The sequence below is a fragment of the Neorhizobium alkalisoli genome, assembly GCF_007829835.1.
In the GTDB taxonomy this organism is placed as follows: domain Bacteria; phylum Pseudomonadota; class Alphaproteobacteria; order Rhizobiales; family Rhizobiaceae; genus Neorhizobium.
Map to the genome: position 1 here is coordinate 56506 of NZ_VIWP01000006.1, position 57671 is coordinate 114176.

At 61.1% G+C, this 57671-nt stretch carries 39 protein-coding genes (2 of these 39 only partly in view); 24 read left to right on the forward strand and 15 right to left on the reverse strand.

Annotated features, from left to right (window positions below):
* Both FHW37_RS21990 and FHW37_RS21995 read right to left on the reverse strand, forming a co-directional pair.
* Window positions 1-731, reverse strand: partial view of a transporter substrate-binding domain-containing protein gene (locus FHW37_RS21990; RefSeq protein ID WP_145640284.1) — the 5' portion only. Its footprint begins 94 nt before the window's first position; 731 of the gene's 825 nt are visible here — the first part of the coding sequence; the start codon lies at window positions 729-731; the stop codon falls past the left edge of the window.
* Between the two features lie 187 nt (window positions 732-918).
* Window positions 919-1632, reverse strand: a complete 714-nt coding sequence (locus tag FHW37_RS21995; RefSeq protein WP_145640286.1) for a GntR family transcriptional regulator — start codon at window positions 1630-1632, stop codon at window positions 919-921.
* Window positions 1633-1882: 250 nt separating this feature from the next.
* Between FHW37_RS21995 and FHW37_RS22000 the strand changes: the two genes are divergently transcribed.
* The 6 genes from FHW37_RS22000 to FHW37_RS22025 all read left to right on the forward strand — a co-directional run bounded on the left by FHW37_RS22000 (window position 1883) and on the right by FHW37_RS22025 (window position 7823).
* A complete protein-coding gene (locus FHW37_RS22000; RefSeq protein WP_145640287.1) occupies window positions 1883-2974 on the forward strand; it encodes an ABC transporter ATP-binding protein in 1092 nt (363 codons plus the stop codon).
* Between the two features lie 37 nt (window positions 2975-3011).
* Window positions 3012-4301, forward strand: a complete 1290-nt coding sequence (locus FHW37_RS22005) for an ABC transporter substrate-binding protein (protein ID WP_145640289.1) — start codon at window positions 3012-3014, stop codon at window positions 4299-4301.
* A gap of 192 nt (window positions 4302-4493) precedes the next feature.
* Window positions 4494-5393, forward strand: coding sequence for an ABC transporter permease (locus FHW37_RS22010; protein ID WP_432442889.1), 900 nt, complete (start codon window positions 4494-4496; stop codon window positions 5391-5393).
* Between the two features lies 1 nt (window position 5394).
* The gene (locus tag FHW37_RS22015; RefSeq protein ID WP_145640292.1) at window positions 5395-6213 is read left to right on the forward strand and encodes an ABC transporter permease; all 819 of its coding nucleotides are present in this window, start codon (window positions 5395-5397) and stop codon (window positions 6211-6213) included.
* A 9-nt stretch (window positions 6214-6222) separates the two neighbouring features.
* Window positions 6223-6969 (forward strand): aspartate/glutamate racemase family protein, encoded by a 747-nt coding sequence (locus FHW37_RS22020; protein ID WP_145640294.1) that lies wholly within the window; start codon window positions 6223-6225, stop codon window positions 6967-6969.
* Window positions 6966-7823, forward strand: coding sequence for a GNAT family N-acetyltransferase (locus FHW37_RS22025; protein ID WP_145640296.1), 858 nt, complete (start codon window positions 6966-6968; stop codon window positions 7821-7823). The genes FHW37_RS22020 and FHW37_RS22025 overlap by 4 nt, the downstream gene beginning before the upstream one ends.
* On the opposite strand, the gene FHW37_RS22030 is transcribed toward FHW37_RS22025, so the two are convergent.
* The 5 genes from FHW37_RS22030 to ytfQ form a co-directional block, all read right to left on the reverse strand.
* Complete coding sequence (locus tag FHW37_RS22030; protein ID WP_145640298.1) at window positions 7824-8600, reverse strand: FadR/GntR family transcriptional regulator; 777 nt, start codon at window positions 8598-8600, stop codon at window positions 7824-7826.
* Between the two features lies 1 nt (window position 8601).
* On the reverse strand, window positions 8602-9588 hold the full coding sequence (yjfF, locus tag FHW37_RS22035; RefSeq protein WP_145640300.1) for a galactofuranose ABC transporter, permease protein YjfF: 987 nt from the start codon (window positions 9586-9588) through the stop codon (window positions 8602-8604).
* Window positions 9585-10616, reverse strand: a complete 1032-nt coding sequence (locus tag FHW37_RS22040; protein ID WP_186458354.1) for an ABC transporter permease — start codon at window positions 10614-10616, stop codon at window positions 9585-9587. The genes yjfF and FHW37_RS22040 overlap by 4 nt, the downstream gene beginning before the upstream one ends.
* Entirely contained in the window at window positions 10616-12178 is a 1563-nt protein-coding gene (locus tag FHW37_RS22045) for a sugar ABC transporter ATP-binding protein (protein ID WP_145640302.1), read from the reverse strand. Before FHW37_RS22045 ends, FHW37_RS22040 begins: the two co-directional genes overlap by 1 nt.
* A 199-nt stretch (window positions 12179-12377) precedes the next feature.
* Window positions 12378-13346 (reverse strand): galactofuranose ABC transporter, galactofuranose-binding protein YtfQ, encoded by a 969-nt coding sequence (gene ytfQ / locus FHW37_RS22050; RefSeq protein ID WP_281407272.1) that lies wholly within the window; start codon window positions 13344-13346, stop codon window positions 12378-12380.
* 325 nt (window positions 13347-13671) lie between these two features.
* Between ytfQ and araD1 the strand changes: the two genes are divergently transcribed.
* The 9 genes from araD1 (at window position 13672) to FHW37_RS22095 (ending at window position 26531) form a co-directional block, all read left to right on the forward strand.
* Window positions 13672-14661, forward strand: coding sequence for an AraD1 family protein (gene araD1, locus FHW37_RS22055; protein WP_145640306.1), 990 nt, complete (start codon window positions 13672-13674; stop codon window positions 14659-14661).
* 7 nt (window positions 14662-14668) lie between these two features.
* A complete protein-coding gene (locus tag FHW37_RS22060; protein ID WP_145640308.1) occupies window positions 14669-15595 on the forward strand; it encodes a Gfo/Idh/MocA family protein in 927 nt (308 codons plus the stop codon).
* Between the two features lie 2 nt (window positions 15596-15597).
* Window positions 15598-17445 carry an IlvD/Edd family dehydratase gene (locus tag FHW37_RS22065; protein WP_432442887.1) on the forward strand — a complete coding sequence of 616 codons (1848 nt, stop codon included), beginning with the start codon at window positions 15598-15600 and terminating at the stop codon, window positions 17443-17445.
* Window positions 17446-17567: 122 nt separating this feature from the next.
* Window positions 17568-18611, forward strand: coding sequence for a multiple monosaccharide ABC transporter substrate-binding protein (gene chvE / locus FHW37_RS22070; protein WP_246690875.1), 1044 nt, complete (start codon window positions 17568-17570; stop codon window positions 18609-18611).
* Between the two features lie 55 nt (window positions 18612-18666).
* On the forward strand, window positions 18667-20223 hold the full coding sequence (gene mmsA / locus FHW37_RS22075; RefSeq protein WP_145640312.1) for a multiple monosaccharide ABC transporter ATP-binding protein: 1557 nt from the start codon (window positions 18667-18669) through the stop codon (window positions 20221-20223).
* A gap of 2 nt (window positions 20224-20225) precedes the next feature.
* Complete coding sequence (mmsB, locus tag FHW37_RS22080; protein WP_145640314.1) at window positions 20226-21416, forward strand: multiple monosaccharide ABC transporter permease; 1191 nt, start codon at window positions 20226-20228, stop codon at window positions 21414-21416.
* Window positions 21417-21613: 197 nt separating this feature from the next.
* A complete protein-coding gene (gene mprF, locus FHW37_RS22085) occupies window positions 21614-24193 on the forward strand; it encodes a bifunctional lysylphosphatidylglycerol flippase/synthetase MprF (RefSeq protein WP_145640316.1) in 2580 nt (859 codons plus the stop codon).
* Between the two features lie 2 nt (window positions 24194-24195).
* Window positions 24196-25614, forward strand: a complete 1419-nt coding sequence (locus FHW37_RS22090; protein ID WP_246690876.1) for a virulence factor family protein — start codon at window positions 24196-24198, stop codon at window positions 25612-25614.
* Between the two features lie 281 nt (window positions 25615-25895).
* Window positions 25896-26531 (forward strand): TerC family protein, encoded by a 636-nt coding sequence (locus FHW37_RS22095; RefSeq protein ID WP_145640318.1) that lies wholly within the window; start codon window positions 25896-25898, stop codon window positions 26529-26531.
* A gap of 57 nt (window positions 26532-26588) precedes the next feature.
* Here the strand turns inward: FHW37_RS22095 and FHW37_RS22100 are convergent, their stop codons facing one another.
* Window positions 26589-27668 (reverse strand): acyltransferase family protein, encoded by a 1080-nt coding sequence (locus FHW37_RS22100; protein WP_145640320.1) that lies wholly within the window; start codon window positions 27666-27668, stop codon window positions 26589-26591.
* 83 nt (window positions 27669-27751) lie between these two features.
* Window positions 27752-28672 carry a methylenetetrahydrofolate reductase gene (locus FHW37_RS22105; protein ID WP_145640322.1) on the reverse strand — a complete coding sequence of 307 codons (921 nt, stop codon included), beginning with the start codon at window positions 28670-28672 and terminating at the stop codon, window positions 27752-27754.
* A gap of 297 nt (window positions 28673-28969) precedes the next feature.
* On the opposite strand from FHW37_RS22105, the gene FHW37_RS22110 reads away from it, so the two are divergent.
* Window positions 28970-34423, forward strand: coding sequence for an alpha-2-macroglobulin family protein (locus tag FHW37_RS22110; RefSeq protein WP_145640324.1), 5454 nt, complete (start codon window positions 28970-28972; stop codon window positions 34421-34423).
* Window positions 34424-34625: 202 nt separating this feature from the next.
* Window positions 34626-36707, forward strand: coding sequence for a penicillin-binding protein 1C (gene pbpC / locus FHW37_RS22115; RefSeq protein WP_145640326.1), 2082 nt, complete (start codon window positions 34626-34628; stop codon window positions 36705-36707).
* Between the two features lie 291 nt (window positions 36708-36998).
* Here the strand turns inward: pbpC and FHW37_RS22125 are convergent, their stop codons facing one another.
* The 5 genes from FHW37_RS22125 to FHW37_RS22145 all read right to left on the reverse strand — a co-directional run bounded on the left by FHW37_RS22125 (window position 36999) and on the right by FHW37_RS22145 (window position 42419).
* Complete coding sequence (locus tag FHW37_RS22125) at window positions 36999-37859, reverse strand: ABC transporter ATP-binding protein (RefSeq protein ID WP_281407269.1); 861 nt, start codon at window positions 37857-37859, stop codon at window positions 36999-37001.
* A complete protein-coding gene (locus tag FHW37_RS22130; RefSeq protein WP_145640330.1) occupies window positions 37856-38713 on the reverse strand; it encodes an ABC transporter ATP-binding protein in 858 nt (285 codons plus the stop codon). The genes FHW37_RS22125 and FHW37_RS22130 overlap by 4 nt, the downstream gene beginning before the upstream one ends.
* A gap of 2 nt (window positions 38714-38715) precedes the next feature.
* Window positions 38716-39633: an ABC transporter permease subunit gene (locus FHW37_RS22135; protein ID WP_145640331.1), complete on the reverse strand. Its 918-nt coding sequence runs from the start codon at window positions 39631-39633 to the stop codon at window positions 38716-38718.
* Between the two features lie 26 nt (window positions 39634-39659).
* Window positions 39660-40664: an ABC transporter permease subunit gene (locus FHW37_RS22140; RefSeq protein ID WP_145640333.1), complete on the reverse strand. Its 1005-nt coding sequence runs from the start codon at window positions 40662-40664 to the stop codon at window positions 39660-39662.
* A 156-nt stretch (window positions 40665-40820) separates the two neighbouring features.
* Window positions 40821-42419 carry an ABC transporter substrate-binding protein gene (locus tag FHW37_RS22145; protein WP_145640335.1) on the reverse strand — a complete coding sequence of 533 codons (1599 nt, stop codon included), beginning with the start codon at window positions 42417-42419 and terminating at the stop codon, window positions 40821-40823.
* A 510-nt stretch (window positions 42420-42929) separates the two neighbouring features.
* On the opposite strand from FHW37_RS22145, the gene FHW37_RS22150 reads away from it, so the two are divergent.
* The 6 genes from FHW37_RS22150 (at window position 42930) to FHW37_RS34525 (ending at window position 49685) form a co-directional block, all read left to right on the forward strand.
* Window positions 42930-44363: a M20 family metallopeptidase gene (locus FHW37_RS22150; protein ID WP_145640336.1), complete on the forward strand. Its 1434-nt coding sequence runs from the start codon at window positions 42930-42932 to the stop codon at window positions 44361-44363.
* A 141-nt stretch (window positions 44364-44504) separates the two neighbouring features.
* Entirely contained in the window at window positions 44505-45860 is a 1356-nt protein-coding gene (locus FHW37_RS22155; protein ID WP_145640338.1) for an aspartate aminotransferase family protein, read from the forward strand.
* 75 nt (window positions 45861-45935) lie between these two features.
* Window positions 45936-47396 carry a cardiolipin synthase gene (gene cls / locus FHW37_RS22160; RefSeq protein WP_145640340.1) on the forward strand — a complete coding sequence of 487 codons (1461 nt, stop codon included), beginning with the start codon at window positions 45936-45938 and terminating at the stop codon, window positions 47394-47396.
* Between the two features lie 83 nt (window positions 47397-47479).
* Window positions 47480-48307 carry an endonuclease/exonuclease/phosphatase family protein gene (locus FHW37_RS22165; protein ID WP_145640789.1) on the forward strand — a complete coding sequence of 276 codons (828 nt, stop codon included), beginning with the start codon at window positions 47480-47482 and terminating at the stop codon, window positions 48305-48307.
* Between the two features lie 90 nt (window positions 48308-48397).
* Window positions 48398-49372, forward strand: coding sequence for a threonine ammonia-lyase (locus FHW37_RS22170; RefSeq protein ID WP_145640342.1), 975 nt, complete (start codon window positions 48398-48400; stop codon window positions 49370-49372).
* 181 nt (window positions 49373-49553) lie between these two features.
* A complete protein-coding gene (locus FHW37_RS34525) occupies window positions 49554-49685 on the forward strand; it encodes a hypothetical protein (RefSeq protein WP_281407270.1) in 132 nt (43 codons plus the stop codon).
* A gap of 99 nt (window positions 49686-49784) precedes the next feature.
* Here the strand turns inward: FHW37_RS34525 and FHW37_RS22175 are convergent, their stop codons facing one another.
* Window positions 49785-50948, reverse strand: a complete 1164-nt coding sequence (locus FHW37_RS22175; RefSeq protein ID WP_246690872.1) for a M20 aminoacylase family protein — start codon at window positions 50946-50948, stop codon at window positions 49785-49787.
* 392 nt (window positions 50949-51340) lie between these two features.
* On the opposite strand from FHW37_RS22175, the gene FHW37_RS22180 reads away from it, so the two are divergent.
* Window positions 51341-57671 carry the 5' portion of a GH36-type glycosyl hydrolase domain-containing protein gene (locus tag FHW37_RS22180; protein ID WP_145640343.1) on the forward strand. The gene runs 2120 nt beyond the window's last position, so the window shows 6331 of its 8451 coding nt (coding positions 1-6331); it begins with the start codon at window positions 51341-51343; its stop codon lies off the right edge, out of view.

Sequence of the window (57671 nt, forward strand, 5' to 3'; positions counted from 1 at the left end):
TTCAGGACTTCCGCATTGACGTATTCAACGAGCGTCGCACTATCGGCGTCCTTCTTGCCGATGAAGCCGAAATAGGCCTTCTTGCCGAAGGCGGGCGTGACGACTTCGAAGGCACCGTTGCGCTGCTTGGCAACGAAGGCGATGTTCGGCAGCGAGTTGGCGACGGCGACGATACGGCCGGCTGCGAGGTCGGCATAGGCATCGTTGAAGGAGACGTATTCGCGGGCATCGACCTTCTTCGGCAGGGTTGCCGAATATTCCTGCAGCTGCGCGAGCTGGGCGGTCGCCTTGCCGGCGCCGACAGCCTTGCCGGCAATGTCTTCCGGCTTGGTGATGGTCTTGTCGCCGGCCTTCTTGAGGATCGCGACCGTTGCTTCGGCGATCGGCGCGGTCATCTTGAAGCGCTCAAGGCGCGCCTTGGTGATGGTGGCCGGGCCAGCGACGAAATCGAACTTGCCGGCTTCAAGTGCCGGGAAGACGCCGTCCCAGGGAAGGGCGACCCATTCGACCTTGACGCCGAGATCCTTGCCGAGCTCGGCGAAGAAATCGACATTGAGGCCGACATGCTCACCTGCATCGATGAAATCGAAGGGAGCGAAGGCGGTTTCGGTGCCGACCTTGATGACACCGGCTTCCTTGATCTTGGAAAGCGCATCGGCATGCGCGGACAGGGCGGTGCTGATGAGAAGAGCTGCGCCGAGGGCGGCCTTCACGAGATGTTTCTTGAGCATTTGCTGATTTCTCCGCATTATTGGCGAGGTTCCGCCGGATAGCTGTTCCCTTTTTGCGCCGGCTCTTCCAGGTTGACCCCGGTTCGCCATTGCAATTGACTATACAAATAGACAGAGCTTTTTTGCGAGAGTCAACGCGCTTTTGCAGTGCGGGATGAGGCCGGAAAAAGCGACCCTCATTCGCGGCTCAGGCGAGCGTCAATGCATCCTTCAACCCGAGGCCCTGCTTGATCTGGAGATCGAGATCGGCCTCGATATGGTCGATATGGTGCAGCATCAGGGCGGCAGCCCGTTCGCCATCGCCGGCCTGCAGTGCGTCGAGAATGGCGAAATGTTCGCTATGGCCGCAGCTCGAAACGCCGGTGCGTCCGTATAGGGCGATCACCAGCGAAGAGCGCGCCACAAGCTCGTCCATGAAGCGCTGCAGGATGACGTTGCCGGCGACGGAAGCGAGCATGAGATGGAAATCGCCGGACGCCTTGATCTCGGCGCGGCGCGCGGCAGGGCCGCGCTCGTTCATGTAGCTTTCTTCTTCCTGCAGCTGTCGGCGGAATTCTTCGATATCGGCATCGGTAATGCGTTCGACGGCGGCAGCAATGATGCCGGGTTCGATCAGCCGGCGGGAGGCGAAGATCTGTCTGGCTTCTTCCGGCGTCGGGTTGGAGACGAAGGCGCCGCGATTGCGTTCGGTTTTCACCAGGCCTTCGAAGGTCAGCATCTGCAGGGCGGCGCGGGCGACGGTACGGCTGACATCGAACAGCGCGCCGACTTCGTTTTCGGAAAGTTTCGTGCCGGGCGCCAGCCTCCGGTCGATGATGGCATTGCGCAATGCTTCGCGGATCGCCAGTGACCTGTCTTCCGGTGTGGTCTCGCCTGCAGTGATTTTTTCGCTAATATTCATGGCTGTTTCCCGGGCGATTTCCCGTCGCACAAGTTCTACCGCGAGTCAGGGCAGATTGCCAACCGGGTTGTTTTCCATCCACTGCCAAGATTGCATACGATTTGCACATCGGATCGAAAACGATCGCACGATTTTTGCGCAACTCGGGTGGCTGAAAAATAGCCGCTTCAATAAAACCTATTCAGATCATAGGTTTGATTGAACTGGCACGGCGGATGCATCTCCCTTTTCAGACGCAAGGGAGCGCCGCATGAGCAAAGCCGCCGAAATCGACATCGCATCCGTCTCGAAGATCTACGGAACGACCACGGCTGTCCATGCCATCAGCCTGAAGATACCGGCCGGTACCTATTGCTGCCTGCTCGGACCTTCCGGCTGCGGCAAGACTTCGACGCTGCGGATGATCGCCGGTCACGAGAGTATTTCGTCGGGTGACGTGCGGCTTGGCAATACCGTCGTCACCGACCTGCCGCCCGCAAGGCGCGGCACGGCGATGATGTTCCAGTCCTATGCGCTGTTTCCGCATCTCGACTTGATCGACAATGTTGCCTTCAGCCTGAAGATGAAGGGTGTCGAGAAGGATGCCCGGCGCGCCAAGGCGCTCGAAATGCTGAAGCTGATGCAGCTCGAAGCCTATGCAACCCGCCGCCCGGCGCAGCTTTCCGGCGGCCAGCAGCAGCGTGTGGCGCTTGCCCGCGCGCTGATCACCGATCCGGAAGCGCTTCTGCTCGACGAGCCGCTTTCGGCGCTCGATCCATTCCTGAAAATCCGCATGCGGGCGGAGCTGAAGAAGCTGCAGACCTCGCTCGGTATCACCTTCGTGCATGTGACGCATAGCCAGGAAGAGGCTATGGCGCTGGCCGATATCATCGTCATCATGAACGATGGCCGGATCGAGCAGGCCGCGCATCCGCGTGTCGTCTTCGAGCGGCCGGCGACCGCCTTCGTTGCCCGGTTCATGGGCGACCACAATGTCATTTCCGGCCGCGTCATCAGCCATCAGGGCAATCGCCTGAAACTGTCGGTTCCGGCGGGCGGCGATTTTCTGGCGACCGATGTCGGGGCCGCGGGCCTGAGCGACACGGCCGATATTGCCATTCGCACCGACCATGTGCGGATCGGCGCGCCTTCGGAAGAGGGCCTCGGTTTCACCGGTTCCGTCTCCAACGTCGAATATCGCGGGTCGTCCGTAAAACTCACCGTCAACGGTGCCGGCGTCGAGGATTTTACCGCGATCCTCAGCGACACCGAGTTTTTCGCAAATCCCGTCAAGGTCGGCGAGGCGATCCCGCTGTCCTGGGGGCCGGAGGACGCCATCGTCCTCGGCCGGCTGACACACTGATCAACTTTCAAAAAAACCAACCAGAGGAGAACTGAACATGACTGAGACCAAGAAGGCAGCAAAGGGCATTTCGCGCCGCTCGCTGCTGAAGACCGCTTCCGCAGCTGCCGGTCTCGCCGCCGGCTCGGGCGTCATCACCGGCTTCCCGACCATCTGGGCGCAGAACCCGATCACCATCCGCCAGTTCGGCACCGGTGTTTCGAACCTCAATGCGATTGCCGAGAAGTGCAAGGCCGACCTTGGCATCACGCTCGAAATGACCGCAACCGACTCGGATGCCGCCGCCCAGCGCGCCGTCACCCAGCCGAATTCCTATGACATCGCCGATATCGAATACTGGATCCTGAAAAAGGTCTACCCGGCCGGCGTCATCCAGCCGATGGACGTCAAGAAGCTGAAATATTACGACAAGGTCGTGCCGCTCTTCAAGAACGGCAAGCTGAAGCCGGACAGCGTTATCGCGCAGGGTACCGCGCCACACACGGTCGGCTTCGTCGAAAAGCCGGGCGACAAGAAGTTCGCCAAGGGCGAGACCCAGTATTTCACCATGATGCCGACGATCTACAATGCCGATACACTCGGCATCCGTCCGGACCTCGTCGGCCGCGAGATCTCGACCTGGGCCGACATCATGGACCCGAAATTCAAGGGCAAGACCTCGATCCTCAACATCCCGTCGATCGGCATCATGGATGCCGCGATGATCATGGAAGCCATGGGCAATATCAAATATGCCGACAAGGGCAACATGACCAAGGAAGAGATCGACAAGACGATCGACTTCCTGATCAAGGCCAAGCAGGGCGGCCAGTTCCGCGCCTTCTGGAAGTCCTTCGACGAGTCGGTCAACCTGATGGCATCGGGCGAAGTCATCATCCAGTCCATGTGGTCGCCGGCCGTCGCCGCCGTCCGCTCCAAGGGCATCGCCTGCAAATACCAGCCGCTCAAGGAAGGCTATCGCTCGTGGGGCGGCGGTCTTGGCCTTGCCTCGCATCTCTCGGGTGCCAAGCTCGACGCAGCCTATGAATATATCAACTGGTACACGTCCGGCTGGGTCGGCGCCTACCTCAACCGCCAGGGTTACTATTCGGCCGCCATGGACACCGCCAAGGGCTTCATGACCGAGGACGAATGGGGCTACTGGATCGAAGGCAAGGCCGCCAAGGGCGATATCGTTGCTCCGGACGGCAAGGTCATGGAAAAGGCCGGCGCAGTCCGCGACGGCGGCTCGTTCGAAGAGCGCATGGGCCATGTGGCATGCTGGAACTCCGTCATGGACGAAGACCGCTACATGGTTCGCCGCTGGAACGAGTTCATCGCGGCTTAATTCTCCGCGATCGGAGATTGCCCCTCACCCTAGCCCTCTCCCCGCGCGCGGGGAGAGGGGACGTGCCCCGATCGAGGGCAGGGTGGGTGCCACAAATTTCCTTCTCCCCGCTTGCGGGGAGAAGGTGCCCGGCAGGGCGGATGAGGGGCCGGCTCAAGCGAGCCCCAAACAGGGAGCGACTGAATGGCGACGATGACATCCTCCGAGACGGACAAGATCGAAAGCCCGAAAAAGGCCTTTCGCCTGTCGCCGGCTGCGATTTCCTATCTTCAGGCGACGCCGCTGACGGTCATCCTCGGCGCGTTTCTTCTCCTGCCGATCGCCATGATCGCGGTGGTCAGCTTCTGGGATTACGACTTTGCCCAGATGTATCCCGATTTCCTGACGATGAACTATGCCGAAACGCTCGGCTCCTGGGTCACCTGGAAGACCTATCTCAACACGCTGAAATTCGCCGTCATCGTCTGGGCGATCACCGTGTTCATCGGTTTCTGGGTCGCCTATTTTCTCGCGTTCCACATCCGTACCACCGCCATGCAGATGGTGCTTTTCCTCGTCTGCACCGTGCCGTTCCTCACCTCGAACATCATCCGCATGATTTCCTGGATCCCGGTTCTCGGCCGCAACGGCATCATCAATTCGGGACTGATCCATTCCGGTATCATATCCGAGCCGGTGGAATGGCTGCTCTATTCCGATTTCGCCGTCGTGCTTGCCATGGTGCATCTCTATACGCTGTTCATGGTGACGCCGATCTTCAACACGCTGATGCGTATCGACAAATCGCTGGTCGAGGCGGCGCGTGATGCCGGTGCATCGAGTGTGCAGATCCTGACCAATGTCATCATCCCGCTGGCGAAACCTGGCATCGCGATCGGCACGATCTTTGTCGTCACCCTCGTCATGGCGGATTTTTCGACCGTGCAGGTCATGTCCGGTGGGCAGAGCGCCTCGGTGGCGCTGATGATGAAGAACCAGATGTCGCTGCTGCAATATCCGGCCGCTGCGGCCAACGCCGTCGTGCTGCTCGTTCTCGTTCTCCTGATGGTCGCGGGCATCCTGCGCATCGTCGATATTCGCAAGGAGCTTTGAGATGCACAGGGAAAAACGTTCTCGCGAGTTCTACATTCTGGCGATCTTCTTTGCAGTCTTTGTCCTTTTCCTCTACGGGCCACTTTCGGCGATCCTGATCCTCTCCTTCCAGGGGCCGAATGGCGGTCTCACCTTCCCGCTCAACGGCGTGTCGCTGCGCTGGTTCGCCAATTTGTTCGAGACACAGGCGGTCGGTGATTTCGGCGGCTCGTTCCGGCGGTCGGCGATGCTTGGCATCATGGTGATGATCGTCACCGTTCTGGTTTCCCTGCTGGCGGGCCTTGCCTTCCGGCGCCGTTTCATCGGTGCGACGGCCCTGTTTTATCTGGCCGTCGCCAGCCTCGTCGTGCCCTCGATCATCATCTCGCTCGGCATTGGCGTCGTCTTCCAGCAGATCGGCCTGCAGCCGTCCTGGTATTCTTCGGCTTTTGGCGCGCATCTGACTTGGACGCTGCCCTTCGGCGTGCTGATCATGTTTGCTGTCTTCAACCGCTTTTCGCCGGCCTACGAGGAAGCCGCGCGCGATCTCGGCGCAAGCTCGTGGCAGACCTTTGCCCATGTCGTGCTGCCGATGATCGCGCCGAGCCTGATCGGCGTCGGCCTGTTCGGCTTCACGCTCTCCTATGACGAATTCGCCCGCACGCTGATGACGGCCGGCTCGTTCAACACGCTGCCGCTCGAAATCTATGGCATGACGACGAATGTCACGACGCCGGTGCTTTATGCGCTCGGCACCGTCACGACGGTCTTTTCCTTCCTCGTCATCGCCGGCACGCTCGGCCTCATCGTTCATCTCAACCGCCGCCGGCTGCGGTCCTGAGGCTTTTTTATGCGCATATTGCTCGTTAATCCCAACACGACCGCGACGATGACGGCGACGGCCGCCGACTCTGCAAGGCGGGTCGCCAATGCAGGCACGGAAATCGTCGCCGTTACATCCTCGATGGGCCCGGTTTCGATCGAGGGCTATTATGACGAGGCATTTGCCGTGCCTGGCATGCTGATCGAAATCGCTAAGGGAGAGAAGGAAGGCGCTGAGGCGGCAATCATCGCCTGTTTCGACGATACCGGGCTCGATGCGGCGCGGGCGCTCGCGGATATTCCCGTGATCGGTATCTGCGAGGCGGCTGTCGCCGCAACCGCCTTCATCGCCCAGCGCTTTACGATCGTGACGACGATGGAGCGCTCGCGGTTGCCGCTCGAACATCTGGTCCATCGTTACGGCATGTCCGGACGCTGCAAGGTGCGGGCTGCCGACATTCCGGTTCTGTCGTTGGAGGATCCGGCCTCGAATGCCCGCGAGCGGCTGCGGGCAGAGATCACTCTTGCGCTGAAGGAAGACAAGGCCGAGGCGATCGTGCTCGGTTGTGCCGGCATGGCGGATCTGACGGCCGAGCTTCGCGCCGAGTTCGGCGTGCCTGTCGTCGATGGCGTGGCGGCGGCGGTGAAACAGGCGGAAGCGCTGGTGGCGCTTGGTCTCTCGACCGCCAAACAGGGCGCCTATGCGACGCCGGTGACAAAACCCTACAAGGGTCTGCTGGAAAAATTTGCACCGCAGGAGCTCAAGGCGTCGTGACTGCGCAACCGGTCATTCGCCCTCTGTCGCTTGATGAGGTGGGTCAGCTGATTGATTGGGCAGCCGGAGAAGGCTGGAATCCCGGCCTTGATGATGCAGCTGCATTTCATGCGGCGGATCCGGATGGCTTTATCGGCTGTTTTGTCGATGGGCGCCTCGCAGCCGGCATATCCGCCGTCCGCTACGGTGCTGACTTCGGCTTCATCGGCCTCTATATCGCCCATCCCGATTTTCGCAGCCGCGGTTTTGGTCGACTTGCCTGGGATGCCGGCATGGCGCATCTCGATGGCCGCACGATCGGGCTCGACGGCGTGCCGGAGCAGCAGGCGAATTATCGCAGCATGGGTTTTGTCGCGGCCTACCGGACGATCCGCTGGAGCGGCAGGATTACCGATGACGCGATGGCTTTCGGGCAGGTGGAGGCATTTGCCGATATCCATTCCGCCGAGGATTTTGAGGCTGATATCGTCGCCTATGACAGGACTGTTTTCCCGGCTGACCGCGCTGCTTTCCTGAGTGTCTGGCTGGAGCCGCCACGGATCACGCGGGTCGTGGCACCCGGCGGCGGGATAGCCGGTTATGCCGTCTGCCGGAAATGCCGGGAAGGCTACAAGATCGGCCCGCTTTTCGCGGATGGTTTTGACGAGGCGATGCAGCTTCTCAAGGCCTGCGCCGCCGAAGCGGACGGCGAGACGCTTCATATCGATGTGCCGGAAAGCCAGACCGCTTTCAGCGCGGCGCTTGAGGCCCTCGGGTTCTCGCAGGGTTTTGTAACGGCGCGGATGTATCGCGGAGCCGCTCCGGAAATGCCTATGAGCCGGGTGTTCGGTGTTACGACATTGGAGCTTGGCTGATCAGGTCGTGACCAGCGGCGTCACTTCGCCATCAGCCGGCTGGCCGGTTGCCTCGATCGAATTGCGGATGCGGATCTTTCCAAGTTCGATGACGTGCCGCATCGCCTTGGTCGCCTTCTGCGGATCGCGCGAGGCGATGGCGTGGGCGATACGCAGGTGATTGGTCGCGACTTCGTCGATCGTTTCCGGTGAGGAGGCCGGTGACGAAAGCTGGAATGATATGGCGAGTGCCGCCTCGATCAGGGCGCTTGCCGAACGCATGAACGGGTTGCCGGACATGCGGGCGATCGCGAGGTGGAATTCGAGGTCGACCTTGGCGATCGTTTCCGGCGTGTGGTTGATATCGTCGAATTTCGCGGCGATAGCGTAGAGCGAGACGAAATCGTCGCTGCTGGCGCGAAGGGCGGCCGCTGCTGCGGCGGCCGGTTCCAGCGCCATACGCATTTCGGCCAGATGTTCGATGAATTCGTAATCGAGGCCGGCCTCGAAGCGCCAGCCGAGCACGTCCGAATCAAAGAAATTCCAGCCGGCCTTTTCGAGCACGCGGGTGCCGACCTTGGCCTTGGCTTCGACGAGGCGTTTTGCGGCCAACGTCTTCATCGCCTCGCGCAGCACGGTGCGCGACACGCCGAAACGGGCGGAAAGCTCCGTATCGCCGGGCAGGAGCGAACCTTCCGGGATCTTGCCGGAAACAATCCCGCGACCCAGTTCCGCGACCACATGGGCGTGGTTGCTGCGGCGCTTGCGGCCGTTGATCGTTGTTTCCAACAGACCCAAATCAAACCTCCTTGAGCCGGTTTTCGGCCAATCGCCTGTTTGAATACCAGATGATTCCGCGCTGCAACACGATGAAGACGAAAAGCAGTACGCCGATCACAATTTTCGTCCACCAGGAGGAGAGCGTGCCGTCGAAAACGATATAGGTCTGGATCAGACCCTGGATCAGCACGCCGACGAATGTGCCCGCGACCAGCCCGACGCCGCCTGTGAGCAGCGTGCCGCCGATAACGACCGCTGCAATCGCATCAAGCTCGACGCCGACCGTTGCCAGCGAATAACCCGAGGACGTGTAGAGCGTATAGGCAATGCCGGCGAGACCGGAGAGGAAACCGGACAGCGCATAGATGCCGATCGTGGTGGAGCCGACCGGAACGCCGAGCAGTTCGGCTGATTGCAGGTTGCCGCCGATCGCATAGACATTCGCGCCGAATTTCGTGCGCCCGGCAATCACGCTGGCGACCGCAAAAACGACCAGCATCAGGATGGCGAGCGCCGTCAGCCGGCCGCCGCCTGGGAAGCGGAAATAAAAGCCCTGGATCGCATCGATCATCTCATGGGAGATCGGCACGGACTGGGTGGAGATAAGGTAAGCCGCGCCGCGTGCCAAAAACATGCCGGCCAGCGTGACGACGAAGGGCGGGATGCCGAGATAACGGATCATCGCGCCCATCAGGCTGCCGAAAATAGTCGAGATGACCAGAACGGCGGCGAAGGCGACCAGCGGGTGGACGCCGAGCGAGCCAACCAGAACGGCCACAAAGACGCTGGTGAAGGCAATCACCGAACCGATCGACAGGTCGATGCCGCCCGACAGGATGACGAAGGTCATGCCGACGGCGGCGATGCCGAGAAAGGCGTTGTCGGTCAGGAGGTTGCCGATCACGCGGGTCGAGAGCATGTTCGGGAATTGCAGGATGCAGAGCCCATAGGCGATCACGAAAATGCCGAGCGTGGTGATGAAGGGCAGGTTGCGGGTGTGGATCATTGTGCCGCTCCATTGGCCTTGGTCACGGGTTTCGGATCCCGTTTCGAGAACCGGACGAAGCCGAGAAGGCCGGTGACCGCCGGCGATTGCAGCGTCAGCACGATGATGATGATGACGGCCTTGATGATCAAGTTGAACTCGGGCGGGAAGCCGGAAACGAGAATGCCCGTATTGACCGACTGGATGATCAGCGCGCCGATCAGCGATGCCGTGATCGAGAAGCGGCCGCCGTTGAGCGAGGTACCGCCGATGACGACGGCGAGGATGGCGTCGAGTTCGAGCCAGAGGCCGGCATTGTTGGCGTCCGCACCGCGAATGTCGGCGGTGACGATGAGGCCTGCGACGGCGGCGCAGATGCCGGAGATGGCGTAGACAAAGAAGAGCAGGAAGCGGGCGCGCACGCCGGCAAGGCTCGCGGCGCGGCGGTTGATGCCTGTCGCCTCGATCAGGAAACCGAGCGCCGAGCGGCGAACCAGAAGGCCGATCAGCAGGCCGGTGCCGAGCCAGAGATAGATCGGGATCGGAATTCCCAAACAGGCACCGGAGCCGATGGCGGCAAAATCGTCATTGTTGAAGGTGAGGATGACACCCTCGGTTATCAGCTGGGCAATGCCGCGGCCGGCGACCATCAGGATCAGAGTGGCGATGATTGGCTGGATATCGAGAAGGGCGACAAGCACGCCGTTCCAGATGCCGCAGGCAAGCCCAACGCCGAGCGAAACGAGGATCACGACCCAGATTGGATAGTCATGGCTGATCAAGGTTGCGGCGATCGCACCACAGATGGCGATAACGGCGCCGATCGATAGATCGATGCCGCGGGTGGCGATGACCAGCGTCATGCCGATCGTCAGCAGTGCCACGGGTGCTGCGCGCACGAGGATGTCGACAAGGCTTCCATAGATGCGGCCGTTCTGGACCGAAATGGTCAGGAAGCCGGGGGCGACTGCCGTAATCAGCGCAAGGATCGCGGCAAGCGCAATAATCTGCGGGGCGAGGCGGCGAAGGCGCCGGGTCACACTGTTCATCAGGCGGCCTCCGTCCGGGCAGGGGCGGCAATCGCCTGCATGATATTGTCGGCCGTCACCTGATCGCCGGCGAGCTCGGCGATATGGCGGCGGTCGGAGAGCACGATGACTCTGTGGGCAATCGCGGTCAGTTCCTCGAGTTCGGAGGAGATGACGACCAGCGACATGCCGTCGGCACAGAGTCTTTCGATCATCTTCAGAATTTCCGCATGGGCGCCGATATCGATGCCGCGGGTCGGTTCGTCGAGGATCAGCAGCCGCGGTTCGGTGGCGAGCCAACGGGCGAGGATCGCCTTCTGCTGGTTGCCGCCGGAGAGGAGTTTGATCGGCCGGTTCGCATCCGCCGGGCGGATGTCCAGCGACTTGATAAAACTTTCGGCCAGCGCCTGGCGCTCGCGCGACGAGATCGGCTTGGCCCAGCCCTGCCGGGCCTGAAGTGCAAGTGCGATGTTATCGGCCACGGAAAAATCGCCGATAATGCCGTCGGTCTTGCGTTCTTCGGGGCAGAAGCCAAAGCCGTTGGCGATCGCCGTTTCCGGCGAGGTAAGGGCGATCGTCTTGTTATCGACAGAGGCGGTGCCGCTGTCGGCGCGGTCGATGCCGAACAGAAGGAAGGCGGTCTCGCTACGGCCGGAGCCGAGCAGGCCGGCAATGCCGACAACCTCGCCGGGGCGGATGTCGAGGTCGAAGGGGGCGACGCTGCCGCGCTTTCCGTAGCCGGCAAAACGAATGGGCGGCTGGGCGTCGCTCGCGACGCTGTCGGCGGATACCTGGCGGTCGCCGGTAATGTGCTGCAGCTCGCGGCCGAGCATCATCGAGATGAGATCGAGGCGCGGCAGGTCGGCGATCGGTTTTGAGCCGACGAGGCGGCCGTTGCGCAGAACCGTCACCCGGTCGGCGATGTCATAAACCTGATTGAGGAAGTGGGTGATGATGATGATGCCGAGACCATCCTGGCGCAGGCGGCGCAGGACGGTGAACAGCATCTCGACTTCATGGGCGTCGAGGCTGGCGGTCGGTTCGTCGAGAACGAGAACCTTGCCGGACAGATCGACGGCGCGGGCGATGGCGACGATCTGGCGGATTGCGACGGAATAGGATGAGAGCAGCGCATCGACATCGATGTCGAGGCCGTAACGGGACAGCAGCGCAGCGGAGCGCTTGCGCATCTCGCGCTTGTCGATCAGGCCGAAACGACGCGGCTGGCGGCCGAGAAACAGGTTTTCCGCGACGGTCAGATTTTCGAGAAGATTGACTTCCTGATAGACCGTGCCGATGCCGAGCGCCTGTGCGGCGGCAACATCGGCCGGCTTCACATCGACGCCATCAAGGCGGATCGTGCCGCGCTCCAGCGAATAGACACCCGTCAGGATCTTGATCAGAGTCGACTTGCCGGCGCCGTTTTCGCCGAGCAGGGCATGGATTTCGCCGCGCTGCAGGGTGAAATCGACGCCATCCAGGGCCGCGATGCCGAGAAAGGACTTTCCTATTCCTCTGGCTTCAAGAAGAGCGGCGGTCGCTGGCTGGGAATGGGCTTCGAGTGGGGAAACAATATTCGACATGCTCTTGTCCCGCATCTTTCTAAAGTGTCGGGCCGAAAATCTGGACCGATTTTCGGCCCGACACTTTAGATTCAATGAATTAGAGCGTCCTATGCGCGTCCGTTCGGACGCACGGCGCTCTAGGGACCGGAGCGGCGGCAAAACCGCTCCGGGACTGATGGGCCGGGCTCAAAAGTGATGCGCGGCCGATAGCGGGTGGTCAGTAACCGAGGCCCTTCTTGGCTTCGTAGACCTTCATCGGATCATCCTTCTGCGTGTACAGCTTGGATTCCGTCTGGATCCACTTCTTCGGCTCCTTCTTGTCCTTCAGATACGCTTCCAGCGCATCGAAGGCGGGGCCGGCCATGTTCGGGGTCAGTTCGACCGTGGCATTGGCTTCACCCTTGGCCATGGCCTGGAAGATGTCCGGCACGGCGTCGATCGAGACGACCTTGATGTCGGTGCCCGGCTTCAGGCCGGCTTCCTTGATGGCCTGGATGGCGCCGACGGCCATGTCGTCGTTATGGGCGTATACGGCACAGATATCCTTGCCGCCGCCTTCAGCCTTGATGAAGCTTTCCATGACTTCCTTGCCCTTGGTGCGGGTGAAGTCACCGGTCTGCGAACGAACGATCTTGATGTTGGAATGCGAAGCAATCGCTTCCTCAAAACCCTTCTTGCGGTTGATGGCCGGCGAAGAGCCGGTCGTGCCCTGAAGCTCGACGACCTTGCAGTCCTTGGAGCCGACATCCTTGGCGAGGAATTCGCCGGCGACCTTGCCTTCATAGACCTGGTCGGATGTGACGGCGGTCAGGAACAGGTCCTTCGGGCTGTCGATTTCGCGGTCAAGCAGGATGACCGGGATCTTTTCTTCCTTGGCTTCCTTCAGAACCGCGTCCCAGCCGGTGGAGACCACCGGTGCGATCAGGATCGCATCGACGCCCTGGGCGATAAAGCCGCGGATCGCCTTGATCTGGTTTTCCTGCTTCTGCTGCGCATCGGCAAATTTCAGCGTGATGCCACGCTTTTCGGCCTGCTGCTTGGTCAGCGTGGTTTCGGCAGCGCGCCAGCCGGATTCGGATCCGATCTGCGAGAAGCCTACAGTCAGGGATTTTGCGGAAACGCCCGAAGCCAGGCATGCGGAAAAGGCGACGGCAACCGTCGCCAGTAGTGCTCTTTTCATCTTAATCCTCCCAGAGATGATGAAGCAATCTGACGGCTGAAGGATTCGCATATAATAATACTTTTGCAAGGATAAAATTTGACGCCGATCACGATTTATCCGATTAAAAAATCGGCATAAACTGATAAGTAATTGAAATTTATTATGAAATAAATATGAGCATGCATAAGGAAAGGGCTGTCAAGCCGAATTGCCGTTCTTGACAAGATGACGCACTATCCAATAGTCGTATTATTGACCGCATCGGATCTAAAGGTCTGGCGGGAGGAACGGCAGGGGGCTCGGGAGCGCTTCCTGTCATCAATATCAGACTTTATTCGGGTGGAAATACATGTTGCGAGTTCTTCAGGTTGCGAACGCCGGCGCAATTCAGGTTGTGGCGTGGAACGGGGAAGGGCGGCCGCGTGCGGTCAACGGTGTTTCCTCCACATATGAACTGGCTTCAAAGGCCATTGCTGCCGGCCGCACGCTGGCGCAGGAGATTGAATTTGCCGGTCTCGGCGAGGAAGTCGATCTCGACAAGGCCGCCAAGGAAGGCAAGCTTGCCATTCCGGTCTCCCATCCCGATCCTGCCCATTTCGTCGTCGCCGGCACCGGCCTGACCCATCTCGGCTCTGCCGATGGTCGCGACAAGATGCACAAGGCGGCACAGTCCACCGACAAGCCGACCGATTCCATGCGCATGTTCCTGCTCGGCGTCGAAGGCGGCAAGCCGAAGGCGGGTGAAGTCGGCGCGCAGCCGGAATGGTTCTATAAAGGCAATGGCACGCAGCTGCGCGCCACCGGCGAAGACCTCGTATCTCCGTCCTTCGCGCTCGATGGCGGCGAAGAGCCGGAACTTGCTGCGATCTACCTGATCGGCCCGGACGGCACGCCGTTCCGCCTCGGTTTCTGTCTCGCCAACGAGTTTTCCGACCACGTGACCGAGAAGGGCAACTATCTCTGGCTCGCTCATTCCAAGCTGCGCCAGGCATCGCTCGGCGCGGAACTTCTGGTCGGCGAGCTGCCGGCGCATGTCGAAGGCACGTCGAAGATCGTCCGCGACGGCAAGGTGATCTTCGAAAAGCCGTTCCTGTCCGGCGAAGCGAACATGTCGCACACGATCGCCAATCTCGAACACCACAATTTCAAATACGATCTCTTCCGTCAACCGGGCGATCTGCATGTGCATTTCTTCGGCACGGCGACGCTCTCCTTCTCGGAAGGCATCAAGACCGAGCCGGGCGACGTGTTCGAGATCGTGGCTGCGCCGTTCACGCTACCGCTCGTCAACCGTCTCGCGGTCGAAGCCGAGACGCCCGTTTCCGTCAAGGCGCTCTGAGGCGGTCATGGCTCCCATTCGTCTCGCCATCGTCGGACTTGGAAAGATTGCCAGGGACCAGCATCTCGGCGCCATCGAAGCGACCGACGGCATCGATCTCGTTGCCGTCGCCAGCCGCAATGCTAAGCTCGACAACATTGCCTGTTTCCACGAAATCGGCGATCTGCTCGCCTCCGACATCGCGATCGATGCCGTGTCGCTCTGTACGCCGCCGCAAGGCCGTTTCGAACAGGCGAAGGCCGCTCTTGATGCGGGCAAGCATGTGATGCTCGAAAAGCCGCCGGGCGCGACGCTGTCGGAAGTGTTTGCGCTGGCCGAAATGGCAAAGGCCAAGGGTCTGTCGCTGTTTTCGACCTGGCATTCGCGTGCTGCCGCTGCCGTCGAGCCGGCGCGGGCGCTGATTGCCAAACGCAAGATCAAGAGCGTTTCCGTCGAGTGGAAGGAAGATGTCCGCCATTGGCATCCGGGCCAGGCCTGGATCTGGGAGCCGGGCGGTCTTGGCGTATTCGATCCGGGCATCAATGCCCTGTCGATCGTGACCCGCATCATGCCGGAAAGCTTTCATCTCGTCGGCTCCGAGCTGACCTTCCCGGCCAATCGCGCAGCCCCGATCGCAGCCAGCCTGTCGTTCGAAACGGCCAGCGGCATTCCCGTCGGCGCCGAGTTCGACTGGCGCCAGACCGGCCCGCAGACCTGGGATATCCGCATCGAGACGGAAGAAGGTTCCGTCGTCCTGACGCATGGCGGCAGCCGCCTGATCGTCGACGGGGTCGCCCAGATCGTCGAAGAAGACCGTGAATACCGCAATATCTATCGGGATTTCGTCGCGCTCGTGAACAATGGCGCAAGCGATACCGATTATTCGCCGCTGGTGCATGTCGCTGATGCGTTTATGCTCGGCCGGCGCATTCAAACAGAAGCATTCGAGGACTGATGATGAGCAGCAATTCCGAAAACGGCCCCTCCACCGAGATTGCCGAAACCGACAAGAACCGCGGCGCGGTTAAGAAGCTGCGCTCGCGCGCCTGGTTCGACAATCCGGACAATGTCGACATGACCGCGCTCTATCTCGAGCGCTACATGAACTTCGGCCTCAGCCAGGCCGAGTTGCAGTCCGATCGTCCGATCATCGGCATCGCCCAGACCGGTTCCGACCTGTCGCCCTGCAACCGTCACCATCTCGAGCTGGCCAACCGCCTGCGCGAAGGCATTCGTGAAGCCGGCGGCATTGCGATCGAATTTCCGGTCCATCCGATCCAGGAAACCGGCAAGCGTCCGACTGCCGGTCTCGACCGTAACCTTGCCTATCTCGGCCTCGTGGAAGTGCTTTACGGCTATCCGCTCGATGGCGTCGTGCTGACGATCGGTTGCGACAAGACGACACCGGCCTGTCTTATGGCCGCGGCGACGGTCAACATCCCGTCGATCGCACTTTCGGTCGGTCCGATGTTGAACGGCTGGTTCCGTGGCGAACGCACCGGTTCGGGAACGATCGTCTGGAAGGCGCGCGAACTTCTGGCAAAGGGCGAGATCGATTATGCCGGCTTCGTCAAGCTGGTCGCGTCTTCCGCTCCGTCCACCGGCTATTGCAACACGATGGGCACGGCAACGACGATGAACTCGCTTGCCGAAGCGCTCGGCATGCAGCTGCCGGGTTCGGCCGCCATCCCGGCACCGTATCGCGATCGCCAGGAAGTGTCCTACCTGACCGGCCTGCGTATCGTCGAAATGGTCAAGGAAGACCTGAAGCCTTCCGACATCCTGACCAAGGACGCTTTCGTCAACGCCATCCGCGTCAATTCGGCGATCGGCGGCTCGACCAACGCGCCGATCCATCTCAACGCGCTCGCCCGCCATATCGGCGTCGAACTGACGGTCGACGACTGGCAGACCTATGGCGAAGAGATCCCGCTTCTCGTCAACCTGCAGCCGGCCGGCGAATATCTCGGTGAAGACTATTACCATGCCGGCGGTGTTCCGGCCGTTGTCAACCAGCTGATGGAACAGGGCCTCATCAACGAGGACGCCATGACCGTCAACGGCAAGACGATGGGCGAAAACTGCCGTGGCGCCGTCATCGAAGACGCCAAGGTCATCCGCACCTACGACAACCCGCTCAAGGCGCATGCCGGCTTCCGCGTTCTGCGCGGCAACCTGTTCTCGTCGGCAATCATGAAGACCAGCGTCATTTCGCCGGAATTCCGCGAGCGTTACCTTTCCAATCCGAACGATCCGATGGCCTTCGAAGGCAAGGCGGTCGTGTTCGACGGTCCGGAAGATTACCATCATCGCATCGACGATCCGTCGCTCGGTATCGACGAACACACCGTGCTGTTCATGCGCGGCGCAGGCCCGATCGGTTATCCGGGTGCCGCCGAAGTCGTCAACATGCGCGCACCGGACTATCTGCTGAAGCGTGGCATCACGTCGCTCGCCTGCATCGGCGACGGCCGTCAGTCCGGTACGTCGGGCAGCCCGTCGATCCTCAACGCTTCCCCGGAAGCGGCTGCGGGCGGTGGTCTGGCACTTCTGAAGACCGGTGACCGCGTGCGTATCGACCTTGGTCGCGGCAGCGCGAACATCCTGATTTCCGACGAGGAACTCGAGGTGCGTCGCAAGGCTCTTGCAGCCGATGGTGGTTATCATTATCCAAAGCATCAGACGCCCTGGCAGGAGATCCAGCGCGGCATCGTCGGCCAGATGGAGACGGGCGCCGTTCTGGAGCCGGCGGTGAAGTATCAGAGAATTGCGCAGACCGAAGGTCTGCCGCGCGACAATCACTGATCCCGGGGGCAGGAGAGCCCTCAGATCGTGAGGGGGGCGAGGAGCCCCCGTCAACCAAATGGGCAGGTTCGAAGGGAGCCTGCCGTCAACGGAGGAGTAAATTTATGAATATATTGAAGTATATGGCTACTGCTGCGCTTTTCGCGGGCGTAGCGTTCGCAGCCCCGGCCGGCGCTGCCGACAAGGGCCTCGTCGGCGTTGCCATGCCGACCAAGTCTTCCGCACGCTGGATCGCCGACGGCGACAACATGGTCAAGGTTCTGAAAGAACGCGGCTATGACGTCGACCTGCAGTACGCAGAAGACGACGTTCCGAACCAGCTCTCGCAGATCGAAAACATGATCACCAAGGGCGCCAAGGTTCTCGTCGTCGCCTCGATCGACGGCACGACCCTGTCGGACGTTCTGCAGCAGGCTGCCGACCAGAAGATCAAGGTCATTGCTTATGACCGCCTGATCCGCGACACGCCGAATGTCAGCTACTACGCAACCTTCGACAACTTCCAGGTCGGCGTTCTGCAGGCAACCTCTCTCGTCAAGGCTCTCAAGGCCGACACCGAGAAGGGCCCGTTCAACATTGAACTCTTCGGCGGTTCGCCGGACGACAACAATGCCTACTTCTTCTACAACGGCGCCATGAGCGTCCTGCAGCCGCTCATCGACAAGGGCGTTCTGAAGGTCGGCAGCGGCCAGACCGGCATGGATCAGGTCGCCACCCTGCGTTGGGACCCGGCAACTGCCCAGGCCCGTATGGACGCCATCCTGTCCTCGACCTATTCCGACAAGAAGCTGAACGCCGTTCTGTCTCCTTATGACGGTATCTCGATCGGCATCCTGTCGTCGGTCAAGGGCGTTGGCTACGGCTCGGGCAACATGCCGATGCCGTTCGTTTCCGGTCAGGACGCCGAAGTTCCTTCGGTCAAGTCGATCATTGCCGGCGAACAGTATTCGACCATCTTCAAGGATACCCGCGACCTCGCCAAGGTAACCGTCGACATGGTTGACGCTGCCATGAACGGCAAGGAGCCTGAGGTCAACGACACCAAGACCTACGACAACGGCAAGAAGGTCGTCCCTTCCTACCTGCTGAAGCCGGTCGTCGTCGACAAGACCAACTGGAAGATCCTGGTCGACACGGGCTACTACAAGGAATCGCAGCTCAAGTAATCCTTTAGGGCCGCGCGGCGCCTAGCCGCGCGGCCTCACTTTATTGGGAGTTCTCATGCTTGATCCTGTATCCATTGCCGAAAAGCCGCCTATCCTCGAGATGCGGGGTATTTCGAAGAGCTTTGGTGCCGTGAAGGCGCTTTCGGATGTCAGCTTTACCGTCAAGGAAGGCGAGATCCACGCATTGGTCGGCGAAAACGGTGCCGGCAAATCCACTTTGATGAAGGTTCTTTCAGGCGTCTATCCGGCCGGATCCTACGAGGGTTCGATCCTCTTCGGCGGAGAAGAGCGCCATTTTCGTGATATCAACGATTCCGAGAAGCTCGGCATCATCATCATTCACCAGGAGCTCGCGCTCATTCCGCTGCTGTCGATTGCCGAGAACATTTTTCTCGCCAAGGGACCGTCCAAGTTCGGCGTGATCGACCGCGACGAGCGCTACAAGCGCACCAAGGAACTCCTGGCCAAGGTCGGCCTGACCGAGGCGCCGGAAACGCTGATCACCAATCTTGGCGTCGGCAAGCAGCAGCTGGTGGAAATCGCCAAGGCGCTGTCGAAGGAAGTTCGTCTTCTGATCCTCGACGAGCCGACCGCGTCGCTCAATGAGACCGATAGCGCGGCTCTTCTCGAGCTGCTCAAGGAATTCCGCCGCAACGGCATCACCTCGATCATGATCAGCCACAAGCTGAACGAGATCACCGAAGTCGCCGACCGCATCACCGTTCTTCGCGACGGCAGGACGGTTGGTACGCTCGACTGTCACGAAGGTGCCGTCGATGAAGACGAGATCGTGCGGCGCATGGTCGATCGCGATCTCGAAAGCCGTTATCCGGCCCGCACGCCGAAGATCGGCGATGTCATCTTCGAAGTCGAGAACTGGTCCGTCTTCCATCCGCAGCATTCCCATCGCCAGATGGTCAAGAATGTCTCGATGCAGGTCCGCGCCGGCGAAGTCGTCGGCATTTCCGGCCTGATGGGCGCCGGCCGCACCGAATTCGCCATGAGCGTCTTCGGCCGCACCTATGGCCGCGACATTACCGGCACGGTAAAGATCCACGGCAAGGAAGCCGACACGTCCGACGTCCACAAGGCGATCAAGGCCGGCCTCGCCTATGTCACGGAAGACCGTAAGCATCTGGGCCTCATTCTGGCGGAAGACATCCGCAAGAACATCTCGCTTGCGCATCTGGGCGGCGTCTCCTCGCGGGGTGTTATCGACGACATCCAGGAAATGAAGGTGGCGCAGGAATTCCGCACGCGCATGCGGATCCGCAGCCACAATGTCTACCAGGAAACGGGAAAGCTTTCCGGCGGCAATCAGCAGAAGGTGGTGTTGTCGAAATGGCTCTTCACTGGGCCTGACATCCTGATCCTGGATGAACCGACGCGCGGTATCGACGTCGGTGCGAAATACGAAATCTATTCCATCATCAACGAACTTGCGGATGCCGGTAAGGCCGTCATCGTGATCTCGTCCGAAATGCCCGAACTGATCGGCACCTGCGACAGGATCATGGTCATGCACGAGGGAGAGTTTGTCGGCGAAGTGGCCGGCGAACAGGCAACGCAGGAAAATATCATGCGCGCTATCATGCGCCGCAAAGGGAGATAATCATGAGCACTCCGCAGGAAGCAATTACCGCTCCCAAGGCGGCGACGAGTTTCTGGAAGGATAACCTGCGCGATTACGGCATGCTTATCTCGCTGGTCGCGATCGTCATCTTCTTTCAGTTCGCAACCGGCGGCATTCTCCTGAAGCCGCTCAACGTCACCAATATCGTTCTGCAGAATTCCTACATCGTCATCATGGCGCTGGGCATGCTGCTGATCATCGTCACCGGCCATATCGACCTTTCCGTCGGATCGGTCGCGGGCTTTATCGGCGGCCTCGCCGGGCTTTTGATGGTGCGATGGGGCTTTGATTTCGTCAGCTCGATCCTGATCTGCCTCGTTGTCGGCGGCATTATCGGCGGCGTTCAGGGCTATTTCGTCGCCTATTTCAAGATCCCGTCCTTCATCGTGACGCTGGCGGGCATGCTTGTCTTCCGCGGTTTCATGATCGCGATCCTCGGCAGCCAGGCGATCGGCCCGTTCCCGCCGATCTTCCAGAAGCTGTCCTCCGGTTACGTCGTCGAGCTGATCTCCTCGGATGGCGGCATCTACCTGACTTCGTTCATCCTCGGCCTGCTGCTTGCCGCAGCGCTTGTCTGGCAGAATTTCCGCAGCCGTGCGCGCCGCATCTCGCATGGTGTCGAGAGCGAACCGATGGGCTTCTTCATCGGCAAGAACATCGTCGTTCTGGCCGCCATCGGTTACGTCGCCTACCTGATCTCGTCGCATCGCGGCATGCCGAACGTGCTGATCATCATGGCGATCCTGATCGTCGCCTACGGTTTCTTCACCAACCGCACGATCATCGGCCGTCAGATCTACGCCGTCGGCGGTAATGCCCGCGCTGCCGAACTTTCCGGTATCAAGGCAACGCGCCTGGTCTTCTGGACCTTCGTCAACATGGGCGTTCTCGCAGCACTCGGCGGCCTCGTCGTCGCGGCCCGCCTGAACTCCGCCACCCCGAAAGCCGGTACCGGCTTCGAGCTCGACGTTATCGCGGCCTGCTTCATCGGCGGCGCTTCCGCTTACGGCGGCGTCGGCAAGGTGACCGGTGCCGTCATCGGCGCCTTCCTGATGGGTGTCATGAACAACGGCATGTCGATCCTCGGTATCGGCATCGACTACCAGCAGGTCATCAAGGGCCTGGTTCTGCTCGGCGCCGTCTGCGTCGACGTCTATAACCAGCGCCGCTGATCCGAGCGGAAAGAAACCTTCGAGCGGGCGGGGCGAAAGCTCCGCCCGTTTGCTTTGTATCGATCGTTTGTGACCATCGGGGGATCCGGGATAAACTTGGATTTCCCTATCCTTGCAGACACAGAATAGCCGCGATCCCGTTGCTTTTGCCGTGCGACTTGTCCATCTAGGCAAAAGTTCCAACAACCGGCATCATCATGACTTCTACGGATCGCCAGCAGTCCGGTTTTCGACAAATGCTCGAAAGCTATCGCGGTTATCTCATACCGTTCGTCATTCTCGTCGTGTTCGGCTTCACGACTTTTGCGATTTACGGGCTGACCAATGAGGTCAGTTACGACGATGTCATCGACGCGCTGTCGCAGACCAAAGGGTCTTCGGTGGCGCTGGCGATCTTCTTTACCGCTCTGAGCTTCCTTTCGCTCGTCGGTTACGATCTCAACGCGCTCAGTTATATTCGCAAGAAGCTGCCTTTCGTGCCGGTCGCCATGACGGCCTTCAGCGCCTATGCCGTCGGCAACACGGCGGGCTTCGGTGCACTGAGCGGCGGCGCAATCCGCTTCCGTGGCTATTCGCGGCTTGGCCTGTCTCCGGATGATATCGGCCGGGTGATCGCCTTTGTGACGCTTGCCTTCGGGCTCGGCCTGCTGGCCGTCACGGCGCTTGCCTCGCTGGTCACGGCGCCGCGGATCGGCCAGATCCTCGATCTCGACGAACAGTGGGTACGCGGCATTGCGATCGTCGTCATCGTCGCGCTGACTGCTCTCGTCATTGCCGGATGGGATGGGCGCGAGGTGAAGCTCGGAACGGCGAAACTGCGCCTGCCCGATACGAAAACCTCGTCGCAGCAGTTTCTGATCACGGCACTCGATATCGCCGCTTCCGCCTCGGTTCTCTACGTGCTCCTGCCGCAGACCGAAATCGGCTGGCCGTCCTTCCTGGCGATCTATGCGACGGCGGTCGGTGCCGGCGTGCTCAGCCACGTTCCGGCAGGGCTTGGCGTGTTCGAGACGATCATCGTTGCCGCCCTCGGAAATACGGTCGATATCGACCAGGTTCTCGGCAGCCTCGTTCTTTACCGCGTCATCTATCACGTCCTGCCGCTGATGGTGGCGACGCTGTTCGTCATCGGCCTCGAACTGCGCCAGCTTTCCAACCATCCGGTCGCCTCGACGCTGCGGAAACTGGAATTCCGGCTGGCGCCGCTGCTGCTGGCCGCCTTCACGATCATGGCCGGCGCGATGCTGGTCTTTTCGAGCGTGACGCCGACGCCGGATTCCAATCTCGATCTCCTCAACGATTATGTGCCGCTGCCGCTGGTGGAAAGCGCGCATTTTCTGTCGAGTATTCTCGGTATCATCCTGTTCGTTGCCGCCCGCGGTGTCGGGCAGCGGCTTGATGGCGCCTGGTGGACCGCGGTCGTCTGCACGGCGCTGGCGCTGCTGTTTTCGCTCCTGCGCGCATTGGCGCTTTTCGAGGCGGGTTTCCTGATCATTCTTCTGGTCGGCCTGCTTGTCAGCGCGCGGCAGTTTACCCGCCCTGCCTCGCTGTTCCGACAGATCCTGACGCCGGCCTGGATCGTCGCGATGCTGATCCTTGTCGCTGCGGCAATCACGGTTCTGCTCTTCGTCTATCGCGAAGTGGATTACAGCCGCGAACTCTGGTGGGATTTCGAGTTTTCGGAAGAAGCGCCGCGCGGCCTGCGTGCTGCTCTTGGTGTGGCGATCGTTGCCGGGGTGGTGTCGATCATCAGCCTTCTGCGGCCGGCCGCGACGCGTTCGGCGCTCTCGACGCCGCAGGATCTCGCGCTTGCGACCGAGATCGTCATGGCCCAGGACAATGCCGACGCCAATCTGGTGCGCATGGCCGACAAGCGCCTGATGTTTTCCGACAATGGCAAGGCATTCATCATGTACGGCATCCAGGGCCGTTCCTGGGTTGCCCTGTTTGATCCGGTCGGGCCGCCGGCCGAGATCCCGGAACTCGTCTGGCGCTTCGTCGAAGAGGCGCGTGCCCAGGGTGGTCGTGCCGTCTTCTACCAGATCTCGCCGTCGCTTCTGCCCTATTGCGCTGATGCAGGCCTTCGCGCCGTCAAGCTCGGTGAGCTTGCGATCGTCGATCTGACGCGTTTCGAATTGAAGGGCAGCCGACTTGCCGGCCTGCGCCAGGCCGCCAACAAGGGCGTCCGCGAAGGGCTGGAATTTGAAGTCGTCCAGCCGCCGGACGTGCCTTCCGTCATCGCGGACCTGAAGCGGGTATCCGACAGCTGGCTCGAGGAACATGACACGCGCGAAAAGACCTTTTCGCTCGGGTCCTTCCAGGAAGACTACATCTCGGCGCAGCCTGTCGCCGTGCTGCGCCTGCAGGGCAGAATCGTCGCTTTCGCGACGATTGCCGTCACCGACACGCTTTTCGAAGGCACGGTCGATCTGATGCGGTTTGCACCGGATGCGCCAAAGGGGTCGATGGATTTCCTGTTTGTGCGTATATTGGAATATATGCAGCAAGCCGGCTTCAAACAATTCAATCTCGGCATGGCGCCGCTTTCCGGCATGGCGCAGCGCGAGGCCGCGCCGGTCTGGGACCGGATCGGCAGCGTGATTTTCGAACACGGCGAGCGTTTTTACAATTTCAAGGGACTGAAGGCCTTCAAGTCCAAGTTCCAGCCGCGATGGGAGCCACGCTACATGGCCGTCGCAAGTATCGGGCCGGCGATCGCCATGATGGATGCAACATTCCTGATCGGCGGCGGCCTCAGAGGAGTAGTCGGCAAGTGAAGATGATGAAGATCGCAAGCGCCTTCGCACTGGCAGCCGGGCTTGCCGCAAGCAGCCCGATGGCGGGCTGGGCGCAGCAGCCGCCGGCAGCGCAACCGACAACCCAGCAGCAGACGGCCGCTCAGACCGGCGATTACCAGACCGGGCTGATCCCGTCGCCGCATATCTTCCTGCCGAAGGACAAGGATCTCTCGGCCATGGTCTTCCTGATCTCACAGGGCCAGGGCTGGGGCGCACAGGAAGAAACGCAGGCCAAGGAACTGGTGGATGCCGGTGCCGCCGTCGTCGGTATCGATTTCCCGTCCTATATGAAATCGCTTTCCGCCGATGACGGCGACTGCATCTACATGGTTTCGGATATCGAGGACATGTCGCAGCAGGTGCAGCGGCGGATCGGCAATCCGGTCTATCGCCACCCGATCGTCGCCGGCATGGGGGATGGTGGTTCCGTTGCGCTTGCGATGATTTCGCAGAGCCCGCTGCAGACGATCGGTGCCGCCGTCGTCGTCGATCCGGCCGCGGGTTTCCCGACGCTGTCGAAGGAGCTTTGCACCCCAGCCTCCAAGGAGCCGCTCGGCGACAGGACGGTTTATGGTTTCCAGGAAGGCCCGCTGCCGGCCGCCGTTACCATCGGCTTCACCTCGGCTGCGGATCAGGCCAGCCGCAAACATGCCGCCAGCCTGAAGCAGGAACATGATCAGGTCGATATCGAAGACGTGTCCGGCACTGCCGCCGACGCCTTCATGGATCTCCTGACCGACAGTGTCGAAGAGGCGAGCCAGAACACCCAGCCGATGGACCTGCCGCTCACCGTGCTTGAAGCCAAGCCGTCGATGAACACGATGGCAATCGTGTTTTCCGGTGATGGCGGCTGGCGCGACATCGACAGCGAGATCGGCGGTTACCTGCAGGCCCAGGGCGTGCCGGTGGTCGGCATTGATTCGCTGCGTTATTTCTGGTCGGAGCGCACGCCGCAGCAGACGGCCAAGGATCTGGCCCAGATCATGGACACCTATCGCAAGAAGTGGGGTGTCGCGAATGTGGTGCTGATCGGTTATTCCTTCGGCGCTGATGTCATTCCCGCAAGCTATAACCTGCTCTCCAAGGCCGACCGCGCACGCGTCAAGCAGATATCGCTTCTGGCGCTGTCGAAGGAAGTCGACTTCGTCATCTCCGTTACCGGCTGGTTCGGTGCCAAGGGCGAGGGCAAGGGCGGAAACAGCGTCGAGGACATTGCCAAGATTGATCCCAAGATCGTCCAGTGCCTGTATGGCACCGACGAGGACGATGATCCCTGCCTGTCGATGAAGCCGACCGGTGTCGAAACCGTCGGGATCGATGGTGGCCACCATTTCGACGAGGATTATGAGGCGCTCGGCAAGCGTATTCTCGAAAGCCTGCACAAGCGTCTCGGCAAGTAGGAACGCGCCGGCCGGCAGATGCTTTCGGGCAGCTGCCGGCCGCAGCATACTTGCCCCTTGATTTCTGAAGCGATCACGGTAAGTTTATAGGCACCAGGACCGGGCCCCTCTGGCAGTTCGATTGAACTGTGATGTCGGACTGGATTTTCAAATTCAGGTGCCCGGTGTTCGTGGAGCTCATTCGACATTTCTGACGAGGATTCGACGGCGTTTTCACGCTCGCCGAATAACTTGTGCTCGCACGGCAAGGGTGCCCCGTACCTCAAGAGATCGGGTGCCAAATGACGGAATTCTTTACCACGGAAGCTCTCTCCGCGCTTCTGCAGGTCATCATGATCGACCTAGTCCTGGCCGGCGACAATGCGATTGTCATCGGTCTGGCCGCGGCCGGACTTCCCAAGGAGCAGAGAGGCAAGGCCATTCTTGTCGGCATCATCGCCGCGACGGTCCTGCGTATCGGCTTTGCGCTGGCGACGACCCAGCTGCTTCAGATCGTCGGCCTGCTGCTTGCCGGCGGTATCCTGCTGCTCTGGGTGTGCTGGAAGATGTGGCGCGAGCTGCGCGCTCCGCATCATGACGACGAGGCCGCGATTGCCGAGGCGGAAGGCGCTGCGGCCGCATCCGGCGCGCCGCGCAAGACCTTTGCCCAGGCTGCTTGGCAGATCGTCATCGCCGACGTTTCGATGTCGCTCGACAACGTGCTCGCGGTTGCCGGTGCGGCCCACGAACATCCGTCCGTGCTGATTTTTGGTCTCGTCCTGTCGGTCGCGCTGATGGGTATTGCCGCAAGCTTCATCGCCAAGCTGCTCAACAAGCACCGCTGGATCGCCTATGTCGGTCTCGCTGTCATTCTCTACGTCGCAGTCGAAATGATCTGGCGCGGCGCTTACGAAGTGCTGCCCTATATCAGCCAGTAACGATTGCTGAGCTGACTATCCCGCGGCCGGCCCTGCCTGCCGCGGGATTTCATTTTCTCATGCCGTTCGCGGCTGTCGTTTGGACAGGCCGGGGGCAAGCCGGGTAGCGAAGCGGACGATGCCGCGCCGTGCCGGTGGCTCGATGGCCTTGGCGATGATCAGGGATACGAGCAGAAGCGCAGGTACGAGGATGGACAGGATGATCCATCGATCGACTGTCGCTCCGAACCGGGCAAAGCTCGCGTAACCGATATTCTGGTGCAGAAGATAAAGCGGATAGGTGAGCCCACCGAGCGCTATCGCCCAACCGCGGCTGATCGGCAGCGATGGCGACAGGACGGCGATCGTCACGAAGCCGAGCGAGAGCGGACCCATCAGGGCCAGTCCCAAAACGCTTCGGGACAGTGCATAGGTTTCGACGAATGATGATGCCGTGAGAAACGGTGTCGCTGCTGCCCACAAGGCGGCGGCTGCGAGAACCGCAAAACCGATGGCCGAGCCTTGCTTGCGTACCTGAAAGAGCGTGAAGCCGAAGGCGAAATAGCCGGAATATTCCGTGATCAGCAGTTTTTCAACGGCGCCGCTATGCAGCACGGTTTCGTTCAGCACGGAGATGACGAGCCAGAGCGCGATGATAACCCGCCAATGACGCTCCAGCAGGCCGGAAGCGATCATCAGGAAAACCCAGCCGTAGAAGGTGATTTCATAGGCGATCGTCCAATAGGCGCCATCCAGGAAGGGCTGGCCGAGCAGCCGCGAGACGATCACCACATGGGAGGCCCATTGCTTGAGCGTCGGTGCATCCAGCGTCGGAACAGGCCACAGGGTCAGGACCATGAAGGTGATCGTGGCGCAGACGATGAATGTCGGCCACAGCCGCGCAAAACGGCCGGCTGCGAAATCATAGGCCGTGCGACCTTCCGCCGACATGCTGATGACATAACCGGAAATCGCAAAGAAGATCAGCAGGCCCGCATCGAACCACATGGCAAGAGGTGCGAGTTCCGGAAAGCCGGTACCGCCGCCTTCGCCTGAAATCCGCATGCGGAATCCATAATGGAAGAACATCACCAGCGCAGCGGAGACCAGCCGGAGAATATCCAGATTGAGCAGCCTTGAAGGCTTTTCGACCGTCATCCATCCCTCCTTGGCTAACGTGGAGGGGATTTTAGGCCGGGCCTCTGTGGAAACCGTGAATCCTCAAGCGCCGAGCGCCGCAATCATGCGGAAAGGTTAACGGCAGGCAACCGCTGGCGCATGTATTCGGCGCTCGGAAGAATGCCGCCGAGCGGGAAGACATGGATCTGCTCGATCAGGCTCGCCGGATTGGCTGCCCTATAGGCGGCGATTTCCGAGAGAAATTCCGTCGGCTCGTAGGGCACCAAAAGCTTGCTCAGATCGAGGGCGCGTTTCTGCAGCACACTGATCGAGGCGCCGACACCGCAGGACAGGGCGAATTTTATCAGCGTCTGCAGCTTGGTCGGGCCTGCAATGCCAAGGTGGATCGGCATTTTCACGCCGGCTGCAGCGATCCGCTCAGCCCAGGTGATGACCGGCTTCGGATCGAAGGAGAACTGTGTGACGATGGCAAGTTTCGCATCGGTATTTTCCGAATAGACCTGCTTGAACTTCAGCGCGTCGTCGACGGCCTTGGTCGTGCCGTCGGGATCGATATCCTTGTTGCCTTCCGGATGGCCGGCGACATGCAGGCGCTTGAAACCGTAACGGTCGAAAAGACCTGTCTCGATAAGGTGCATCGAGCTTTCGAGTTCGCCGATCGGATTGGCAAGACCGCCACCGAGCAGCAGCGCCTGTTCGACGCCGGCGTCGTTGTGATAGCGGTTGACCCAGTCCTCAAGCGTGGCGCGGTTCGGGATGAGGCGGGCCGGAATATGCGGCATTGCGACAAAACCATCGTCGGTCAGGCGCTTCGCAGTTGCGACCATGTCGTCGATCGGTGTGCCGTCGATATGGGCGATATAGACCCGCGTTCCCTGCGGCAGGAGGCTGCGAAAATCATCGATCTTGGCGGCTGTCCGCGGCATGACCTCGATCGAGAAACCTTCGAGAAGGCCGCTCAGATCCCTGGATTCCGGGGCTTTTTCCTCCGGCTTGCTGCGAAACATATTGAGTAATGCCATGCGATCCCCCAGCTTCGGGATGATATGCGCGCCTCGTTTCTACGAGGTGGCTTGCGGGACCATTCTTGGCACGCCCGAAGCAGCCGGAGCTTTCTTTATGCGTCAAGTTTCGGTCTGTTTTCCACGCAGATGCCGATATTTTAGGACATCGGCCGATGCGATACGGCTGAAATAACCACCCTATCGGGTTTCTGCAAGCAACCGGCAGACGTTGCCTTTCATTGCTGCCGGCTTCGTTGACAAGTCGAAGCTTAAATTGGACAAGTGTCGCGGACCGCAGTCACGGGGGGAGCTTCCATGTCTAGACGCGTGTTTTTCGGCTTGTCTGCTTTGGTTTTTGCCACACTTTCAGTAGCCTTTTCGCCGCTTCAGGCGGCAGACCGCAGAATAGAAACAACCCCCGACAGCGATTATGCCGGTTTCGACCTTCGAACCGTCAAGAATGTCACCCAGCCGCAATGCGAAGCCGCCTGCATCGGCGACAATGCCTGCCGCGCCTTCACCTATAATGTGAAGGCCAAGTGGTGCTTTCTGAAATCCGACTATGCGCAGATGAACAGTTTTGTCGGCGCCGTGGCCGGCAAGGTGGTGACGGCTGCTGCCACGATCGAGCCCGATATCGGTGCGGCACCCAAGCTTACCTTCCTCTCCGAAGACGTGCTGCAGCAGGCGCGCGAACAGAAGGACGGGCTGGAACTTGCCGATAACCAGAAGAGCTTTGGCCTCGAAGCACTGAAGACCGTTGCTCAGGCCGAACTTCTGAAGGGCAATGTCGATGTAGCGATCTACAATTACAAGGGCGCGCTCTCGATGGTGCCCGAGGACGGCGCCCTGTGGATCGAGCTTGCCCGCGCGGCCGGCACGGCAAAGAACAATGGGACTGCCGATAGCGAAGGCACCCTTGCTGCCGTCAACGGTTATCTTCTGTCCCGCACAACGGCGACCCGCGCCGATGCGCTTGCCGTTCTTGGCGCGGCATTGGCGAAACAGCAGAGCTGGCGGCCGGCGCTGAATGCCTACAAGGCAAGCTTGGCGCTCGCCAATGCCCGCACCGTTCAGGCCGCCTATAACGACCTGCGCGAACGCCAGGGTTTTCGCGTCACCGACAATAGCGTCGACAATGACAGCGCCAATCCGCGGATCTGCGTGCAGTTTTCCGAACCGCTGGTGAAGGCCGGTGTCGATTACGCACCTTATGTCGTGCTCGACGGCAAGGCGCCGAAGGCGATGGAAGCCAAGGACAATCAGATCTGCGTCGAAGGCCTGACCCATGGCCAGCGCTACAAGCTGTCGCTGCGCCGCGGCCTGCCGTCTTCGGTGGATGAGCCGCTTCTTGCCCAGGTCGATCTCGACATCTACGTCAAGGACCGCTCGCCAATGGTGCGTTTTACGGGCGACAGCTTTGTGCTGCCCTCGACCGCACGCCGCGGCATTCCGATCGTTTCGGTCAATACCGAGAAGGCCGATCTGAAACTCTACCGCGTCGGTGACCGCAATGTCGCCTCGCTGCTCGCCAATTCGCAGTTCCTCTCCCAGATGAGCGGCTATACGGCCGACCAGATCCAGGAAAACAGCGGCGAACTCGTGTGGAACGGCACGATCGATATCGGCCGCGAGCTGAACAAGGACGTAGTCACCAGTTTCCCGGTCGACGAGGCGCTTCCGACCCGCAAGCCCGGCGTTTATGTGCTGACCGCTTCGGCCAGCAACAGCCATGGCGAGGAATGGGATACGAAGGCGACACAGTGGTTCGTCGTTTCCGATATCGGGCTGACCACCTATGCCGGCACGGACGGGCTGCATGTGTTTGCCCGCGCGCTCGGCAGCGCCAAGCCGATTGCCGGTGTCGATCTGCAGCTTCTGGCCAAGAACAATGAAATCCTCGGAACGGCCAAGACGGACAAGGATGGCACGGCCGTCTTCACCGCCGGCCTGATGCGCGGCACGGCCGGCATGGTTCCGGCCGTGCTGACCGCGCAGAATGCGGGGCAGGATTACGTCTTCCTCGACATGACGCGGGCCGGGTTCGATCTGTCCGACCGCGGCGTCACCGGCCGTCCGGCGCCGGGCGCGATCGATATCCTGCCCTGGACCGAGCGCGGCATCTACCGCCCCGGCGAAACGGTGCATGCGAGCGCGCTTGCCCGCAATATCGATGCCACTGCCATTCCCAACCTGCCGCTCACCTTCGTTTTCCTGCGCCCGGACGGCGTGGAAGACCGGCGCATGGTCAATAATGGTTCGCTCGGCGGTTACGCCCTCGATCTGCCGATCCTGCAGACCGCCATGCGCGGCACCTGGACGATGCAGATCTTTACCGATCCCAAGGGCACGGCGATTGCCGAAAAAACCTTCCTCGTCGATGATTTCGTGCCGGACCGGATCGAGTTCGACATGACGACCGAGGCCAAGGAAATCACCGTCGGCCAGCCGGTGCCGGTCAATATCGATGGGCGTTTCCTTTATGGTGCGCCAGCGGCGGGTCTTGGCCTCGAGGGCGAGGTTGCGCTGAAGCCTACCCGCATCAACGCTGCCTTCCCCGGCTTCCAGTTCGGCCTTGCCGACGAGGAGGAAACCGAGGCCGTGCGGCAGACGCTGGATGCACTGGACGCCACCGACGAGGACGGCAAGTCGACCTTCGATGCCGCGGTGACGGAAGCACCGTCGACGACCCAGTTCGTCAGCGCCGATATCGTCGTGCGCATGCAGGAAGCCGGTGGCCGTGCCGTCGAACGGTCCCTGACCCTGCCGGTCAAGGCGGATGGCGATCGGATCGGTATCAAGCCGGAGTTTTCGGGCGATCTCGCCGAAAACTCGACCGGCTCCTTCACCGTCATCCTCATCGATGCGGATGGCAAGCGGAAGTCGGCCAAAGGCCTGCCGTGGAAGCTGGTCAAGATCGATCAGGACTATCAGTGGTATCGTGATGGATCCGCCTGGCGCTATGAGCCGGTGAAGCGCACCAGCCAGGTTGCCAATGGTGTGGTGGATGTCACGACCGATGGTGGCAAGGTTTCCGCGCCCGTCACCTGGGGCAGCTACCGCCTCGAAATCGAGACCGCCGATATCGGCGGGCCGCAATCCAGCGTCGAGTTCGATGCGGGCTGGTTCGTCACCGCCTCTTCCACCGATACGCCGGATGCTCTGCAGATCGCGCTCGACAAGCCGAGCTACAAGATCGGCGAGACGGCAAAACTGAAGGTCTCATCGAAATATGCCGGCGAGCTGCTCATCGCCAATGGCGACGAGGCCCTGATTTCGGTCCAGACCGCAAGCGTCGCTGCCAATGGCGGCGAGGTGGAGATTCCCGTCACCGCCAATTGGGGTGCAGGTTCCTATGTCACCGCGACGCTCTATCGCCCCGGTACGGCGCAGGAAAGCCGCATGCCGATGCGGGCGATCGGTATTACCTGGCTGAAGGTCGATCCGGAAAACCGCGACCTGCAGGTTTCGATCGACGCGCCGGAAAAGACGCTGCCGCGCCAGCCGCTCGATATTTCCCTGAAAGTCGCCGGTGCCGGTGCCAATGAAGAGGCCTATGTCACGGTTGCTGCCGTCGATGTCGGTATTCTGAACCTCACCCGGTATGAACCGCCGGCTCCGGATGACTGGTATTTTGGCCAGCGCCGACTCGGCATCGAAATCCGCGATATCTATGGACGTCTGATTGATGGTTCGCTTGGCGCGACCAGAAAGCTGCGCACCGGTGGCGACGGCGGCATTTCGCTTCAGGCGAGCCCGCCCAAGGAAAAGCTGGTCGCCTTCTTCTCCGGCCCGATCAAGCTTGACGGGCAGGGCATGGCACATGTCTCCTTCGACATTCCGCAATTCAACGGCACGGCGCGCGTCATGGCGGTCGCCTGGTCGAAGACCGGCGTCGGGCATGGCGTCAAGGATGTGATCATCCGCGATCCGCTGGTCGTCACTGCCAGCCTGCCGCGCTTCCTGGCTCCCGGCGACGACAGCAATCTGCGTCTCGATATCGCCAATACCGATGCGCCAGCCGGTACCTACCAGCTGAATGTCGCCACCACGCCGGCCGTCGCGGTCGGCCAGAGCGCCATCAAGCCGGTGACGCTGGCAGCCGGCGGGAAAGCCAGCATCACGCTGCCGCTGGTCGGCATCCAGCCGGGCGATGGCGCGGTGACGGTGAAGCTCACGAATGACAGCGGCCTGTCGCTCGAACAGGTTCTCTATGTGCCGGTGCGGCCGGCAGCCATGCCGATCACCGAGAGGCGGCTGGTGGATTTGAAACCGGGCGCCAGCGTCACCGTCGATGCCAACCTGTTGGCCGGCAGCATCCTTCAGGGTGCTTCGGTCAGCGTTAATGTCAGCCGCTCGAACGCCTTCGATATTCCCGCACTTCTGATGAGCCTCGACCGTTATCCTTATGGCTGCGCCGAGCAGACGACGAGCCGTGCCTTGCCGCTTCTCTATCTCAGCGACATGGCGGTGCAGAACGGTCTGGCTGACGATATCGAGGTGAAGAAGCGCGTGCAGGACGCCATTTATCGTGTCCTGTCCTATCAGTCCTCGACGGGCAGTTTCGGTCTCTGGGGGCCGGATAGCGGCGATCTCTGGCTCGATTCCTACGTGACCGACTTCCTGTCACGGGCGCGCGAGCAGGGTTACGAAGTGCCGGACCAGGCGCTGGTTCAGGCGCTGGATAGCCTGCAGAACTCGCTCTCCTTCACCAACAATGTCCGCGATCAGGGCAATGAAATGGCCTATGCGCTCTATGTTCTGGCGCGCAACCGAAAAGCATCGATCAGCGATCTCAGATATTACGCCGATACGTCGCTGAACGATTTCCCGACCCCACTTGCCAAGGCGCATATCGCCGCGGCCCTTTCGCTTTACGGCGATGCGCAGCGGGCGAAGACGATCTTTGCGGCTTCGCTGCAAATGTCACAGGATGCGCAGATCCACAAAGTGAGCCTCACCCGCTCCGATTACGGCTCTTCGCTGCGGGATGGTGCGGCCGTTCTGGCGCTTGCCTCGGAAAGCCGGCCGGTTCCTGCCATCGTGCCGGCACTTGCCGATATCGTTGCCAAGGAGTGGAATGCCAAGAAATATACCAGCACCCAGGAACAGACCTGGATGCTGCTCGCCGCCCGCGCCCTGCAGAATGGCGACAGCAACCTGAAACTCGCCGTCAACGGCGTCGATCATCAGGGCACGCTGATGTCGCAGATGAGCGGTGATGCGCTTCTCGACCATCCGCTGACTGTGACCAACAAGAGCGGCGACCCGCTCTCGGCGGCGATCACGACGGTTGCTGCCCCCGCCGAGCCGCTGCCGGCCGGTGGCGAAGGGTTCGAGATCACCCGGACCTATTACAATATGGATGGCGAAGAGGTGAATATCAGCGAGGCCAAGCAGAACGAACGGTATGTCGTGGTGCTGAAGGTGCATGAGACCAATGACTGGCCGTCGCGCATCGTCGTCACCGACCTTCTGCCGGCAGGGCTCGAGATCGACAATCCGAGCATCGTCAGCAGCGCCAGCCTTGCGAATTTCGACTGGATCGAGGACGTGACGGCGGCTCATACGGAGTTCCGCAACGACCGTTTTGTTGCCGCCTTCAACCGTTCGGCTTCAGACAATCGCGAGATCAACCTTGCCTATGTGGTTCGTGCGGTGACACCGGGCGCTTATGATCATCCGGCCGCACAGGTGGATGACATGTATCGGCCGCAGTTTTCGGCGCGCACAGCGGCGGGCAAGATGGAGGTGGTTGCGGCGCAGTGAGTTTGTTCTTGCTGCGGACGTGTCCCTTACCCTAGCCCTCTCCCCGCTTGCGGGGAGAGGGGACTTGCCCCATGCGGCGGTTGAGAGAGACCGAGCGAGTGCGGCATTCCCTTCTCCCCGTCGGGACGGGGAGAAGGTCCCGGCAGGGGGATGAGGGGCCATTTTCTTCAAGGCTTCCGGTATTAAAGACATAAGACCCAACATGAAACTCAGGTGGAAACTCACGATCGGCCTTTGCACCTGCCTCATCCTGGCAGCCGGCGCCGTCGTGGGCCTCTCCGCCGCCGATCACGCCTTTCCGCCGCCGCTCGAAGACGCCAACCTCGTCTCCAAGGAAGTGCTCGATACCAATGGCGACCTTTTGCGCGCCTTCGCCACCCGCGAAGGCCGTTGGCGGCTGAAGACCGGGATCGAGGATGTCGATCCACGTTTCGTGCAGATGTTGATCGCCTATGAAGACCGACGTTTTTACGAGCATGACGGCGTCGATTTTCGCGCGCTTGGACGGGCGGCATTCCAGCTCGTTAGCAATGGCCATATCGTATCCGGTGCCTCGACGCTCTCCATGCAGGTCGCGCGGCTGATCGAGCCGCGACAGACACGGTCGCTGTCGGCAAAGGTCCTGCAATTGGTGCGGGCCGTGCAGATCGAACGCCGGCTCAGCAAAAAGCAAATTCTTGAACTCTATCTCACCCATGCACCTTATGGTGGTAATCTCGAAGGTGTGCGGGCGGCAAGCCTTGCCTATTTCGGCAAGGAGCCGCGACGGCTGACAATTGCGGAAGCGGCCCTGCTGGTGGCGCTGCCGCAATCACCGGAGGGACGCCGGCCGGACCGGCATGCGACGATCGCCCGCGCTGCCCGCGAACGGGTGCTGACACGCCCTGCCGTGGCGGAGGTGACCGGCGAGGGCGAGGCAGAGCGGGCTGCGCATGACGGCCTTCCTGGCCGACGCATGCAGTTGCCGGCCTATGCGCCGCATCTGGCGGAAGCGGCGATCCGAAAGCAGCCGAAGCTGGAGCGTTATCAGACCACGCTGAGACGCAGCGTGCAGCAGGGGCTGGAGCAGGTGGCGCGCGATGCGGCGAGCCGGCTCAGCCCAAAAGTCTCGGTGGCGATGGTGATGGCCGACGCGGCGACCGGCGCCATTATCGGCGAGGTCGGCTCGGCGGATTATTTTGATGCCAGCCGCTCGGGCTGGATCGACATGACGCGGGTGTTTCGCTCGCCGGGATCAACGCTGAAACCTTTTATCTACGGGCTTGCCTTCGAGCAGGGGCTGGTCTCGCAGGAGACGATCATCGAGGACCGGCCGGCCGACTTTTTCGGCTATCGCCCAAAGAATTTCGACATGAGTTATCAGGGTGACGTGACGGTGCGGCAGGCGCTGCAACTGTCGCTCAACGTGCCGGCGGTGAGGCTTCTCGATGCGGTCGGGCCGGCGCGGCTGATGATCCGGTTTCGGCGGGCGGAGGTGAAACCTGTGCTGCCGCCCAATGAGGCGCCGGGGCTGGCGATCGGGCTCGGGGGTCTCGGGATCACGCTAAAAGATCTCGTGCAGGCCTATGCGGCGCTCGCCAATCGCGGCCAGCCGGTCCGGCTCGGCAACGGGATCGAGGACCAGCCCGGCATGATCGATGGCGAGCCGCTGCTGGAGCCGCAGGCGGTGTGGAATGTGGCGGATATCCTGTCCGACGTCGTGGCACCTGTCGGCAGCCGGCGGCTCGGCATCGCCTACAAGACCGGCACGAGCTACGGTTATCGCGATGCCTGGTCGGTCGGGTTCGACGGGCGCTATGTGATCGGTGTCTGGGTCGGGCGGCCGGATAATGGCGCGGTGCCGGGTATTTCAGGTTTCCAGACCGCAGCGCCGATCCTGTTCGAAGCCTTCCAAAAGTCCGGCATCGGCATCACGTCTCTGCCGCCGGCGCCTTCGGGTGCGGTACATATCACCCAGTCCGAGCTGCCGATCAGCCAGAGGCGGTTTTCTATGACTGCAAGCGGCCTGATCTCCGCCTCGACACGGGAGCCGGCGCCGCAGATCGTTTATCCGCCTGAAGGGGCAAGGGTGGATCTCGGAGCGCGGTCCGGAGAAATTTCGCCGCTGGTGCTGAAACTGCAGGGCGGGCGGGCGCCGTTTCGCTGGCTTGCGAATGGTCGGCCGCTGACGGATCTTTCGCGGCGCCGGACGAGCGAATGGACGCCGGATGGGGCGGGGTATTCGACGCTGACGGTGATTGACTCGGCTGGACGGGCTGCGAGTGTCAGGGTGTTTGTGGAGTGAGGAGCGATCCGGCGAAGCCGGAGTAATCGATCCAGTGGATCGATTGCAGCGACGAACGCCCGGAGCGCAAGCGGAGGGCTGGGCGGTCCGGCCTTACCTGTTGCATGGGTCGAAGCAGCCCCTCATCCGGCTGCCGCCACCTTCTCCCCGCACGCGGGGAGAAGGGATATGCCGCACCGGCCGCCGCTTCTCTCCAACCTCGCGTGAGGCAAGCCCCCTCTCCCCGCATGCGGGGAGAGGGTTAGGGTGAGGGGCAGTTTGCAGGTTGGACGGTGCTGAAAGCTTTCAGCCTCAAGCCGCCTTGCCAGCCTTCTTCTTCGCAACCCGTTCGCGGATCGAATCCACGTCGGCCTTCGGCGTCGCCTTGAACAGCGTGCGCGTATACTCGTGCTTCGGATCCGAAAACACCTCGTCGCGCGTGCCGTATTCGACCGCTTCGCCAAAATACATCACCATCACTTCGTCGGCGATGTAGCGCACGACCGACAGGTCGTGGCTGATGAAGACGTAGGTCAGGCCGAATTCGTCCTGCAGGTCGGCGAGCAGGTTCAGGACCTGGGCCTGGACCGAGAGGTCGAGTGCGGAAACCGGTTCGTCGAGGACGAGCAGTTTCGGGTTCATCATCAGCGCGCGGGCAATCGCGATACGCTGGCGCTGGCCGCCGGAGAACATGTGCGGGTAGCGGTTATAATGTTCCGGGCCGAGACCGACCTTCTTCAGCATCTCGTTGGCGCGGTCGCGCCGTTCGGAGGCCGGCATGTCGGTGTTGATGGCCAGCGGCTCACCAAGCACGTCGCCGATCTTCTGGCGCGGGTTGAGCGAGCCATAGGGGTTCTGGAAGACGATCTGCACCTTCTGGCGCATTTCCTGGGTCAGGTGGCCAGGGCGGGTATCGACCTTCTTGCCTTCGATCATCAGATCGCCGGAGGTCGGCTCGTCGATGAAGGTGATCATGCGGGCGAGCGTGGACTTGCCGCAGCCGCTCTCGCCGACGATCGCCAGCGTCTTGCCGCGCTCCAGGCTGAAGGAGACGCCCTTCACCGCATGGACGATCTTCTTCGGCTTGAAGAGGCCGCCCGGCAGCTCGTAATCGCGCTTCATGTTGCGGATTTCGAGCATCGTATCCTGGGTCATCGTGTCTTTTACAGTCATGCGCGTGCCTCCGGGGCAGGTTCCGGGTTGCCGTCGAAGAAGTCGGAAACGGTCGTCAGACGGTCACCGGTGGCATTTTCCGGCAGCGCCGCGAGAAGCGCCTTGGTGTAATTGCTCTGCGGGTTCTCAAACAGGGAAAGCACGTCGGCTTCCTCCATCTTGCGGCCCTTGTACTGCACGACGACGCGGTCGGCGGTTTCGGCAACGACGCCCATGTCATGGGTGATCATGATCAGGCCCATGCCGGTCTTGATCTGCAGATCCATGATCAGATCGAGGATCTGTTTCTGGATGGTCACGTCGAGCGCGGTGGTCGGCTCGTCGGCGATCAGCAGTTTCGGATTGCAGGCAATCGCGATGGCAATCATCACACGCTGGCACTGGCCACCCGACATCTGGTGCGGGAAGCTGTTAAGCCGTTCGGCCGGGTTCGGCAGGCCGACCTGGGTGAAAAGCTCGATCGCGCGGGCGCGGCGGGCCTTTTTGTCGAGGCCGAGATGGATGCGCAGGACTTCCTCGATCTGGAAACCGACCGTGAAGCACGGGTTGAGGCTGGCAACCGGCTCCTGGAAGATCATCGCGATGTCCTTGCCGATCAGCTTGCGCCGTTCGGCAGCGCCGATGCTTTGCATGTCGCGACCCTGGAAGAGCATGCGGTCGGCAGTGATCTTCGCGGTCCAGGGCAGGAGGCCCATGACGGCGAGCATGGCGACGGACTTGCCGGAGCCGGATTCGCCGACGATTGCCAGAACCTCACCCTCGTCGACCGAGATGGAAACGCCGTTGACGGCCTTGAACCAGCCGGTGGAGGTCTGGAATTCGACGGTAAGATTGTCAATTTGCAGAAGCGCCATGATCAGGACCTCTTCAGTTTCGGGTCAAGCGCGTCGCGCAGGCCGTCGCCCATCAGGTTGATGGCAAGAACGGTGATGAGGATGGCAAGGCCGGGGAAGGTAACGACCCACCAGGCGCGCAGGATGAATTCGCGCGCTTCGGCCAGCATCGTGCCCCATTCCGGCGCCGGCGGCTGGGCGCCCATGCCGAGGAAGCCGAGGGCGGCTGCATCGAGAATGGCGTTGGAGAAGGAGAGCGTCGCCTGGACGATCAGCGGTGCGGTGCAGTTCGGCAGGATGGTGCGGAACATCAGGCGCAGCGGGCTCGCACCGGCAAGGCGTGCGGCGGTGACATAGTCGCGGCTCTTCTCGGCCATCACGGCGGCGCGGGTGAGGCGCACGAAATGCGGCTGCAGGGTAATCGCGATCGCGATCATGCCGTTGGTCAGGCTCGGGCCGAGAATGGCGACCAGAACCAGGGCCAGAAGCAGCGACGGGAAGGCGAGAACAATATCCATCAGGCGCATGATGACGGTATCGACCCAGCCGCGGTAATAACCGGCAATGACGCCAACCAGAATGCCGCCGACCAGCGACAGCGTGGTGACGAACACACCGATGAACAGCGAATACTGGGCGCCGTAGATCAGGCGCGAGAGGATGTCGCGGCCAAGCGGATCGGTGCCGAGCGGAAAGCTTAAGTTTCCGCCTTCCGTCCAGGACGGGGGCAGAAGCACGGATTCGCGATACTGCTCGAAGGGCGAATGCGGCGCGATGAAGGACGCAAAAACCGCAACGAAGACGAGGATGGCGAAAACGACGAGGCCGATGACGGCGCCGCGGTTTTCGGAAAAGTAGAACCAGAATTCCTTCAGCATCTGGCGGCGCATGGCGGCGCTGGATACGGGCTCCGGTGTTTTGGCGATGGTGGTGTCGGCCATGGGATTTTCTCCTTCTTGCTGCCGGTTCAGTGTCTAATTCTGGGGTTGATCAGGCCGTAGAGCAGATCAACGATCAGATTGACGAACATGATGATGGCCGCAATCAGGAGCAGGCCGCCCTGGATGACCGGGTAGTCGCGGCGGAAGACGCTGTCGACCATCCACTTGCCGATGCCCGGCCAGGAGAAGATCGTCTCGGTCAGAATGGCGCCGGCGAGCATGACGCCGATCTGCAGGCCGATCGTGGTGATGACCGGGATCATCGCATTGCGCAAAGCATGGATGCCGACAACGCGGAAAGGCGAAAGGCCTTTTGCGCGGGCGGTGCGGACGTAATCTTCCGACAGGACTTCCAGCATGGCGGAACGCGTCTGGCGGGCGATGACGGCAAGTGGAATGGTCGCCAGCACGATCGAAGGCAGAGCAAGGTGGCTGATTGCCGAGGCGAAAGCACCCTTCTGGCCCGACAGCAGACTGTCGATCAGCATGAAGCCGGTCACTGGCGGGAAGAAGAACATCAGCGAGATGCGGCCCGAAACCGGGAACCATTGCAGCGTGCCGGAGAAGAGGATGATGAGGAGCAGGCCCCACCAGAAGATCGGCATCGAATAACCGACAAGCGCGATACCCATCAGCGTCTGGTCGAAGACCGAGCCGCGCTTGATCGCCGCGATCACGCCGGCCGGAATGCCGAGCGCAATCGCGATGATGATCGCACAGAAGGACAGTTCGACGGTCGCCGGAAACAGCGCCCAGAACTGGTCGAGGATCGGCTTCTTGGAGACGATCGATGTGCCGAAATCGCCGGTGACGACGCCGCCGACATAATCGAAATACTGGATGATCATCGGCCGGTCCATGCCGAGATCGTGGCTGATCTGCGCATGCCGCTCGGGCGACATGACGCGCTCGCCGGACAGGAGTGCTACCGGATCGCCGGGAAGCAGGCGGATGAACGAGAATGCGATGATCGAAACCCCAATAAAGGTCGGGATCAAAACGGCGAGACGCCGCAACAGGAAGCCAAACATATTCAACCTTCAGGGTTTTTGGTTCTTGGCCGTTTGGTGGCTGTCAAGCCACGGAACCGGCGATCATGGCGTCCGCCGCCACAATTTTTGCGTTCTTTAAGAAAATGCCGCGGGAAACGCAACGCGTCCCGCGGCAAAAAGTCGTGAAGCCGATAATTACTGAGCGATATCGACAGCTTCGAAGGTGAAGTCACCGAGCGGGCTCTGGGTGAAGCCGGTTACGCCCTTTGCCATCGGAACGACAGCGAGGGAGTGGTCGATGGTTGCCCAGGGGGCTTCCTTCTTGAAGATGACCTGAGCCTGTTCGTAGAGCTTCGTGCGCTCAGCCTGATCCGAAACGGTCTTGGCCTTCTTCACCAGATCGTCGAATTCCTTGTTGCACCACTGCGCACGGTTGTTACCGCCGACGGCATCGCAGCCGAGCAGGGTGTCAAGGAAGTTGTCCGGGTCGCCGTTGTCGCCGGTCCAGCCCATGATGGCGGCGCCATCGCGGTTCTTTTCCTTGGAGCGCTTCAGGTATTCAGCCCATTCGAAGGAAACGATCTCGACCTTGACGCCGATCTTGGCAAAATCGTCCTGCATGATTTCAGCTGCACGGCGGGCGTTCAGCATGTAGGGGCGCGAGACGGGCATTGCCCAGATCTTCATGGACAGGTCCTTGACGCCGGCATCGGCCAGCATCTTCTTGGCAGCGTCCAGGTCGTAGGTGTCGTCCTTGACGTTCTTGTTGTAGGACCACATCGTCGGCGGGATCGGGTTGGTGGCCGGAGTTGCCATGCCCTGGAAGACGGCATCGACGATGGCCTTCTTGTTGATCGCCTTGTTAAGGGCGATACGGACTTCCGGCTTGTCGAACGGTGCAACGGTCGTGTTGTAGGCGAGGTAGGCGACGTTGAGGCCTTCCTGTTCCAGAACCTTCAGGTTGGAGTCGGACTTCATGGCCTTAACGTCGGCAGCGTTCGGATACGGCATCAGCTGGCATTCGCCGGCCTTCAGCTTCTGGTAACGAACGGCAGCGTCGGTGGTGATCGCGAAGACCAGATCGTCGATCTTCGGAGCGGTGCCCCAGTAATCGGCGTTCTTCTTGTAGCGGATGACGGCATCCTGCTGGTAACCGACGAAGGTGAACGGACCCGTGCCGACCGGCTGCTGGTTCAGCTGTTCCTTCTTGCCGGCCTTGTCGAGGCTGTCAGCATATTCCTTCGAAACGATCGAAGCGAACGGCATGGCCAGGTTGGCGAGGAACGGAGCTTCCGGACGGTTGAGCGTGACCTTGACAGTCAGGTCATCGACCTTTTCGATCGACTTGATGAGCTTCGGGAAGCCCATGCCGTCCGCATATTCCCAGGAAGCGCCGGTGATGTACTTGTTCCAGGCGTTCTTCTCGTTGATCTGGCGATCAATCGAGAAAACGACGTCGTCAGCGTTCAGGGCGCGGGTCGGCTTGAAGAAGTCGGTCGTCTGCCACTTGACGTTCGGGCGCAGCTTGAAGGTGTAAACCGTGCCGTCCGAGGAAATGTCCCAGCTCTGGGCGAGAGCCGCTTCCGGCTGCGTCGTGCCCGGCTTGAACTCAAGCAGACGGTTGTAGATCGGGTGAGCCGAGGCATCGAACGTGGTGCCGGCGGTGTAGAGGCCTGGGTCAAAGCCTTCCGGCGAACCTTCCGAGCAGAATACGAAAGTCTTGGCGCTGGCAGCGCCAGCAAAGAGCGTGGTGGCCGACAGCAGAGCTGCGGCAAGAGCGATTTTGTATTTCATGTTGTTCTCCCTAACCTGTTGCCGGCCTCTAAGCCTGGCCAGGTTGATTGCCGTTCAATGGCGCAATGAGATTGCGCACTTGGATCGTCTATCTGTCCTTCACCTCCTGGCCGCGAATTCTTTCGTTCGCTGGCCGCGCCATCATTTCCCCTGGCGAGGCTGCGACGCCTCAAGGGCCGCCTGCCTCTGTCTTTCTTATCCACGCTAGCGCGTGAAATTTTACGCCCCTTTGCAAATTCATGGAAAAATCTCCACAAATTCGACCAAATCTCCGCAAAATTATTGTGACAATGCGCGTTTTCCGTCGATTGGCCGGCGGTCGTGGCGCGGGAGCATAGCGATTATGGTGTCGTTGTCGAGATACCACATTTCGCGTCTTGCGATTAATTGATCGCGATTGCCTGTTTTCTCTGCAACGCCGATTTCTGTTGCATTGCCACATTGTCATCGGGCGAGAAACGAGTAGGGTCTGGCGCTTAAAACAGCATCAGTGCGCAAGGCGATATTTCCATGACCACAGCCAATTCCAATCTCCCGCTCGTCTGGGATTTCATCGATCGCAAGACCGAAGTTTTTACCGAGCTTTCCGACCGTGTCTGGGAGACGCCGGAAACCTGCTACATGGAAACGCAGTCGGCGGCAGCACACCGCGAGATGCTGGAAGCGCAGGGTTTCAGGATCACCGACAATGTTGCCGACATCCCGACCGCGCTGATCGGCGAGGCCGGCGAGGGCGGTCCGGTGATTGCCTTTCTCGGCGAATATGATGCGCTTGCCGGTCTCAGCCAGAAGGCCGGGATGACCGCGCATGATCCGCTTGTCGCTGGGGCAAACGGCCATGGCTGCGGCCATAACCTGCTCGGCACCGGTTCGCTTCTGGCCGCAACGGCGCTCAAGGACTGGCTGGAAAAGACCGGCACGCCCGGCCGCGTGCGTTATTACGGCTGCCCGGCAGAAGAGGGTGGAGCTGCAAAAGCCTTCATGGTGCGCGCCGGCGCCTTTGCCGATGTCGATATCGCTATCAGCTGGCATCCGAGCAATTTCTTCGGCGTGCAGCGCGAGACTTCGCTTGCGAACTGCCGCATCGACTTCACCTTTACCGGTCGCGCCGCCCATGCCGCTGCCGTGCCGGAGCTTGGCCGCAGCGCGCTCGATGCCGTCGAACTAATGAGCGTTGGTGTCAATTATATGCGCGAGCATATGCCGTCCGAATGCCGCATCCATTATGCGGTTCTCGATACCGGCGGGATCTCGCCGAATGTTGTGCAGGCGCATGCCAAGGTGCGTTATGTCGTGCGCGCCCCGGAACTGTCCGGCCTGTTTGCGCTGATCGAACGCGTCAAGAAGGTTGCCGAAGGCGCTGCCCTGATGACCGAGACCAAGATGGAGAGCGCCACGCTTGCCGGCGTCTCCAATCTCATGGTCAACACGCCGCTGATGGATGCGATGCAGGATGTCTGCGAGAGCATGGGGCCGGTGGAATTCGACGACAAGGACCGCGCTTTTGCGGACGCGATCCAGGCAACCCTGACGCCGGAAGATATCGCCGCAAGCTGGGCGCAGGAACGCCTCGAACCCCGCGATATAGCGCTCGCCGATTTCGTCCTGCCGGCGCATAACGAGGTGCGGCAGATGGGCGGTTCGACCGATGTCGGCGATGTCAGCTGGGTCGTTCCAACCGTGCAGGCCTATGGTTCGACGCTTGCCGTCGGCACGCAGCTTCATACCTGGCAGGTCGTCACGCAGGGCAAGAGCCCGCTTGCGCACAAGGGCATGGTATCTGTCGCCAAGGCGATGGCGGCAACCGGGCTTGCTGCGCTTGAAAGCGAACAGCTGCGCGAGGCGGCCTGGGCCGATCTGAAGAAGCGCCGCAAGGGCCAGGAATATCGCAGCCCGATCCCGGAAGGCGCCGAGCCGCCGGTCGCGGCCATGACGGTCAAATGATTGCCACCCTTATTGGCTGTCAATTATTTTGAACGGAAACATGCTTGAGCGGGGATTTGGGGTGTCCAAGTTTCCCGTTTGAGCCTAAGGATTCGGTCCAGCAGTCCGATCGACATATTCGCAGACCTGAAGGAGGTTCTCGTGAACGTTCAGCCCAATTCCATGGAAGCCCGCGACAAGGCTTATCACCTTCATTCCTACACCAATGCCCGCGCCCTTGAAAAAGACGGCGCGCTGGTGATGGATCGCGGCGAGGGCATCTACGTCTACGATACCAACGGCAAGCAATATATCGAGGGCATGGCCGGCCTCTGGAGCGTCGGCGTCGGTTTTGGCGAAAACCGTCTGGTCGAAGCGGCCGCCAAGCAGATGGCGAAGCTGCCCTATTACCACACGTTCACCGCCCGTGCGCATGGACCGTCGATCGAGCTTGCCGAAAAGCTGATCCAGATGGCGCCGGTGCCGATGTCGAAGGCCTATTTCACCAATTCCGGCTCGGAAGCCAATGATACGGCCGTCAAGATGGTCTGGTATCGGTCGAATGCGCTCGGCAAGCCGGAAAAGAAGAAGATCATTTCCCGCATCAAGGGTTATCACGGCGTCACCGTCGCCAGCGCCAGCCTGACCGGCCTGCCGAACAACCACCGTTCCTTCGACCTGCCGATCGCCGGCGTCTTCCACACCAGCTGCCCGCATTACCGTGCCTTCAAGCTGGAGGGCGAGGATGAAGCGGCGTTCGTTGCCCGTTGCGTCAAAGAACTGGAAGACCTGATCATCAAGGAAGGCCCGGAAACGGTTGCCGCCTTCATCGGTGAGCCGGTCATGGGTGCAGGCGGCGTCATCGTGCCGCCGGCCGGTTACTGGGATGCGATCCAGAAGATTCTGAAGAAATACGACATTCTTCTGATCGCCGATGAAGTCATCTGCGGCTTTGGCCGCACCGGCAACATGTTCGGCACGACGACCTATGAGATGCAGCCGGACATCATGACGCTGTCGAAGCAGATCTCTTCGTCCTACCAGCCGATTTCGGCGCTGCTGATCAACGAAAACGTCTACCAGCCGCTCGCCGACGAATCCGCCAAGATCGGCACGTTTGGCCATGGCGTCACCGCCGCCGGCCACCCGGTCGCCTCGGCCGTCGCGCTCGAAAACATCGCGATCATCGAGGAGCGTGATCTGGTCGGCAACGTCAAGGCGCTGGCACCAAAGTTCCAGGGGCGCATCAAGGCGCTGGAAAGCCATCCGCTGGTCATCGAAGGCCGCGGCGTCGGCCTGATCGGCGCGATCGAACTGAAGCCGCGTGATGGTTTTGCCGCCGGCCAGCTCGGCTCGAAACTCTTCTCGATCATGGTCGAAAAGGGCCTGATCTCGCGCGCCATCGGCGACAGCCTCGCCTTCTGCCCGCCGATGATCATCACCGAAGCGCAGGTCGATACGATCTTCGATACGGTCGAAGCTTCGCTCGACGTTCTGCAGAAGCAGCTGTCTGCCTGATCTTTATTTGGGGCCGGGTAAAATCCTTTATCCGGCTCCGATTGCTCAAGCTGACGGGGCGCCTATATTCGCGTCATGCTTGATCTCATCCAGGCCTATTGGCCGCATATCCTTTTCATCATTTCCCTCATTGCCGGGGCTGCCGCATCTATTCATGCGGCCATGACGAAAGAGGAGGTGCGCGCCGCGATCGGCTGGGTCGGCGTCATCGTTCTTTCTCCCATTGTCGGTGCCGGGCTTTACCTGATCGCCGGCATCAACCGCATGCGCCGCGGCGTCATCAGCGATCGCAGGGCGCTTCTGCAGGGCAAGGTCCGCGCCGAATTTGCCTCGCTCGATGCTACGGATGCACTGGTCACAACGGAATACGGCAACCGTTTCCGGGCGATGAAGACGCTCGGCGACCGCGTCACCCATCACCGGCTGACGACGGGCAATACGATCGTTGCGCTTGATAACGGCGATGCTGCCTATGGCGCGATGCTGAAGGCGATCGGCAAGGCAGAGCGCAGCATCATCCTCGAAACCTATATTTTCGATCGGGACCGCATCGGCCGACGTTTCGTCGAAGCGTTGATTGCGGCGGTGAAGCGCGGCGTCGAGGTGCGGGTGCTGATCGATGCGGTCGGCGCGCGGTATTCGGTGCCGAGCGTGCTCGGCATGCTGCGCGATGGCGGTGTTACCGTCGATGTGTTCAACGGCAATGTCATCATGGGCCTGCGCCTGCCCTATGCGAACCTTCGAACCCACCGCAAGATCATCGTCATCGACGGCCGTGTGGCCTTTACTGGCGGCATGAATATTCGCGAGGCGTTTTCGAAGGAGTTCAGCGGTGATGCCTGCGCCTTCGACACGCATTTCAAGGTGACCGGTCCCGTCGTGGCCGATCTTTTTGCGATCACGGCGGCCGACTGGCAGTTTTCCAGCGGCGAGGCGCTGGAGGGCGCGGCCTGGGCGCTGCCGCCGCCGGAAAGCGAGGCGGGCAAGCCGGTCATCATCCGCGCCGTCTCCTCCGGTCCCGACCGCAGCCTTGAAACAAACCACAAGATCCTGATGGGCGCGTTTTCCGTGGCGCGGTCGTCGATCCGCATCGTCTCGCCCTATTTTCTGCCGGACCGGGAGCTGATCACCGCGCTGGTCACGGCTGCGCGGCGCGGCGTTACCGTCGATATCGTCGTCCCGAGCGCCAACAATCTCAAACTCGTCGATCTCGCCATGACGGCGCAGTTCGACCAGATGCTGAAAAATTATTGCCGCATCTGGCGGGCATCCGGGCCCTTCAACCATTCCAAGCTGATGGCGATCGACGGGCGCTGGTCCTATGTCGGTTCGTCCAATATCGACCCGCGATCGCTGCGGCTGAATTTCGAAGTCGACATGGAAATTCTCGACCATGGTTTTACGCAGGCGCTGGAGCGGCGGATCGATATGACGATTTCTTCGGCAACCGAAGTGAAGCTCGACAGTTTAATGAACAGGCCCTTCCCGATCCGGCTCCTCGAGCGGGTGCTCTGGCTGGGCTCGCCCTATCTCTGATCCGCTCTGAGTCTCATCGGAAGCGCTGGTCAGGGGAGGCATCGTCGCCTATCATCCGGATATCAGTCGCCATGCACACACTCATGCACGAAAAACGCCAAAACCTTCCCGTCAGCATTCTGGCTTCGATCCGGGCCCGCAAGAATCGCGGCGCCGGCGTTCACTCGGCGCATGATCGCAGCACCGGCATGCTGATCGCCTCCTACAATGTCCATAAATGCGTCGGCGTGGACCGAAAGTTCGATCCTGCCCGCATCAGCCATGTCATTCGCGAGATCGGCGCCGATGTGATCGCGCTGCAGGAGGCCGACAGCCGGTTCGGCGAAAGGCGCGGGCTGCTCGATCTCGGCTGGATGGAGCGGGAGACGGGCCTTTTTCCGGTGCCGATTACCGGCGCTGCCAGGGCGCATGGCTGGCACGGCAATGTCATCTTCTTTCGCGAAGGTCTGGTGCGCGACGTGCATCAGGTGAACCTGCCGGGGCTCGAACCGCGCGGTGCGCTGATGACGGAGCTTGAGCTGAAGGATGGCAGCACGCTTCGTATCATCGCCGCCCATCTCGGCCTGCTCAACCGTTCGCGCCATCAGCAGGCGCGGATGATCCTCGACATTCTCGGCTCGCGGGCGGAGCAGCCCACCGTGCTGATGGGGGATCTGAACGAATGGCGGCTGGGTGATCGCTCGGCGCTTAATACGCTGGCCACCGTGTTTGGCCTGCCAGCTGCGGTGCCGAGTTTTCCGTCCCGCCTGCCGGTTCTGGCGCTCGACCGGATCATGGCCAACCGGCCGGGCCTGATCGATACGGTGCATACGCATGACACGCCGCTGGCACGGCTTGCCTCGGACCATCTGCCGATCAAGGCCGTGGTGAAGGTCGGCATGTTGCCGGCCGAAGAGGGCAGGGCGGTCTGATCGCCTGCGGTTCGCGTCTTTACCGTCGGGAAAAGCCGGAATAGGGTTTGACCGTTCTCACCCGCACGTCTTTTCCCGAATGGAATTTCCATGACCGATATCGCCATGATCGAATCTGCCCGCGCACGTCTTGCCGGGCATGTCCGCCGCACGCCGCTTCTCTCCTCGCCGTTCCTGGACGAGATCGCAGGCCGCAGGATTTTCGTGAAGCCGGAATGCCTGCAGCATACGGGTTCGTTCAAGTTTCGCGGTGCCTGGTCGGCCATTTCGGCGCTGGAGCCTGACGTTCGTGCCCGCGGCGTGATCGCCTTTTCCTCGGGCAACCATGCCCAGGGCGTGGCGCTGGCTGCAAAGCTGCACGGAATTTCCAGCGTCATCATCATGCCGGCCGATGCGCCGCGCATCAAGATCGAGAATACCCGCGCCTATGGTGCCGAGGTCGTGCTCTACGATCGCGCCAATGAGGACCGCGATGAAATCGGCGCGCGGCTTTCAGCCGAACGTGGCCTGACACTGGTAAAGCCTTTCGATGAGCCGCTGGTGATTGCCGGCCAGGGCACGGCGGGGCTGGAGATTGCCGAACAGGCGGCCGAGCTCGGCATCGACAAGGCCGATGTTCTGGTGCCGACCGGTGGCGGCGGTTTCATTTCCGGTGTCTCGCTGGCGCTCGAAGCCAAGGCGCCGGGTTTTACCGTCCATCCCTGCGAGCCGCAGGGTTTTGACGATGTCACGCGTTCGCTGAAATCCGGCAGGATCGAGCGCAATGACCGGCAGTCCGGCTCGCTCTGCGATGCGATCATCACGCCGCAGCCGGGCAATATCACCTTCCCGATCATGTCGAAGCTTTGCGGTCCGGGCGTCGTCGTTACCGAGGATGAGGCATTGAAGGCGGTCGGTCTGGCATTCAGCCGTCTGAAGATCGTCGTCGAGCCGGGCGGTGCCGTGGCACTTGCCGCTGCGCTGTTTCACGGAGAAGGTCTCGGTGATACGGTGATTGCAGTCTGCTCGGGCGGCAATATCGATCCCGACGTGTTCCGTATGGCTTTGGATCAACAGGCCGCCTGAATAAGGTATTGAACGTGGTTAAGAGCCGTCAGGTATAATAAACCGTTAACTGACAGACTCACGCGTTAAGAAAAAAGGATTTTCTACGGAACACCAATGCGGCTGGAACATTATCTCTATCGGCTTGGTAGAGATAGGCTAGGATAGCGTTCAACAGACGAGATCAACTCGGGAGGTTCGCATGCACTACATCCAGCATCAGCTTCGGTCCTTCACCGCCCCCGGCGCCAAGTGGCAGTGGGTAGCGCAGACCGGCCTCGTGGTCGCCGCGTTCCTGTTCGTCGGCGCCGTAACACTCGGGCTTTTCCCGTAATCGCAATCCGGCCGCCAGTCTTTTGGCGGTATCTCCAGATGAAAAAACCTCCCGCACCGGCATGGCGCGGGAGGTTTTTGTTTTTAAAGGGCAATTGCCTTATTTCGCCGGCAGATAGGCTTCCGCCAGTTCCACCCAGAAATTGACGCCAATCGGGATTGCGTCATCGTTGAAGTCGAAGCGCGGATGGTGCAGCGGCGGGTCGTTTTCGGTGCGCTTGGTGCCGAGCAGAAAATAGCTGCCGGGACGTTCCTGCAGCATATAGGCGAAATCCTCGCTGCCCATGGATGGGCGCTCCAGATCGACGACCTTGTCGGCGCCGACCACGCGGCTTGCGAGATCGCGGACGAAATCGGTTTCCGCCTTGTGGTTGATCGTCGCCTCGTAGCCGCGGTTATAATCCAGCGTCACGCTCATGCCGTAGCTGGCGGCCTGGCCTTCGGCGATCATGCGGATGCGGCGTTCCAGCTCGTCGCGCACCTTCGGGTCGAAGGAGCGGATTGTCAGCAGCATTTCCGCCCGTTCGGGAATGACATTGCTCGCCATGCCGGCGTGAAAAGCGCCGACGGTCACGACCATGGAATCGAGCGGATGGATGTTGCGCGAGGAAATCGTCTGCAACGCCATGATGATGCTTGCGCCGCAGACGATCGGGTCGGCCGTGTCCTGCGGTTCTGCGCCGTGGCCGCCGCGGCCGTTGACGGTGATGCGGCATTCGTCGACCGCCGCCATCATCGGGCCTTCCTTGACGCCGATCAGGCCGAAGCCGAGGGCCGGGTCATTGTGCAGGCCGAACACGGCATCGCAGGGAAAGCGGTCGAAAAGGCCGTCGTCGATCATCAGCTTGGCGCCGCCGAAATTTTCCTCGGCCGGCTGAAAGACCAGGTGAATAGTGCCGTCGAAATTGCGGCGTTCGGCCAGGATCTTGGCTGCGCCGAGCAGCATGGCGGTATGGCCGTCATGCCCGCAGGCATGCATCAGGCCCTTGGTCTTGCTGGCATATTCCGCGCCGGTCTCTTCCTCGATCGGCAGCGCGTCGATATCGGCGCGGATGCCGACGGAACGCGTGCTGGTGCCGTTCTTCAGGCTCGCGACAAGTCCGGTCTGGCCGAGGCCGCGGGTGACCTCGTATCCGAGTGCCGTCAGCTGGGCGGCAACGAAGTCGGATGTGTTGAATTCCGAAAGCCCGAGCTCCGGGTGCTGGTGCAGGTAGCGGCGGGTTGCGACCACGTCGGTCATGTCGTTGGTAAACTGGATCGTCATAGGTCAATCACCATCGTTTTAACGGATGCGCAAGGCATTTCACGGCTGCGCGGGCTGGGCCCGGCGAGCGTCCATCCATAGCAGTGCCGCGATAAAGAGGTAAGGGCCGGATGATCGGATCGAATCGATTGAAAAGCACGTCCTGCAATGGCTTACGGCCGTAATCATTCAGCTTTTATTCAGGGAGTTCAGACTAGAGCCGATGATGTCTCATTGTGCCGGGAGCAGGCGAGGTGGGGATCGATCATTTGCCATATGAGGATCGCTCTCTATCTCTTGTTTCTCGGACGCTTCGACGCTGGTCCCGTTACCTTTACCGGTGCGGTGCCACGCTGGAGCGGACAGGTATTTTGAGACCGTAAACCCTGAATTTCCTCAGCAGAAGTCCATCTATGTCCCTTGATATTCAGCCTTCAGCTTCCCCGCGTGAAACCGAAGCCAAGCAGGTCGATCATAACGACTCGATCCGTGCGGCCTATTTCACCGTCGAAGATCTTCGAGACTGTGGTGAAAAGCTCGGACAGAGCGGCACATCAAGCCTTCCGGGCTTCATGGATTTCGAATTCTTCAAGCGCCATGACGAGAACGAGAAGGAAATCCTTCGCGTTTACCGCGCCGCAGCTCTGGACGTCGATGCCGGTGCATCGATCACGCCGGCTGCCGAATGGCTGCTCGACAACTATTACATCGTCGAAGAGGCGATCCAGGAAGTGCGGCGCGATTTTCCGCGCAAGTTCTTCAAGCAGCTGAAGACGATCAAGGTCGGCGATCAGAAGATCCCGCGTGTGCTGGCGCTCGCCTGGCTTTACGTCGCCCATACCCATAGCGGCCTTAACCGCGAAACGCTGGCCGCCATGGTCGAAGGTTTTCAGACGGAAGAGCCGCTGGAAATCGGCGAACTCTGGGCGCTGCCGTCCTTCATCCGCTTCGTGCTGATCGAAAACCTGCGCCGCATCGCGACCCGCGTCGATCGCTCGCGCAACATGCGCCGCCGCGCCAATGACGCGGCAGACGAGATCATCCGCCTCAACGACGAGACCGAAGGTACCAAGGTTCTCGCCGGCGTCGAGGAATTTGCCCGCGACAACACCTTTGCCGCTCAGTTCCTCTATCGCCTGCGCAATGCTTCGCAGGCCTCGGGTTACGCCACCTCCTGGCTGGAAAAGCGCCTGATCGCTGCCGGCACCGATGTCGAGACGGTGCAACAATCCGAACAGAGCCGCCTGTCCTCCGGCAACGTGACGATGGGCAATATCATCAAGAGCCTGCGCCTCATCATCGATACGGAATGGAGTGTCTGGTTCGAGGACGTTTCGCAGATCGATAAGATCTTTCGCGATCACACGGACTATGAAGCGCTCGATTTCGGCTCACGCAATGCCTATCGCAACCGTATCGAAAAGCTCGCCCGCGTCTCCAAGCGCAGTGAAGCAGAAGTCACGCAGGCTGCCGTCGAACTGGCGCAGGCAGCTGCAGCCAAGAACCCCGACGTGCGCGAAACCAATGTCGCCGCCTTCATCGTCGGCCGGCACCGCAAGGAGCTGGAAGCGGCAATCGGTTACAAGCCGCCGATCCTGCAGCGCGCCGTGCGCGCCTATCGCCGCCTGAACTGGTTCGCGATTGCCGGCCCTGTTCTGTTCCTCACCGTGCTGGCCATGGTGGTTGCCGGTTATTTCCTCGTCCAGGCCTCGATTTCGCTACCGGTCGTGTTCTTCCTTCTCGTCATGCTGGCACTGCCGGCTTCGGAAGGTGCAACAGGCCTGTTCAACACGGTTGTCACCTATTTCGTCAAACCGGCACGTCTGGTCGGTTACGAATACAAGGAAGGCATTCCGGAAGAGGCGCGGACGCTCGTCGTCGTGCCCTGCCTGATCACCGACCGCGACACGGTGGACGAACTCGTCCGCAATCTCGAAGTCCATTATCTCGCTAATCCGAACGGCGAAATCTACTTCTCGCTCCTGTCCGACTGGCGCGATGCCAAGCAGGAGCAGAGCGAGGCCGATCTCGAAATCCTCGACTATGCCAAGCGCGAAATCGCAGCGCTGAACCAGCGCTACAAGGGCGAGGTCGCCAGCGACCGCTTCTTCCTGCTGCACCGCCGTCGCCTGTTCAATCCGAACGAAGGCGTCTGGATGGGCTGGGAGCGCAAGCGCGGCAAGCTGCATGAGCTGAACCTGCTCCTGCGCGGCGACCGTGACACGACCTATCTTCAGGGTGCCAACATGGTGCCGGAGAACGTCCAGTACGTGATGACGCTCGATGCCGATACCCGCCTCATCCGTGATGCGGCGACCAAGCTCGTCGGTAAGATGCACCACCCGATCAACCGCCCGGTTCTCGATCCTGTTTCCAACCGCGTCGTTCAGGGTTACGGCCTTATGCAGCCGCGCGTTACCCCGTCGCTGACGACGGGCAAGGAAGCGTCCGTCTTCCAGCGCGTCTTCTCGGTCGGCCGCGGTCTCGACCCTTACGTCTTTGCCGTTTCCGACGTCTATCAGGACCTGACGGCCGAAGGTTCGTTCACCGGCAAGGGTCTTTATCACGTCGATGCCTTCGAAGCCTCGCTGAAAGGCCGTATCGAGGAAAACTCGGTTCTGTCGCACGACCTTCTCGAAGGGTCTTTCGCCCGCTGCGCGCTCGTCACTGACGTCGAGCTAGTCGAAGACTTCCCGGTCCGTTACGAAGTCGAAGTGTCGCGCCAGCATCGCTGGGCGCGTGGCGACTGGCAGCTTCTCCCTTACATCCTTGAGCCGAAGCGCGGCGTCACCGCGCTCGGCCGCTGGAAGATGATGGACAACCTGCGCCGTTCGCTCACCCCGATCGCCTGGTTCTTCGCATCGGTTCTCGGCTGGTACTGCATGGACCCGCTCGGCGCGCTGATCTGGCAGATCCTGCTGATCTTCTCGCTGTTCGTCGCTCCGACGATCTCGCTGCTCACCAACCTTCTGCCGCGGTCCAGCGACAATGTCGCCAAGGCGCATTTCTATTCGGTCTGGACGGATGTCCGGTCGACCAATGCGCAGGTCGCATTGCGTATCGTCTTCATCGCCGATTCCGCCTGCATCATGACCGATGCGATCGCCCGTTCGCTGTACCGCCTGCTCGTCAGCCGCAAGCTGATGCTGGAATGGCGTACCGCCGCCTCGATCCAGTCAAGCGCGCAGGGCAGCCCGGCCGATTATTACCGTTCCATGTGGCATGCGCCGGCAATCGCCGTCTTGAGCATCCTGCTCGCCGCCATTCCGGGCGACAATGCCTTCCTCGTCGGCATTCCGTTTGCGATTCTCTGGATCTTCTCGCCGCTCGTCGCCTGGTATGTGAGCCAGTCGGCCGAGACGGAAGACAAGCTTTTCGTGCCGGAAAACGTCTCGGTCGAGCTGCGCAAGATTGCGCGCCGCACCTGGCGTTATTTCGAAATGTTCGTGACGCCGGAGCATAGCTACCTGCCGCCGGACAATTATCAGGAAAAGCCGAACCCGTCGGTCGCCAAGCGCACCTCGCCGACCAATATCGGCGTCTATCTGTTATCGACCATTTCGGCCCGGCATTTCGGCTGGATCAGCTTTGCCGAGACGATCGATCGTCTGGAAAAGACGCTGGCGACCGTCGAAAAGGCCGAAAAGTTCCGCGGCCACATGTTCAACTGGTATCACATCGATACGATGAAGCCGCTGATGCCGCGCTACGTCTCGTCGGTCGATAGCGGCAACTTCGCCGGCCACCTGATCGCGATTTCGTCGGCCTGCCGCATCTGGGCGGAAGCCCCGTCGGCGCATCTCCAGGGCAATCTCGATGGTCTCGGCGATGTCGCCGGCATTCTCGGCGAAACGCTGAAGGCGTTGCCGGACGACCGCAAGACCGTGCGCCCGCTGCGTCGTCGTCTCGAAGAGCGGATCAACGGCTTTGCCAATGCGCTCGCCGCCGTCAAGCGCGAGCACGAGTTTGCCTCGATCCGCATCATCAACCTCTCGGTTCTCGCCCGCGACATCCAGAAGCTCGCCGGCAATCTCGACCATGAGGTTCGCTCCGGCCAGAGTGAGGAAGTCACGAAATGGGCGGCCTCGCTGGTCGCCGCCTGCGAAGCCCATATTGCCGATAGCACTTTCGACAATGCCAATGTCGAAGAGCTGCGCGACCGTCTTGCCGCCCTGCGCGACAAGGCCCGCAGGATCGCGCTGGCGATGGACTTCAAGTTCCTGTTCCGCAAGGACCGTCGCCTTCTGTCGATCGGCTATCGCGTCGAAAGCAACGAAGTCGACGAGGCCTGCTACGACCTTCTCGCTTCGGAAGCGCGTCTGACCAGCCTGTTCGGCATCGCCAAGGGCGACCTGCCGAACGAACACTGGTACAAGCTCGGCCGTCACGTCGTGCCGATCGGCGCCCGTGGTGCGCTCGTTTCCTGGTCGGGTTCGATGTTCGAATATCTGATGCCGCCGCTCGTCATGCAGGAGCGTCAGGGCGGTATCCTCAACCAGACCAACAATCTGATCGTCAAGGAACAGATGAACCATGGCCGCCGTCTCGGCACGCCCTGGGGCATTTCCGAAGCAGCGTTCAACGCGCTCGACCATCAGATGCACTATCAGTACACCAACTTCGGTGTGCCGACGCTCGGTCTGAAGCGTGGTCTCGGCCAGAATGCGGTTATCGCGCCCTATGCGTCGATCCTCGCCAGCCAGTACGATCCGATCGCAGCCGTCGAAAACCTCGCCGAACTGCGTGAACTCGGTGCGCTCGGTATCTACGGCTTCCACGATGCGGTCGATTTCACCCCGACCCGTGTGCCGGAAGGCAAGCGTTGCGCCGTCGTGTTCAACTATTATGCCCACCACCACGGCATGTCGATCGCGGCCGTCGCCAACGTCGTCATGAACGGCCTGCTGCGCGAACTCTTCCACTCCGACCCTGTCATCGAAGCGGCAGAACTTCTGCTGCAGGAAAAGGCGCCGCGCGACATTCCGGTCATGAGCGCCAAGCACGAGGAAAAGCCGGGTACTGGCGGCGGCGAGCTGCTGCGTCCGGAAATCCGCACGATCAGCAACCCGGCGACGAAGGACCGCGAGCTGGTTCTTCTGTCCAACGGCCATTATTCGCTGATGCTGACGGCGGCCGGCTCCGGTTATGCCCACTGGAACAATCTTTCGGTCACCCGCTGGAAGGCGGATCCGACCGAAGACCGCTGGGGCCAGTTCATCTTCCTGCGCGATACGGCAACCAACGACTGGTGGTCGACGACTGCCGAACCGCGCCGCGCCGAAGGCGAGCAGACCAAGGTCGTGTTCAGCGACGAAAAGGCCGAGTTCCACAAGACCGTCGGCGATCTCACCAGCACGGTCGAGGTCATCGTCGGCACGGAACACGATGCCGAAGGCCGCCGCGTCACCCTGCTCAACATGGGCACCGAGGACCGCTTCATCGAAGTCACGTCCTATATGGAGCCCGTGCTTGCCGGTGACGATGGCGATAACGGCCATCCGCTGTTCTCGCGCATGTTCATCAATACCGAGATCGGCAAGCGTGGTGATGTGATCCGCGCTTGGCGCAACAAGCGCGAGCATAGCGATCCGGACGTTCTGGTGGCGCATCTTGCCGCCGACAGCGCCGGTTCGTCGCGCCCGACCGAATACGAGACCGACCGCCGCAAGTTCCTCGGCCGCGGCCGCACGCTGGCGGAGGCTGCCGCCTTCGATCCGGGTGCATCGCTTTCGAATACGGACGGTTTCACGCTCGATGCGGTCCTGTCGCTGCGCCGCAGCGTCCGGGTTCCGGCCGGCAAGAAGGTCAGCGTCATCTTCTGGACCATCGCGGCCCAGAAGCGCGACGAACTCGACAAGGCGATCGAGCATTACCGCCACGTCGAGACGTTCCAGAGCGAGCTGACCCAGGCCTGGACGCGCACGCAGATGCAGATGCGCCATCTCGGCGTCACCTCGCAGGATGCCGCGGTCTACCAGCATCTCGGCCGTTACCTCGTCTATCCGGACATGCAGCTGCGCGCCGACCAGCAGACGCTGCAGGCCGGCATGCAGGCACAGTCGGGCCTCTGGCCCTGGGCCGTATCGGGCGACCTGCCGATCTTCACGCTGCGCATCAATGACGAAAACGACATGCCGGTCGCCAAAGAAGCCATCCTGGCGCAGCAATATCTGCGCTCGCGCGGTGTCCTGTCCGACCTCGTCATCTTCAACGAGCGGGCGGCCGAAGACCAGCAGGATATCCAGCAGTCGATCGAGCAGCTGGCGACCCGCATGGGTCAGGAGGGCGGGCGCCAGCACGTCTTCACGCTGCGCCGCGGCCTGATGGACGATGCCGCCGTCGAAGGCCTGATCGCCGCCTCGCGCGTCGTTCTGCATGCCCGCAACGGCCAGCTTGCCGACCAGCTGAACCGCACGACGACGATCTTTGCGCCGTCGACCGAACAGCAGATCGAGGCCGATCGCCGTCCGCTCCTCAAGGGCGAGATCTTTGCCGCACCGGAAAGTGCAGCAGAAGCACCGGCAGGTCTCGATTTCTGGAACGGCATCGGTGGCTTCTCCGGCGAGGGCAACGAATATGTCGTGCACCTCAAGGGTGGCCAGTCGACGCCGCATCCGTGGATCAACGTTATCTCCAACGACAATTTCGGCTTCCATGTTTCTGCCGAAGGCGCAGGTTTCACCTGGGCCGAGAATTCGCGCGACTACCAGCTGACGCCCTGGACCAATGATCTCGTCATCAACC

Excerpts from the sequence above, each read along its gene's own strand:
- FHW37_RS22130 (WP_145640330.1), bottom strand. The coding sequence starts at position 38,713 with ATGGCGCTTCTGCAAATTGACAATCTTACCGTCGAATTCCAGACCTCC.
- FHW37_RS22105 (WP_145640322.1), bottom strand. The coding sequence starts at position 28,672 with ATGGCATTACTCAATATGTTTCGCAGCAAGCCGGAGGAAAAAGCCCCG.
- FHW37_RS22100 (WP_145640320.1), bottom strand. The coding sequence starts at position 27,668 with ATGACGGTCGAAAAGCCTTCAAGGCTGCTCAATCTGGATATTCTCCGG.
- FHW37_RS22170 (WP_145640342.1), top strand. The coding sequence starts at position 48,398 with ATGACCGATATCGCCATGATCGAATCTGCCCGCGCACGTCTTGCCGGG.
- FHW37_RS22125 (WP_281407269.1), bottom strand. The coding sequence starts at position 37,859 with ATGACTGTAAAAGACACGATGACCCAGGATACGATGCTCGAAATCCGC.
- araD1 (WP_145640306.1), top strand. The coding sequence starts at position 13,672 with ATGTTGCGAGTTCTTCAGGTTGCGAACGCCGGCGCAATTCAGGTTGTG.
- FHW37_RS22110 (WP_145640324.1), top strand. The coding sequence starts at position 28,970 with ATGTCTAGACGCGTGTTTTTCGGCTTGTCTGCTTTGGTTTTTGCCACA.
- FHW37_RS21995 (WP_145640286.1), bottom strand. The coding sequence starts at position 1,632 with ATGAATATTAGCGAAAAAATCACTGCAGGCGAGACCACACCGGAAGAC.
- FHW37_RS22065 (WP_432442887.1), top strand. The coding sequence starts at position 15,598 with ATGAGCAGCAATTCCGAAAACGGCCCCTCCACCGAGATTGCCGAAACC.
- mmsB (WP_145640314.1), top strand. The coding sequence starts at position 20,226 with ATGAGCACTCCGCAGGAAGCAATTACCGCTCCCAAGGCGGCGACGAGT.
- chvE (WP_246690875.1), top strand. The coding sequence starts at position 17,568 with ATGGCTACTGCTGCGCTTTTCGCGGGCGTAGCGTTCGCAGCCCCGGCC.
- FHW37_RS22150 (WP_145640336.1), top strand. The coding sequence starts at position 42,930 with ATGACCACAGCCAATTCCAATCTCCCGCTCGTCTGGGATTTCATCGAT.
- pbpC (WP_145640326.1), top strand. The coding sequence starts at position 34,626 with ATGAAACTCAGGTGGAAACTCACGATCGGCCTTTGCACCTGCCTCATC.
- FHW37_RS22145 (WP_145640335.1), bottom strand. The coding sequence starts at position 42,419 with ATGAAATACAAAATCGCTCTTGCCGCAGCTCTGCTGTCGGCCACCACG.
- FHW37_RS22005 (WP_145640289.1), top strand. The coding sequence starts at position 3,012 with ATGACTGAGACCAAGAAGGCAGCAAAGGGCATTTCGCGCCGCTCGCTG.
- FHW37_RS22090 (WP_246690876.1), top strand. The coding sequence starts at position 24,196 with ATGATGAAGATCGCAAGCGCCTTCGCACTGGCAGCCGGGCTTGCCGCA.
- mprF (WP_145640316.1), top strand. The coding sequence starts at position 21,614 with ATGACTTCTACGGATCGCCAGCAGTCCGGTTTTCGACAAATGCTCGAA.
- yjfF (WP_145640300.1), bottom strand. The coding sequence starts at position 9,588 with ATGATCCACACCCGCAACCTGCCCTTCATCACCACGCTCGGCATTTTC.
- FHW37_RS22000 (WP_145640287.1), top strand. The coding sequence starts at position 1,883 with ATGAGCAAAGCCGCCGAAATCGACATCGCATCCGTCTCGAAGATCTAC.
- FHW37_RS22140 (WP_145640333.1), bottom strand. The coding sequence starts at position 40,664 with ATGTTTGGCTTCCTGTTGCGGCGTCTCGCCGTTTTGATCCCGACCTTT.
- FHW37_RS22175 (WP_246690872.1), bottom strand. The coding sequence starts at position 50,948 with ATGACGATCCAGTTTACCAACGACATGACCGACGTGGTCGCAACCCGC.
- FHW37_RS22040 (WP_186458354.1), bottom strand. The coding sequence starts at position 10,616 with ATGAACAGTGTGACCCGGCGCCTTCGCCGCCTCGCCCCGCAGATTATT.
- FHW37_RS34525 (WP_281407270.1), top strand. The coding sequence starts at position 49,554 with ATGCACTACATCCAGCATCAGCTTCGGTCCTTCACCGCCCCCGGCGCC.
- mmsA (WP_145640312.1), top strand. The coding sequence starts at position 18,667 with ATGCTTGATCCTGTATCCATTGCCGAAAAGCCGCCTATCCTCGAGATG.
- FHW37_RS22135 (WP_145640331.1), bottom strand. The coding sequence starts at position 39,633 with ATGGCCGACACCACCATCGCCAAAACACCGGAGCCCGTATCCAGCGCC.
- FHW37_RS22060 (WP_145640308.1), top strand. The coding sequence starts at position 14,669 with ATGGCTCCCATTCGTCTCGCCATCGTCGGACTTGGAAAGATTGCCAGG.
- FHW37_RS22165 (WP_145640789.1), top strand. The coding sequence starts at position 47,480 with ATGCACGAAAAACGCCAAAACCTTCCCGTCAGCATTCTGGCTTCGATC.
- cls (WP_145640340.1), top strand. The coding sequence starts at position 45,936 with ATGCTTGATCTCATCCAGGCCTATTGGCCGCATATCCTTTTCATCATT.
- FHW37_RS22095 (WP_145640318.1), top strand. The coding sequence starts at position 25,896 with ATGACGGAATTCTTTACCACGGAAGCTCTCTCCGCGCTTCTGCAGGTC.
- FHW37_RS22045 (WP_145640302.1), bottom strand. The coding sequence starts at position 12,178 with ATGTCGAATATTGTTTCCCCACTCGAAGCCCATTCCCAGCCAGCGACC.
- FHW37_RS22020 (WP_145640294.1), top strand. The coding sequence starts at position 6,223 with ATGCGCATATTGCTCGTTAATCCCAACACGACCGCGACGATGACGGCG.
- FHW37_RS22010 (WP_432442889.1), top strand. The coding sequence starts at position 4,494 with ATGACATCCTCCGAGACGGACAAGATCGAAAGCCCGAAAAAGGCCTTT.
- FHW37_RS22015 (WP_145640292.1), top strand. The coding sequence starts at position 5,395 with ATGCACAGGGAAAAACGTTCTCGCGAGTTCTACATTCTGGCGATCTTC.